The 57,671-nt window shown below is 63.2% G+C and carries 50 protein-coding genes and 2 tRNA genes (2 of these 52 cut by a window edge); 18 read left to right on the top strand and 34 right to left on the bottom strand.

Features of this window, described 5'->3' with window-relative positions; translation table 11 throughout:
• From H6678_10800 to H6678_10790, 3 genes are all read right to left on the bottom strand, one after another.
• Positions 1 to 2,952 carry the 5' portion of a lamin tail domain-containing protein gene (locus tag H6678_10800; GenBank protein ID MCB9474287.1) on the bottom strand. It extends 294 nt beyond the left edge of the window, so 2,952 of the gene's 3,246 nt are visible here — the first part of the coding sequence; the start codon lies at positions 2,950 to 2,952; its stop codon lies off the left edge, out of view.
• Positions 2,953 to 3,096: 144 nt separating this feature from the next.
• Positions 3,097 to 4,173 (bottom strand): adenosine deaminase, encoded by a 1,077-nt coding sequence (gene add, locus H6678_10795; protein MCB9474286.1) that lies wholly within the window; start codon positions 4,171 to 4,173, stop codon positions 3,097 to 3,099.
• A gap of 90 nt (positions 4,174 to 4,263) precedes the next feature.
• Positions 4,264 to 6,459 (bottom strand): helicase-associated domain-containing protein, encoded by a 2,196-nt coding sequence (locus tag H6678_10790; GenBank protein ID MCB9474285.1) that lies wholly within the window; start codon positions 6,457 to 6,459, stop codon positions 4,264 to 4,266.
• A gap of 319 nt (positions 6,460 to 6,778) precedes the next feature.
• Between H6678_10790 and H6678_10785 the strand changes: the two genes are divergently transcribed.
• The 13 genes from H6678_10785 (at position 6,779) to H6678_10725 (ending at position 17,882) form a co-directional block, all read left to right on the top strand.
• The gene (locus tag H6678_10785; protein ID MCB9474284.1) at positions 6,779 to 7,588 is read left to right on the top strand and encodes a hypothetical protein; all 810 of its coding nucleotides are present in this window, start codon (positions 6,779 to 6,781) and stop codon (positions 7,586 to 7,588) included.
• A 120-nt stretch (positions 7,589 to 7,708) separates the two neighbouring features.
• Complete coding sequence (locus H6678_10780) at positions 7,709 to 8,179, top strand: DUF494 family protein (protein ID MCB9474283.1); 471 nt, start codon at positions 7,709 to 7,711, stop codon at positions 8,177 to 8,179.
• A gap of 85 nt (positions 8,180 to 8,264) precedes the next feature.
• Positions 8,265 to 10,544 carry a type I DNA topoisomerase gene (topA, locus tag H6678_10775; GenBank protein ID MCB9474282.1) on the top strand — a complete coding sequence of 760 codons (2,280 nt, stop codon included), beginning with the start codon at positions 8,265 to 8,267 and terminating at the stop codon, positions 10,542 to 10,544.
• A 274-nt stretch (positions 10,545 to 10,818) separates the two neighbouring features.
• Entirely contained in the window at positions 10,819 to 11,715 is an 897-nt protein-coding gene (locus H6678_10770; protein ID MCB9474281.1) for a tyrosine recombinase XerC, read from the top strand.
• A gap of 58 nt (positions 11,716 to 11,773) precedes the next feature.
• Positions 11,774 to 12,067 carry a ribosome-associated translation inhibitor RaiA gene (gene raiA, locus H6678_10765; protein ID MCB9474280.1) on the top strand — a complete coding sequence of 98 codons (294 nt, stop codon included), beginning with the start codon at positions 11,774 to 11,776 and terminating at the stop codon, positions 12,065 to 12,067.
• Between the two features lie 248 nt (positions 12,068 to 12,315).
• Positions 12,316 to 13,284: an HPr kinase/phosphorylase gene (locus H6678_10760; GenBank protein ID MCB9474279.1), complete on the top strand. Its 969-nt coding sequence runs from the start codon at positions 12,316 to 12,318 to the stop codon at positions 13,282 to 13,284.
• Positions 13,281 to 13,670 (top strand): hypothetical protein, encoded by a 390-nt coding sequence (locus H6678_10755; GenBank protein ID MCB9474278.1) that lies wholly within the window; start codon positions 13,281 to 13,283, stop codon positions 13,668 to 13,670. The genes H6678_10760 and H6678_10755 overlap by 4 nt, the downstream gene beginning before the upstream one ends.
• Positions 13,667 to 14,137 (top strand): PTS sugar transporter subunit IIB, encoded by a 471-nt coding sequence (locus tag H6678_10750; GenBank protein ID MCB9474277.1) that lies wholly within the window; start codon positions 13,667 to 13,669, stop codon positions 14,135 to 14,137. The genes H6678_10755 and H6678_10750 overlap by 4 nt, the downstream gene beginning before the upstream one ends.
• A complete protein-coding gene (locus H6678_10745; GenBank protein ID MCB9474276.1) occupies positions 14,125 to 14,892 on the top strand; it encodes an HAD-IA family hydrolase in 768 nt (255 codons plus the stop codon). Before H6678_10750 ends, H6678_10745 begins: the two co-directional genes overlap by 13 nt.
• Positions 14,889 to 15,233: a hypothetical protein gene (locus H6678_10740; GenBank protein ID MCB9474275.1), complete on the top strand. Its 345-nt coding sequence runs from the start codon at positions 14,889 to 14,891 to the stop codon at positions 15,231 to 15,233. The genes H6678_10745 and H6678_10740 overlap by 4 nt, the downstream gene beginning before the upstream one ends.
• Positions 15,234 to 15,345: 112 nt before the next feature.
• Positions 15,346 to 16,890, top strand: coding sequence for an NAD(P)H-hydrate dehydratase (locus H6678_10735; protein ID MCB9474274.1), 1,545 nt, complete (start codon positions 15,346 to 15,348; stop codon positions 16,888 to 16,890).
• A complete protein-coding gene (gene vanZ / locus H6678_10730; protein MCB9474273.1) occupies positions 16,887 to 17,306 on the top strand; it encodes a VanZ family protein in 420 nt (139 codons plus the stop codon). Before H6678_10735 ends, vanZ begins: the two co-directional genes overlap by 4 nt.
• A gap of 120 nt (positions 17,307 to 17,426) precedes the next feature.
• The gene (locus H6678_10725; protein ID MCB9474272.1) at positions 17,427 to 17,882 is read left to right on the top strand and encodes a single-stranded DNA-binding protein; all 456 of its coding nucleotides are present in this window, start codon (positions 17,427 to 17,429) and stop codon (positions 17,880 to 17,882) included.
• A 52-nt stretch (positions 17,883 to 17,934) separates the two neighbouring features.
• Here the strand turns inward: H6678_10725 and H6678_10720 are convergent, their stop codons facing one another.
• The 3 genes from H6678_10720 to H6678_10710 all read right to left on the bottom strand — a co-directional run bounded on the left by H6678_10720 (position 17,935) and on the right by H6678_10710 (position 20,018).
• Positions 17,935 to 18,573 (bottom strand): NAD(P)-binding domain-containing protein, encoded by a 639-nt coding sequence (locus tag H6678_10720; GenBank protein MCB9474271.1) that lies wholly within the window; start codon positions 18,571 to 18,573, stop codon positions 17,935 to 17,937.
• Positions 18,574 to 18,650: 77 nt separating this feature from the next.
• On the bottom strand, positions 18,651 to 19,532 hold the full coding sequence (locus tag H6678_10715; protein MCB9474270.1) for an NmrA family NAD(P)-binding protein: 882 nt from the start codon (positions 19,530 to 19,532) through the stop codon (positions 18,651 to 18,653).
• A 54-nt stretch (positions 19,533 to 19,586) separates the two neighbouring features.
• Entirely contained in the window at positions 19,587 to 20,018 is a 432-nt protein-coding gene (locus H6678_10710) for an Rrf2 family transcriptional regulator (GenBank protein MCB9474269.1), read from the bottom strand.
• 242 nt (positions 20,019 to 20,260) lie between these two features.
• Between H6678_10710 and H6678_10705 the strand changes: the two genes are divergently transcribed.
• The gene (locus H6678_10705; protein MCB9474268.1) at positions 20,261 to 22,420 is read left to right on the top strand and encodes a hypothetical protein; all 2,160 of its coding nucleotides are present in this window, start codon (positions 20,261 to 20,263) and stop codon (positions 22,418 to 22,420) included.
• 316 nt (positions 22,421 to 22,736) lie between these two features.
• On the opposite strand, the gene H6678_10700 is transcribed toward H6678_10705, so the two are convergent.
• The 14 genes from H6678_10700 to H6678_10635 form a co-directional block, all read right to left on the bottom strand.
• On the bottom strand, positions 22,737 to 23,597 hold the full coding sequence (locus H6678_10700) for a VOC family protein (GenBank protein MCB9474267.1): 861 nt from the start codon (positions 23,595 to 23,597) through the stop codon (positions 22,737 to 22,739).
• 52 nt (positions 23,598 to 23,649) lie between these two features.
• Complete coding sequence (locus H6678_10695) at positions 23,650 to 25,752, bottom strand: T9SS type A sorting domain-containing protein (GenBank protein MCB9474266.1); 2,103 nt, start codon at positions 25,750 to 25,752, stop codon at positions 23,650 to 23,652.
• Positions 25,753 to 25,857: 105 nt separating this feature from the next.
• Positions 25,858 to 26,928 (bottom strand): GTPase ObgE, encoded by a 1,071-nt coding sequence (obgE, locus tag H6678_10690; protein MCB9474265.1) that lies wholly within the window; start codon positions 26,926 to 26,928, stop codon positions 25,858 to 25,860.
• Positions 26,929 to 27,144: 216 nt separating this feature from the next.
• A complete protein-coding gene (locus tag H6678_10685; GenBank protein MCB9474264.1) occupies positions 27,145 to 29,283 on the bottom strand; it encodes a T9SS type A sorting domain-containing protein in 2,139 nt (712 codons plus the stop codon).
• A 612-nt stretch (positions 29,284 to 29,895) separates the two neighbouring features.
• Positions 29,896 to 31,518 carry a hypothetical protein gene (locus H6678_10680; GenBank protein ID MCB9474263.1) on the bottom strand — a complete coding sequence of 541 codons (1,623 nt, stop codon included), beginning with the start codon at positions 31,516 to 31,518 and terminating at the stop codon, positions 29,896 to 29,898.
• Positions 31,519 to 31,529: 11 nt separating this feature from the next.
• On the bottom strand, positions 31,530 to 33,290 hold the full coding sequence (locus H6678_10675; protein MCB9474262.1) for a M28 family peptidase: 1,761 nt from the start codon (positions 33,288 to 33,290) through the stop codon (positions 31,530 to 31,532).
• Positions 33,287 to 34,702 carry an SPOR domain-containing protein gene (locus H6678_10670; GenBank protein MCB9474261.1) on the bottom strand — a complete coding sequence of 472 codons (1,416 nt, stop codon included), beginning with the start codon at positions 34,700 to 34,702 and terminating at the stop codon, positions 33,287 to 33,289. Before H6678_10670 ends, H6678_10675 begins: the two co-directional genes overlap by 4 nt.
• Complete coding sequence (locus tag H6678_10665) at positions 34,702 to 36,690, bottom strand: transglycosylase domain-containing protein (protein ID MCB9474260.1); 1,989 nt, start codon at positions 36,688 to 36,690, stop codon at positions 34,702 to 34,704. The genes H6678_10670 and H6678_10665 overlap by 1 nt, the downstream gene beginning before the upstream one ends.
• Positions 36,675 to 37,490: a hypothetical protein gene (locus tag H6678_10660; protein ID MCB9474259.1), complete on the bottom strand. Its 816-nt coding sequence runs from the start codon at positions 37,488 to 37,490 to the stop codon at positions 36,675 to 36,677. Before H6678_10660 ends, H6678_10665 begins: the two co-directional genes overlap by 16 nt.
• On the bottom strand, positions 37,491 to 38,375 hold the full coding sequence (locus H6678_10655; GenBank protein ID MCB9474258.1) for a DUF58 domain-containing protein: 885 nt from the start codon (positions 38,373 to 38,375) through the stop codon (positions 37,491 to 37,493).
• Complete coding sequence (locus H6678_10650) at positions 38,375 to 39,340, bottom strand: MoxR family ATPase (protein ID MCB9474257.1); 966 nt, start codon at positions 39,338 to 39,340, stop codon at positions 38,375 to 38,377. Before H6678_10650 ends, H6678_10655 begins: the two co-directional genes overlap by 1 nt.
• Before the next feature lie 67 nt (positions 39,341 to 39,407).
• Positions 39,408 to 40,004, bottom strand: coding sequence for a YihA family ribosome biogenesis GTP-binding protein (locus tag H6678_10645; GenBank protein MCB9474256.1), 597 nt, complete (start codon positions 40,002 to 40,004; stop codon positions 39,408 to 39,410).
• 173 nt (positions 40,005 to 40,177) lie between these two features.
• The gene (gpmA, locus tag H6678_10640) at positions 40,178 to 40,921 is read right to left on the bottom strand and encodes a 2,3-diphosphoglycerate-dependent phosphoglycerate mutase (protein MCB9474255.1); all 744 of its coding nucleotides are present in this window, start codon (positions 40,919 to 40,921) and stop codon (positions 40,178 to 40,180) included.
• Positions 40,922 to 41,032: 111 nt separating this feature from the next.
• Complete coding sequence (locus H6678_10635; GenBank protein MCB9474254.1) at positions 41,033 to 42,394, bottom strand: hypothetical protein; 1,362 nt, start codon at positions 42,392 to 42,394, stop codon at positions 41,033 to 41,035.
• A gap of 44 nt (positions 42,395 to 42,438) precedes the next feature.
• Here H6678_10635 and H6678_10630 point away from each other — a divergent pair, with 44 nt between their 5' ends.
• The gene (locus tag H6678_10630) at positions 42,439 to 43,686 is read left to right on the top strand and encodes an AI-2E family transporter (GenBank protein MCB9474253.1); all 1,248 of its coding nucleotides are present in this window, start codon (positions 42,439 to 42,441) and stop codon (positions 43,684 to 43,686) included.
• Positions 43,687 to 44,104: 418 nt separating this feature from the next.
• On the opposite strand, the gene H6678_10625 is transcribed toward H6678_10630, so the two are convergent.
• Both H6678_10625 and H6678_10620 read right to left on the bottom strand, forming a co-directional pair.
• Positions 44,105 to 45,949, bottom strand: coding sequence for a hypothetical protein (locus H6678_10625; protein MCB9474252.1), 1,845 nt, complete (start codon positions 45,947 to 45,949; stop codon positions 44,105 to 44,107).
• 44 nt (positions 45,950 to 45,993) lie between these two features.
• Entirely contained in the window at positions 45,994 to 46,494 is a 501-nt protein-coding gene (locus tag H6678_10620) for an MOSC domain-containing protein (GenBank protein MCB9474251.1), read from the bottom strand.
• A 168-nt stretch (positions 46,495 to 46,662) separates the two neighbouring features.
• On the opposite strand from H6678_10620, the gene H6678_10615 reads away from it, so the two are divergent.
• The 3 genes from H6678_10615 (at position 46,663) to H6678_10605 (ending at position 48,165) form a co-directional block, all read left to right on the top strand.
• A complete protein-coding gene (locus H6678_10615) occupies positions 46,663 to 47,355 on the top strand; it encodes a DUF2461 domain-containing protein (GenBank protein ID MCB9474250.1) in 693 nt (230 codons plus the stop codon).
• A 13-nt stretch (positions 47,356 to 47,368) separates the two neighbouring features.
• On the top strand, positions 47,369 to 47,698 hold the full coding sequence (locus H6678_10610) for a TfoX/Sxy family protein (GenBank protein MCB9474249.1): 330 nt from the start codon (positions 47,369 to 47,371) through the stop codon (positions 47,696 to 47,698).
• Between the two features lie 128 nt (positions 47,699 to 47,826).
• Positions 47,827 to 48,165, top strand: coding sequence for an antibiotic biosynthesis monooxygenase (locus H6678_10605; protein ID MCB9474248.1), 339 nt, complete (start codon positions 47,827 to 47,829; stop codon positions 48,163 to 48,165).
• Here H6678_10605 and H6678_10600 read toward each other — a convergent pair.
• From H6678_10600 to H6678_10545, 12 genes are all read right to left on the bottom strand, one after another.
• On the bottom strand, positions 48,132 to 49,484 hold the full coding sequence (locus H6678_10600) for a permease (protein ID MCB9474247.1): 1,353 nt from the start codon (positions 49,482 to 49,484) through the stop codon (positions 48,132 to 48,134). The genes H6678_10605 and H6678_10600 overlap by 34 nt on opposite strands.
• Positions 49,481 to 49,744 (bottom strand): DUF2249 domain-containing protein, encoded by a 264-nt coding sequence (locus tag H6678_10595; GenBank protein ID MCB9474246.1) that lies wholly within the window; start codon positions 49,742 to 49,744, stop codon positions 49,481 to 49,483. The genes H6678_10600 and H6678_10595 overlap by 4 nt, the downstream gene beginning before the upstream one ends.
• A complete protein-coding gene (locus H6678_10590; protein ID MCB9474245.1) occupies positions 49,737 to 50,168 on the bottom strand; it encodes a hemerythrin domain-containing protein in 432 nt (143 codons plus the stop codon). Before H6678_10590 ends, H6678_10595 begins: the two co-directional genes overlap by 8 nt.
• 181 nt (positions 50,169 to 50,349) lie before the next feature.
• Positions 50,350 to 50,423 (bottom strand) — tRNA-Asp (locus H6678_10585).
• Between the two features lie 15 nt (positions 50,424 to 50,438).
• Positions 50,439 to 50,513: transfer RNA gene (locus tag H6678_10580), tRNA-Val, on the bottom strand.
• Positions 50,504 to 50,722 carry a hypothetical protein gene (locus H6678_10575; protein ID MCB9474244.1) on the bottom strand — a complete coding sequence of 73 codons (219 nt, stop codon included), beginning with the start codon at positions 50,720 to 50,722 and terminating at the stop codon, positions 50,504 to 50,506. Before H6678_10575 ends, H6678_10580 begins: the two co-directional genes overlap by 10 nt.
• A 443-nt stretch (positions 50,723 to 51,165) precedes the next feature.
• Positions 51,166 to 51,948 carry a hypothetical protein gene (locus H6678_10570; protein MCB9474243.1) on the bottom strand — a complete coding sequence of 261 codons (783 nt, stop codon included), beginning with the start codon at positions 51,946 to 51,948 and terminating at the stop codon, positions 51,166 to 51,168.
• Positions 51,948 to 53,468 (bottom strand): aldehyde dehydrogenase family protein, encoded by a 1,521-nt coding sequence (locus H6678_10565; protein ID MCB9474242.1) that lies wholly within the window; start codon positions 53,466 to 53,468, stop codon positions 51,948 to 51,950. Before H6678_10565 ends, H6678_10570 begins: the two co-directional genes overlap by 1 nt.
• 244 nt (positions 53,469 to 53,712) lie before the next feature.
• Positions 53,713 to 55,026 (bottom strand): hypothetical protein, encoded by a 1,314-nt coding sequence (locus H6678_10560; GenBank protein ID MCB9474241.1) that lies wholly within the window; start codon positions 55,024 to 55,026, stop codon positions 53,713 to 53,715.
• 256 nt (positions 55,027 to 55,282) lie between these two features.
• Complete coding sequence (locus tag H6678_10555) at positions 55,283 to 56,044, bottom strand: T9SS type A sorting domain-containing protein (GenBank protein MCB9474240.1); 762 nt, start codon at positions 56,042 to 56,044, stop codon at positions 55,283 to 55,285.
• 418 nt (positions 56,045 to 56,462) lie between these two features.
• Entirely contained in the window at positions 56,463 to 57,227 is a 765-nt protein-coding gene (locus tag H6678_10550; protein MCB9474239.1) for a T9SS type A sorting domain-containing protein, read from the bottom strand.
• Positions 57,228 to 57,661: 434 nt separating this feature from the next.
• A protein-coding gene (locus tag H6678_10545) for a T9SS type A sorting domain-containing protein (GenBank protein MCB9474238.1) crosses the window boundary here: on the bottom strand, positions 57,662 to 57,671 show its 3' end. It continues 755 nt past the right edge of the window; the window shows 10 of its 765 coding nt (coding positions 756–765); its start codon lies off the right edge, out of view — the gene reads right to left on this strand; its stop codon occupies positions 57,662 to 57,664.

Below are 57,671 nucleotides of genomic sequence, written 5' to 3'. Positions count from 1 at the left end.
CACCACGAAGTCGGCGGTGCCGCCGGCGTCGTGGTACACGTTGGCGAATTCCTGGAGGTACTGGTTGGCGATCAGCTCGTCGTGCACCACCACCACATTCTCATCGTTGATGTTGTCGGCGGCGCTGCTCCAGTTGAAGGAGCCGGTCCAGACCGCGGGATCGGAGTCGGCGTGCTCAGCGTCCACGATCAGGTACTTGCTGTGCAGGATGCCGGGGCCGGCATCGGTGTGAATGTCGGCACCCCAGGCCAGCATGTCGGTCCACTCGCTGAACTGGTCGCCCTGATCATCGAAGTTGCCGCGCACGGCCACGCCCGCATCCTCGAATCGGTCGCGCATGGCGTAGTTCACATCGTTCAGGGTGAACGAGAGAATATTGAAGTACAGACTGTGATCGGCGGTGGCGATCAGGTTGCGCATCTGCTGTGAGACGAAATCGCCCTGGCTGAACCAGACTTCCACCTGGCGCCCGCCCACCACGAAATGATGGGGCGTGTTGTTGGTCTTGAACTCGCCAAAACGGGAGTTGGCGGCATTGGGGGTCATGGTGTCGCTGCCCCACATCTCGTTGAACTCGAGGGTGTAGGTGCGCGCGATGGCCTGGTCGGCGATCAGGATCGCATTGTCCTTGGCGTAGATGCCGTTGCTGGGCGTGTCAATGAAATTCATCCCGCCCATCCAGACGCGGTCGTTGGAGGGATCCTCGTCGGCGGCGTCCACGATCAGGAACTTGTTGTGCTGGATGCCCTGCGCGCCGTTGCTGCCGAAACTGTTGTCAATGACCGTGACACCGGCATTCGCGATCTGGGCCACTTCACCCTGGTCGTGATCCGAATCGTAGATGAAGCGCACGGCCACTCCGCGATCGTGGGCATCGACGATGGCATCCAGAACCGCATTGATGTTCAGGCTGTACAGCGCACAGTCCAGGCTGGTCTCGGCGCCATCGATCAGGTTGACGATCTCGCCGATCATGTCGTGGTTGCCGTTGGCCTCGTTGCCGGGCAGGGCGTACTCGCTCTCGACATCCTTGGTGAAGAAGACCTCCATCGTGCCGGGGCTGGAGGACGGAGACACCGTGGATACCAGGAAGTCGCTGGTCATGCTCGAGCCGCTCACATCGACGGCGCCCACGCGCACATGGTATGCGGTGGCGGGGTCCAGATCGGCAATGTCCACGCTGTGCTGGGTGGTGCTGTTCTCGTAGACCAGGCTGTCAATCTCGTGGGCTTCGGTCAGGCCCCAGGTCACGATGCTGGCACCGGGCAGGGTCGTGGTCCAGGAGATGCTCAGCCCACTCTGGGTATGTCCGCTTTCCCAGGGGCCGCCGCTGATGCCGGGGCCACCACTCTGGATCACGTCGCTGGCGAAGCGCGGCAGCACCTGGAAACCACTGGTGTGCGGAGCACTGAAGTCGTACTGGCTGACATTGCCGATCAGGTCGAAGGGGTCACCCGGGATGGGCAGGCCCACCAGGGTGCAGTCGGAATCAATGCGCAGCTCGGTGCTGCCCGTGCCGTCGCTGATCACATAGTTGGTGTTGCCCGCCCAGGTGCCGGTGCCGGCCACCGTCACCCCGTAGAGCTGCACCAATCGGCCTTCGTAGGGTTCGCCACTCGCTCCCTGATTGGAGATCTGCAGGCAGGTGACCGCGGTGGGTTCCACCTCGACACCCGTGGCGTGCGTCTCGATGACCGTGCCGGGGGTCAGCTCGGCCAGACCGTTGAACTGGGTCAGCGTGCCGATGACGGTGACATCGTCGCCGATGCTCACGCCGTCGGCGAAGGTCGCGTCGTAGACCACGATGCCGCCGGTGGCATCTTCCATGTAGGCGGCAATGCCCAGCTCGTTGGCCAGGGTCACCACACCGCGCACCACGACCACCTGGCCCAGCAGCACGGGCAGGCCGTCGCCATTGTTGTTGTGCAGTTCGCTGATGTCAATCGGGTCGCCAATCACCTGCACCACGGGCTGCACCTGGATCACGGCCAGTGTGCCATCGGCGGTGGCCGTGCGGGCATGCACCGTGAAGTTGCCCGAGGTGGTGGGAACGGTCACACCCACCAGAGTCAGAATGCCCGTGTCGGCACCCTGGAGAGCAGCGGCATTCACCACCACATCATTGGGGTTTTCGATGAAATTGGCCTGGGAGAAACCCGCGCCGGAAATCATCGCCGACTGATAGTTCCAGCCGGCGGGCAGCTCAATCTGCACCGTGGTCAGCAGGGTGTCGCCCGCGGTGAAGGTGAAGGCAAGATTTGCCGGCCCGGGAGCCGTGATGCTGGAGGGGCTCACGCTCACCGTGCCGCTGCCGTCCACAAGGGGCACATCCGGTTCGATGGGGCTGGAGCCGTTCTGGGGATTGGCGGTGGCCAGACTGTTGTGAATCACGAAATCGCTGGAGTTGTCATCGCTGTCCCAGCCATTGCCTTCGGTCTCGTCGGCACCACCGGCTTCCATGCTGGCGGCCGTGGACGTCTCGAAGGCCTTGCGCTCGAAACTGCCACCGCGTTCGTGTGATCCCAGCACGGTGCCTTCGGGCGAGTCGGCCGCGCCCCAGGCCACGCGGTCCAGTTCGACCAGGCTGCTGTTCAGCAGGCGCACGTGTCCGCCCGAATTGCCCAGGCCCAGGGTGGCGGCGCTGGAGACGTCGGGAACCGGCACCGTGGCGGATCCACCATAGAGATAGAATCCCTTGGCCTGGATCACGTCATTGGCGGTGAAGGTGGTCTTGTCGGTCCAGTTCACGCCCGTCGAGGACTTGTACTGGATCTTGTGTCCGCTCAACTCAATGGCGGCATTGGTGGGGTTGTACAGTTCGACGAATTCCTCGTTGATGCCCGAGGTTTCGTAGTAGCGCACCTCGCTGATCACGAGGTATTCTGCCTGTTGGGCCGTGAGCCGGGTTGCCGCCATAAGCAGCAGCAGGAACAACCCGATCGTCTTCTTCATGTCTCTGGTCCTCTTCTCTGGTGAAAGTGCAATCTGGTTCTGGCAGAACGACACTGAATCACGCCTCGCGAATCAACGGCTGGCCGGAGGCCAGTCCAATGCATGGGCGTGTCGGGCGGCCGCGTTCAGAGCCGCCAGAATCCGTCAGTATCCGACGAGGGTGTTCTCGTAACCCACTTCGGTCAGCACGGCCTGTATCATCCTGCGCTTTTCGCGGAAGGGCAGGAAGGCGCTCTTGAAGCCGTTGGTGATCAGTTTCAGCACGTCTTCCCGGTCCATCCCGAAGGTGGTGGCCACCTGGAAGAGTTCGTCGGTGACGGTGGTATTGCTGATCAGGCGATTGTCCGTGTTCACCGTCACCCGCAGACCCACATCCAGATAGAACTTGATCGGGTGATCGCCCAGCGTCTCACAGACCCGGGTCTGCACATTGCTTGTGGGGCAGGCTTCGATCGGAATGCGGTGGTCGTTCATGAAGTTCAGCAGGTCGCCATCTTCCTTCAGCCGGGTGGCGTGACCGATGCGGTGCGCGTTCAGGTGATGCAGTGCCTGGTGGATGCTGTCGGGTCCGTAGGCCTCGCCCGCGTGCACGGTACAATTGATGTTGTTCTTGCGGATCAGATAAAAGGCTTCGCGGTGATCCTTGGCCGGGAAGTTGGCCTCGGCACCGGCCAGATCAAATCCGAGCACACCCTGGTTCTTGTAGGCCACGGTCAGTTCGGCCAGCCGGATCGAGGTGCCCGGATTGATGTTGCGGATTCCGCAGATGATCACACCGCAGCGGATGTTGTAGTCGCGCTCGGCACGCTTCAGTCCGCGCAGCACGGCATCCATCACCTGGGGCAGGCCCAGACCCTTGTCCGTATGCAGGATGGGGCTGTAACGCACTTCCAGCCAGCGCACATTCTCCTGGGCGTTGTCCTCCGCCAGCTCGTAGGCCGTGCGTTCGAGGGCCTCTTCGTCCTGCATGACCGAGAGCGTGTGACGGAATACGCTCAGGTAGTCCACCAGATTGTCGAAGTGGGACCCCAGTCGCAGTTTGCGATACAGCTCCTTCTCGTCCATCGACGGCAGTTCGATCTGCCGTTCCTGGGCCAGTTCGATCATGGTGGCCAGCCGGATCGAACCGTCCAGATGGACGTGCAGATCCGTCTTCGGCATGGCGTGAATCTCTTCGCGTGTCAGGCTCATGGGGTACTCCAGTTGTTGCCCCCGGGGCATCCGTGCAGCACGGCCGCCTGGCGTGGGGAGAATCTCTCCAACATCAGCAGGCGGCCGGCCGGGTCTTGGTCTGTCAAACGGGAACCGGGGTCAACGTGCCCGCAGCGCCCGGCTCAGTTCTTCCAGCTTCTGGTAAGACGGACCCAGGTCCTTCTGGGCAATGGCCGTCTTCAGTTCGCGTCGTTCGGGCGACAGTTCCTCGTCCACCTGCAGCAGCCATTCGGCCAGGCGCGGGTTGACCGTGTCACTCAATTCAAAAGCTCGGATCAATGACAACAGGGAGTTGATCTCACCCCCGTTGAGGTCCAGCTGGGTCTCATCCTCGCCCACCACCGATTCCCAGCGCACACGCGGCATGTAGCCCAGGCGCCGCAGATCCTCGACGACCCGCTCGGCCGCCACGTTGGAGGCGATCATCAGGATGCACGGCGAGAACGGGGCCAGCCAGAACTTGCGCAGGCTGGGTACCAGGCTCAGTTCCTTCTGCAGGATCGCGTCTTCGGTCTTCAGCACGCGCAGCTGCGGATCAAGCAGAATGTGTCCGTGTTTGGTGGCCGCATCGGAGAGCATGTAGCTCACGTTCTGCGGAATGCCACTGGGGCAACGGGTTTCAAGGAATGAGAGCATCTGCTCGACGGCCACCCCGCTGTCGAACCCGCGGGAGAGCGACTGGGTGCTCAGCCGGAAGCGCCCCTTCTCGGGGTCCGCGAATCGCGCCAGGTAGAGCACGGCGGCGGGCGGGCATCCCACGGGGGTGAAGATTTCCAGGTTGGACTGGACGATCAGGTTCTCGTCTTCGCGGAACAGGCTGCCCATGGTGTCGGGGGCCTTGCCTTCGCGAATCAGCAGGCGACCGCGAGCACTGAGCCGGAAAACGGTACCGCCATCCTCGGGCATCCGCGCCACTTCGACCAGGCCCATCCAGAGCAGGGGCTGCAGAACCAGCTGGCTCACGAAACGGTCCACGTCGGCCAGGCGGGCATCGCTGCCTCCGCCTTCGCTCTGCAGATACAGCCAGGCCACGTCATCGGTGGACGTCCAGGCGTCGGGACTGATGTGATTCAGCACCCAGAGCACGCGCACGGCATCCAGCGAACGACCACTGCCGGCGCCACTGAATCGCGTGATCCAGGTGGCGGGCTGCAGTGGGTCCACATCGAAGTAGTACTCGAAGAGTCCGGTGAGGCTGGCGCCCGGGTTGGCGAAGAAGGCGGTCGCGGTACTCACGTCCACGGCCCAGACCTTGTTGTTCAGCTTGAGCACGCCCCGGTTTTCCAGGTAGTCCACCAGCACGTTCAGCAGGGCCGAATCTTCCTGGGGCGGATTGAACCGTGCGTTGATGCGGCGCGCTTCGCTCTTGTGAATGCCGCCCTTCTGGATGCGCGACACGCGGTTGCTGATCACGTGCACCAGCAGGGCCAGCACATTGTGGAACAGCATGTCCGGTCCGTGGATCACTTTCCAGGCTTCGGGCTCGATGCGTCCCGGGTACTCGGGATAGATCTGGCGCGGAGGATTGGTGAGACCGAAGTTGGTCTTCAGCATTTCCTGCGCGTCCTGCACGAGCACCACGCGCGATTCCACGGCGAAGTACTGGTCCTGCTTCAGCAGGTTCTCGCCGCCGGTGCTGAACAGCAGACCGCTGACCCGGTAGATCTGGGACAGGTGCGCCTTGATGTCGTCGTAGCCCATGCCCTGCCCGAAGAAGCCCATGTGGCGGCGCAGGTCCTTGAGTGTCAGTCCGCGGGGATTCATGGCCAGAACCTTCAGCAGCACGCGCTGGGCCGGGTCGAAGTGTTCCTCGGCGGCCGCCTTGAAGAGCTCGGGATCGAGCAGCAGGGCCTTGAACCGTGCCAGCTGCAGCACCCTGCGCTCGCCCGTCCATGAGTTGGCCGGGGCAGTGCGATAGAAGGTGCTGTCCATGCCGGCGAGAACCGATTCCCGCTCCAGATTCAATCGCGAACGCAGGCGGTTGCGGTAGAAGGTCGGCAGACGCAGCAGGGCTTCCAGATCGGGCGCCAGAGCCAGTACGGGAATCGTCTCGCCCGTGGCGTTCTGGGTGCGACGGTTGCGAACCAGGCCGGCGCTGCGCAGTTCGTCAAGAATCCGGGCGGGCTCTGACTGATGGGTGCGCTCCAGCTCGCGCAACACCTCGTCGCGCGGAGTTTCGCCGCCTTCGGCACAGAGAAAGAACAGGACTTCGACGTGCTCAAGATCGCTGTCCATGTAGCAGGCCAGATACTTGAGTGCACGGGATATCTGGGCAGATATCAGCTCTGAGGGCATGGGAGACCAGCCTTTGCTCGCCGGACCGGACCAGATATCTGGCTCGATGACGGGCGGAATCGTGGGGGGATCGGGATTGCGGAGCAGGCGATGGGGCGGCAGGATTCCACTACATTCCGGCCCCCGAGGGGTGGGGACTCCGGACTCGAAGGGTGAACCGGGACCTCACGCACCAGAACGGGAGCGGGCTCCATCATGGAACCGATGCGTGGAACTTTCAACGGTCACCTGCCATAAAGGAACATCGCGAATGGCCTGAGGCGGGCGGACAAGGCCGGAAATGCCACCTGCAGGGCCTGCCAGAGTATTGAAATCACCTATGAAAAGCAAACCACAGCCTCGGGTCCGGAAGCTGGGGAGGGGCAGTCGGGTCCTTGCTCTGCTGCTGCTCTCCCTGCTTGTGACGGGCTGCGTGATATCCACGGGTGTGCACCTGCTGCAGACCCGGGCGCAGGTCCTGGACTTCGACGAGAACTGCCACTTCGAGCCCGCACGCGGTGAGCGCGGTCCCCAGTTGCAGTTTCTGGATCCGCTGCTCACCCGCGACGACGTGCGCACCATCGCCAACGGCCGTTTCGCCAGCAGCATCGACTCGGTGGACGGCGAGGAGCGCTGGATCTACAGCTGGGTGCGCCACCCCGAGACCATCGATCGGCCCATCAACCTGGAACTGCGATTCCGCGACGACCGACTCTGCGCCCTGGCGCTGGACCCCCGCTTCAGCCAGATCCTCGGGGATGCACGCATCGAAATGCTGATGCGCAGTTTCACCAGCCGGATCACCGACCTGAACCTCAAGGCCCGCGAGATCCGCTGTCAGGTGCCCCTGGATTCCCTGGCCCGCTTTGCTCCCTTGGGAGCGAGTGAGCTGATGGGCTGTTTCGGCCGCTCCAATTACAGCAGAAACACGGAGATCCCGGGCAACCGGAGGCATGTCTACCGCTACCTGCTGCAGGGCACCGAAGGCGACAAGGCCAAGATGTCCTTCAGCGGCTATCTGGATTTCCGGCGGGATCTCGCCACCGCGGTTTCGGCCAGGATTGGCAGTTTCAGCCTGATTCTCGACTTCCAGGAGGAGCGGAATCGGGCGGGCGGGGGCGTCCCGGCAACCGCCTCAACAGGGCCCTGAGCAGGCGTTCAAAGCTGAAAATGGCTTTGCTTGACAGGGGAGGGGCTTTTGTCTATCTTCGCCGAGGCCGTCGAGCACCCTGCCGTCGGCATTTCGGATCCTTAACAGAGCGGAATCCGCGTGAACAGGAAAATCGTTGACCTCCTCGTCCAGGTGCTTCAATGGATCGGCGAGGGGCAGCAGGACCAGGCGGATATCCAGGCCATGATCGAAGACCTGCTGCAGAGCGGTTTCGAGCAATCGGATATTCAGATGGTGCTCAACTGGGTTCAGGACCGACTGAGTTCCGCGGGCCTGGTCTACAACGCAGCCCCTTTGTCCCCCAGAAGCCAGCGAGTGCTTCACAGCATGGAATCCACCAGCATCCGCCCGGAGCTGCTGCGATTCCTGATGGAACTGAAGAATCGCCAGCTGATCACCGCGGGAGAGGTGGAGTCCGGCCTGGAGCGCGCCCTGCTGATCAGTTGGCAGAACCGCTCGCTGGAAGATCTGCAGGACTTCGTCAATCATACCCTGCTGGGTCGCGACCAGCTCGATACCCGGCTTCAGCACCGCTTCGTGCAGCCCCATGGCGCCTGGAGCAGCCATTGAGCGGCGTTGCGCGCTTTCGCGTTCACTAGCGAACCGGTGAGGGCCCAGCCCGTATCACCGGTTCTTTCATTAAAAGGCAACTCCCATGGCACGATCCCTCGTCATCGTCGAGTCCCCGAAGAAAAGCGTCACCATCGGGAAATATCTGGACAGCTGGAAGCCGCGCACCTTCAAGGTGACCAGCAGTGTGGGCCACATCATCGACCTGCCCGAGAAGGAGCTGGGCGTGGATGTGGACAATCACTTCAAGCCCACCTACGTGCACGCCAGCCGCAAGGGCAAGGTCATCGGCGAGCTGAAGAAGCTGGCCAAGGACGCCGACGTGATCCTGCTGGCCACTGACCAGGACCGCGAAGGGGAAGCCATTGCCTGGCACATCGCCAACCTGCTGGACGAGGAAAAGCACGGCAAGCGGCTGGTCCAGCGGGTGCGCTTCAACGAGATCACCAAGGACGCCATCATCGAGGCCTTCAGCAAGCCCGACGTGATCAACCAGAGCCTGGTGGACGCCCAGCAGGCACGACGGATCATGGACCGCTTGGTGGGCTACAAGGTCAGCCCGCTGCTCTGGCGGGCCGTCAGCCGCGGACTGTCCGCGGGCCGTGTGCAGAGTGTGGCCGTGCGACTGATCTGCGAACGCGAAGCCGAGATCCAGGCTTTTGTCGCCGAAGAATACTGGAGTTTCGCCGGCCGCTTCCGCAGCCAGGTGGGCGAAGTCTTCGAAGCCAGCCTGCATCATCTGGACGGCAAGAAGCCCGATGTGAACAACACCGACCTGGCCATGTCCCTGAAGGCGGAAATGGAAGCCTCCAGCTGGACCGTCAGCGAGATCAACGAGAAGGATGTCTCGCGCAAGCCCTATGCGCCCTTCATCACCTCGACCATGCAGCAGGACGCCGCCCGGCGCCTGGGCTTCAGCCCCAAGAAAACCATGATGCTGGCCCAGCAGCTCTACGAAGGCGTGGAGTTGGAACAGGGCGAGAACACCGGTCTGATCACCTACATGCGAACCGACTCGACACGCCTCTCGAATCAGGCGCTCGACGAGATCCGCGAATGGATCGGCAGCTCACTGGGCGCCGACTACCTGCCCAAGTCGCCCGTACAATACAAAGGGCGCAAGAGTGCACAGGATGCCCACGAGGCGATTCGCCCCACCCGCATCGACCTGCGTCCGGAACGCCTGAATGCCTGGCTCACCCGTGACCAGTTGCGCCTGTACGAGTTGATCTGGAACCGGGCCGTGGCCAGCCAGGTGACTCCCGCACGCTATCGCCAGCGCACCATCGATCTCAGCGGAGGGCGTTTCGTCTTTCGTGCGGCAGGGCGTGTGCTGATGCATGAAGGCTTCCTGCGGATCTACGGCGACCCCAAATCCTCCAAGGGCGAAACCCCCACCGAGGGCCAGGAACCCCAGGAAGGCGATGACCGCTTCATTCCCACCAACATCCACGAAGGCGAGAATGCCCAGTTGAACGAGGTGGATCCGCGCCAGCACTTCACCAAACCCCCGGCCCGCTTCACCCAGGAAAGTCTGATCCGCAGCCTGGAAGAACTGGGCATCGGACGCCCCAGCACCTACGCCTCGATCGTGGACATGATCATGACGCGCAACTACGTGGAGATCAAGGAGAAGCGCTTCCATCCCACGGACCTCGGCCTGACCGTGAACAAGATTCTGGTCGAGAACTTCGCGGGCATCTTCAACGTGGATTTCACCGCCCGGATGGAAAACGATCTGGACAGCGTGGAACAGGGACGCGGCTGGACCGAGGTGCTTCAGGACTTCTACGGTCCCTTCAACAGCGCCCTGCAGACCGCCGAGGGCAACCTGAAGGAGATCAAGACCGGGCTGACCCAGCCGGTGGGCGAAGACTGCCCCGAGTGCAAGAACGGCCTGGTATACAAGTGGGGCCGCCACGGACGGTTCATCGCCTGCAGCAACTTCCCCGCCTGCAAGTACACGCGCAATCTCGAGGAGGACGGCGCTCCCGAGGTGGATGTCGTGTGCGAAAAGTGCGGCAAACCCATGCAGATCAAGACCTCCAAGTACGGCAAGTTCCTGGCCTGCAGTGGATATCCCGGTTGCAGCAATACCATGCCGATGACCCTGGGCGTGCCCTGCCCCAAGCCCGACTGCAAGGGCCAGATCTCCGAACGACGCACCAAGCGCGGCCGGGTCTTCTACGGCTGCACCAAGTATCCGGGCTGCGACTTCGCCAGCTGGGACAAGCCGGTGGACAAATCCTGCCCCACCTGCGAGAGTCGCTACCTGGTCATGAAACACACCGAGAGCCGTGGAGACTTCCTGCGCTGCCCCGTGTGCAAGAGCGAGTACGAATCGGTGGCCGCCCTCAGCGAGTGAGCCGGCATGAGCCGAGTTTCACAGTGCCATGGCCACTTCAGATACTTTTTGAATACGAGTTTCCCGGACCGGTTTCTGGCCCGGGATTCTTTTTGCCACGGGGTGCAAGCTTGCGGGAACAACGCTTCACCTTTCACTCTCTCAGGAAAGACGCTAAGTTGCCTGCCGTGCCGGGAACGATCCCGGAACTGAAGTTGACCGGCGATTCTGCCGATTCCCAAGCAGGCAAGAGATCACCGCCGTCTTCCAACGGATCAGTCAGTTTGAGGCCCGCTTGAACGACGCCCCGAACCCGCACAGTACCCTGCTCGATGACTTCCTGCGCTACCTGCATGTCGAACGCAATTATTCTCCGAACACCATCGAAGCCTATCAGCGCGACTGCCGCCAGTATCTGGACTCGCTGGGCGATGCGCCCGCTTTCGAGCGCGACGGCATCCGGCGTTTCCTGGCCCGTCGCCAGCAGCAAGGCATCAGCCGACGTTCGGTGGCCCGCCAGCAGGCGGCGCTGCGCAGCTGGTGCCGCTGGCTGCTGAAACGCGGCACCCTGTCACACAATCCCCTCAAGGCCATGCCCTCACTGCGCCAGGCCCGCCCCCTGCCGGGCTGCCTCAGCGAAGAAGAAGTGCGTCAGGCCATCGAGAACCTCGATCCGGTGGACTTCCGCTCCTGCCGCGATCGCTTCCTGCTGGAACTGTTCTACTCCACGGGCATGCGCCTCTCGGAACTTGTCTCACTGGAAGTGGGGCAGGTGCGTGGAGACAGCGTGCGCGTACGCGGCAAAGGGTCTAAGACCCGCGTGCTGCCTCTGGGCACTCCCGTTCGCCAGTTGCTGCCCCGGTGGCTGGAACAACGCCGGAAGAAACTGCTGGAGAAGGCGGGAACCGCACAGACCAACGCCCTGTTGCTCAATGCACGCGGAGGCCCCCTGGGTGTACGTGGCGTACAGAAGATCGTCTTCGCGCGGCTTCGCGACGTGTCCATCAGCGGATCACTGTCGCCTCACCTGCTGCGGCACAGTTTCGCCACCCACATGCTCAACCGGGGCGCCGACCTGCTGACCGTGCAGGAACTGCTGGGCCATGCATCACTTTCGACGACACAGATCTATACCCATTTGGCTGCTGACCGGCTCAAGGAGATTCATCGCCAGGCCCACCCCCGTTCCTGAGTGCGGGGCGCGAAGCCGATCTTCCCGCCGGTGCTTCATTTTCAGACATGGAGGAAAAATGAAAACGACCGTCACCTCACGTCACTTCAAGGCATCGGAAAAGCTCAAGGACTATGCCTCCGGTGAAGTGGGAAATCTCGGCAGGTATATCGACAACATCGTGGACTGTGACATCGTGCTGTCCTACGACGTGCGCCAGAACAAGACCGTGGAAGTCAGTGTGCACGTCAAGGGCGATACCCTGGTGGCCAGCGATACCAGCGACAACTTCTACAAGAGCGTGGACAAGTCGGTGGCCAAACTTCAGAAGCAGGCCCAGAAGCTGAAGGAAAAGCAACTGGTTCGCCACTAGACGCCGCTGCGGGGCCCGTCCAGCGCTTGGCCCCGATCATTCGATACCGATACGGCGTCCCGCCTCCCGAAGGGCGGGACGCCTTTCTCCCGGGTCCTGCACGCTGGCGAGTTCTGCCCGGACTTTGGTAATCTTGCCCGCCTTGCTGGAACACTGCAGGCCAAGTCGCCTGCAAAGAAGGGCGATTCCATCTGACGAAGGCGCAGCCGGGTCGTGAGCCAACGGACCCGTGCCCAGAGGAAAACCAGATGAATTCACTGTCCGTCGGGGATTTTTTCGAGCGGGAGAAGGACGAACTCTTCCTGCAGACCCTCACCGGTGAAGCGGGCTTCGAGCGGGAGATCCTGCAGAAGAACCTGCACCGTCCCGGGCTGGCTCTGGCAGGGTACCTGGACCTGTTCACCTACGACCGGGTGCAGATCCTGGGCAACACGGAAATCAGCTTCCTGGAGTCCATCGGCGACGCGCGCACGCGCGACTCGATCCAGAAAGTGATGGTGTACGACATTCCCTGCATCGTGGTCACCAACAGCAATCCCGTGCCGGAAGGCCTGGTGGAACTGGGCCGGGAGAAAGGCATTCCGGTCTTCTCCTCCAGCCTGGGCACCACCGAATTCACCCACCTGCTCAGCGACTTCCTTGACGAACACTTCGCCCCCACGGTCCAGATGCACGGCACGCTGGTGGACGTGTACGGAACCGGGTTGCTGCTCACCGGCAAGAGCGGCATCGGCAAGAGCGAAGTCGCGCTGGATCTGGTCGAACGCGGACACAGACTGGTGGCCGACGACGTGGTCACGATCACGCGCAAGGCCGACAGTGTGCTCATCGGGCGCTGCAACGAAACCCTGCATCACCTGATGGAAATCCGGGGTCTGGGGATCATCGATGTCAAGGAAATCTTCGGTGTACACTCCATCCGCATGCAGAAGCGCGTGGAAATGATCGTGGAGCTGAGAGTCTGGCAGGATCGCGACGGTTTCGAGCGCACGGGCCTGGACAAGACCTCCAAGGACGTGCTGGGCATCGATGTGCCACACGTGCAGCTGCCGATCTTTCCCGGCAAGAACATCACGGTGATCTGCGAGACCCTGGCCCTCAACCTGCACCTGCAGGTCTACGGCTACGACGCCGCCGAGGAGCTCAACCGGCGCTTGCTGAAGTCCATGCAGGACAAACAGCGTCTGAAACATTATCTGCGGCGGGACAACGAATGACGCGTGCCCTGCTCATCACCCACGGCGACCTGGCACAGGGGCTGTTGAGCGCGGCCACCCAGATCGTGGGGCCGATCACGGACGTGGACTGCCTGAGCAATCGCGACCTGTCCAGGGACGAGCTGGTGCTGCGTATCGGAGAGTGGCTTGATCGTGATGAGGACCCGGTACTGTTGCTGGTCGATTTCCCGGGCAGCAGCTGCCACATCTCCTCCAGCATTGCCCTGCGCACACGCCCCGGACGCGCTCCGCTGCTCTGCGGCGTGAACCTGATGATGTTGGTGGGCCTGGTGAACAAGCGCCATGAACTCAGCGGTGACGAACTGAGCCAGGCCTGTCTGGAGTCGGCCCGACGCAGTCTTCAGTGCAAGGAAACGTCAGCATGAGCGGCACCTGGCAGCTCCGCATCGATGAACGCCTGATCCACGGACAAGTGGTCCTTGGCTGCTGCATGTCGTCCCACGTGCGCCGCATGGTGCTTCTGGACGACACGATCGCGGCCAGCGAGTTCGAGCAGGAACTGTACTCGCTGGGCATTGAACCCGAACAGAATCTGGAATTCCTGAGCGTGGCCGAATGTGCCGAACGCATGCAGTCCCCCCCGCCCGAGAACACCATGATCGTGATGCGCTCACCTCTGGTGGCCCTCGAGCTGGTGCAGGCCGGAGCCCCCGTGCAGCGGATCTGCATCGGTGGGCTCAACTATCGCCACGGCAGCAGGCGGCTGCTGGACTACGTGCATGTCACACCGGAAGAAGAGGTCGCGTTGCGCGAGCTGCTGGCCGCCGGTATCGCGCTGGAATGTCGGCAGGTGCCCGCGTCGGAAGGAACCGATCTCTCATGTCTTCTGTAACACGCCCACTCTGCCCGCCTGTCGTTCCCAACACGGTGCGTGCCGTGATCTTCGACCTGGACAATACTCTGGTCGATTTCATGTACCTGAAGCGCCAGTCGATCACGGCCGCCGCCCAGGGCATGGTCGATGCCGGCCTCGAGCGCAACGTGGACGAGATCGTCGAGGCGATCTACCGCATCTACGATCGCGAGGGCATGGAGTACAAGGAGATCCTCGACCGTTATCTGGTCGAGAGCACGGGCGAGCTTGACCCCAAGATCCTGGCCTGCGGCATCGTGGCCTACCGGCGAGCGCGCACCGCGCACATGGTGCTGTACCCCCACGTGAAACTGACCCTGATGCAACTGCTCAAGCGCGGCCTGCGGTTGGCCGTGCTGACCGATGCGCCACGCCAGAAAGCCTGGTTGAGGCTGGCCAACCTGAACCTGCAGCACTATTTCGATCCGGTGATCACCCACAACGACACCGGGCATCACAAGCCTCACTCAGCGCCCTTCCACGCGGTGCTGGCCGCCCTGGGCCTGCCCGCGCATCAGGTGATGATGGTGGGCGACTGGCCCGAGCGGGACATCGAGGGCGCACGCGCCCTCGGCCTGCACACCGCGCTGGCGCTTTACGGTTCCACCATGGATACCGCCAACCATCGTGCCGACTACGAGCTGCGCGACATTGCCGATCTGCCCGGCGTGCTGGACACCCTCAACGGCGGGCATGCCCTGCCTCCCCAGGGCGAACGGGACAGCGGCGCGTGATCCTCTGGCAGCAGCAGGCCTCCGCCCCCCTCGCCGAGGCACTCGAAACTCTCGCCCGTCACCCTGAACTCCTCCACCCGGACGAAATCCTCGCCTCGGATGGCAAGGCCCGCCCGGGCCCCAGTCTGGCTGTCCGCGGCCTGGCGAAACCGCTGCTGGTGGAGGCTCTGGCTGGTCAGGGAATCGAGCTGGCCGCCTGCCAGATCTCCATCCTGCCCTTCAACGCTCCCCCCGAGGTCCGGCTGCCACAGGCACTTCCACCCGGGCTTGCCCTGCACATCAGCCTGAGCCACAGCGGCCAGCGGGTGCTGTGCCTGGTGGTGCTGGAAGGCCGGGACTGAGCCCTCAATCACGGGCCGGGCAGAGAATTCCCTGCCTGCTTCCATATCTTGAGCCCTGCTTCGCAACGAAGGCGCGCGGCCGGCGCACTCCGGTCAGATCGGATTCCTCACCATGAGCTGCATCCTCAGTGTCGAACAGATGAAGGAAATGGACCGGGCCAGTGTGGAAGACCTGGGCCTGGCAGCGCTCTGCCTGATGGAAAACGCCGGTCGGGGCTGTGCCGACCTGCTGGCCAGGCGCATCGAGGAATGGAACTGCAGCTGGCCCGCCATTCTCTGCGGCACGGGCAACAACGGGGGCGACGGCTACGTGATCGCCCGCATGCTGGCCAATCGCGGCATCGACTGCACGATCTTCGCCCTCGGCAAGCCTGCTGGACTCAGCCCTGAGACGGCCGCCAACCGGGCCATCGTCGAGAAGATGGGCCTGGAGCTTGTGCCCGTCACCAACCCCGCCGAGCTGCCGGACCTGCGCGAGTTCGATCTGCTGATCGATTGCGTGCTGGGAACCGGCCTCAAGGGTGCCGCCAGGACGCTCACCGGAGCCCTGATCGGGCTGATCAACGACAGCGGTGTGCCCGTGGTGGCCATTGACATTCCCTCGGGCGTGCAGGGTGATACAGGTCTGGCACTCGGTCCCGCGGTGATCGCGCGGGAAACCCTGACCATGGCCGCCCCCAAGCGCGGACTGGTGCTGCAGCCGGGGCGAGAACTGTCGGGCCCCTGGACCACGGTGGACATCGGCTACGACACGGGCCTCTTCGAGGGCGGCGAGGAATGGCAGTGGCTCACACCCGCCGCACTGGCACCCGCCCTGCCCCGTCGTCACTCGGCCTTTCACAAGGGTCTGGCCGGACACGTACTGGTGATCGCGGGATCCACGGGCCTGACGGGAGCGGCCATGCTGGCCAGCCAGGCTGCCCAGCGCTCGGGCGCCGGGCTGGTACGACTGGCTCTGCCCGCCAGTCTGAATGCGATCTGCGAAAGCGCGCTGCCAGAAATCATGACCCTGCCCCTGCCCGATGCGGGCCGCGGTTTTCTGGGCCCCGATGCCCTGGATGCTCTGGCCGAGTCGCTGGAGTGGGCACAGGCTGTCGTGCTGGGGCCCGGCCTGGGTCGCGACCCCGGCACACAGGAACTGGTGATCCGCCTGATTGCCTCCTGCACCAAACCCTTGGTGCTGGACGCCGATGCCCTGGTGGCGGCCGCCGGCAACATCGAGGTTCTGGCGGAGAACGACTCTCCACGCGTCATCACTCCGCACCCCGGCGAACTGGCCCGATTGCTGGGGCAGGAGAAGCCTCTGGCGCATCACGCCCTGGTGGAAGCCGCGGCCGACCTGGCTGGCGAGCTGGACCTGACCGTGATCCTCAAGGGTGGCCCCACCGTGATTCTGGGCGCCGACCGCAGCGTGCGGGTGAACTCCACCGGGAACCACGGCATGGCCACGGGCGGTACCGGAGATGTACTCGCCGGACTGCTGGGCGGACTGCTGGCCCAGGGCTGTGATCCGGACGAGGCTCCCGCTCTGGCCGTCTGGCTGCATGGCCGCGCCGGAGACCTGGCCGCGAAACGCCAGGGCGCACGCTCGATGGGAGCGATCGACCTGCTCGGGAAACTGTCCCGGGCCTTCCGTGAACTGGAGGCTCTGTCTTGAAGCCCTGCCCGCGCTGGAGTGACAACCTGCCCGCCGTGCTCGTGTTCGGTCTGGTCTGGATCGGGTCCTCGATTCCCGCCGACTCCATGCCCGACACCCAACTCTTCGACTACGACAAACTGCTGCACTTCGGCGAGTACACGGTGGTCGGCCTGAGCCTCTGGTGGCTGGTCCGACGCAGCACACGGATTCCGGACGGCCTGAACCGCTTCTTCTTCGTGCTGGCGCTAGGCATGCTCTGGGGCATGGTCGACGAATTGCACCAGGGCTTCTCGGGGCGCGACTCCAGCCTCTGGGATCTGTTGGCCGACAGCATTGGGTTGATCACCATTTCAACGATCGCCGCTCGGGGTTGGCTGGATTGGCTGCTCGCCTTTGGAGTGGGCCCCGACGGGGAAAGTGTCCGGAATCCCTGACACACCCCCCCTGCAAATTGGGGGACACCGCACCCGAGGCCTGTCACCCCACCCGCGGATCGCTACCATGGCCCGGCGATCACGACCAGGAACAATCATCAAGTCACAAGGAGACACAGCATGGTCAACAAGGTCACCCTGATCGGGCGCCTGGGAAAGGATCCCGAATTCCGCATGACGGCCGGTGGCACCGCCGTGGCAAAGTTCACTCTGGCCACCTCCGAGAAGCGCAAGAATGCCAATGGCGAGCTCAGTGAACAGACCGAGTGGCACCGGATCACCTGCTGGGGCCGCCAGGCCGAAGTCGCGCGCGACTATCTGAACAAGGGCTCCCTGCTCTATGTCGAGGGCCGCATCCACTACGACAGCTACGACAACAAGGAAGGCCAGAAAGTCTACACCACCGACATCGTGGTGAACAACTTCCAGATGCTCTCCGGCCGTGGCGACAGCGGTGGTGGCGGGGGAGCTTCCCATGGGTCCCATCGCAGCGAGGCTCCGGCGAGCAGCGGTTCCGGTGGAGATTCCGGCAGTTCCGGCGGCGGCGGTTTCGACGACGACGACCTGCCGTTCTGAAACGAAAAGGGCCGGGAATTTCCCGGCCCTTCGTTCTCCATCCCCGGATGTTTCAGGCCAACACCTTGAAGGCGTGTTTCCAGTCGTTGCGCAGGAATCCGGGAATGCACCAGAGCATGGCCAGAGGTTCGATCGCCCGGGCGGCTTCGGCCAGGCCCATGTCCACCGTGTCCCAGCCGAACTGGTCCAGGATTTCCGTGACTGTGTTGCGCGCTCCCGTGTCGTTGCCGCAGATGAACATGCTGGGGCGTCCGCCGGCCAGTTCGGGGTTCACCATCAGTGCACTGCCCACCGAGTTGAAGGCTTTCACCAGGCGCAGAGCGGGAAAGGCCTTCTGCAGGCGCTCCATGAGTGACTCATCCAGACTGGTGAAGTAGCGCAGCACTCCATTCACCGGGGCGGCGTCGGCGATGGGGTTGGTGGCATCCAGCACCACCTTCGCCCCCAGGGATTGTCCACCGGCCTGCTCCAGTACCTGCTGGGCCACCGTGCCTTTCACGGCCAGAACCAGCACACTGCCGAAGGCTCCCGCCTCGGCCACAGTGCCCAGTCGCACACCCGGATTCACCTGCTGCCAATCGGCCAGTTTCTCCGGCGAGCGGGTTCCCAGCAGAACCGCATGCCCGTGTGCCACGAATCCCGCCGCCAGGGTCTGGGCCACGATGCCCGAACCAAGAATTCCAACTTTCATCGTCAAGGTCCTTCCAGTCTCGTTCGTGTGTCAAACCGCCACGACGGTGTCGTTCCCGTGCTCCGGCAACCGCGCGATCAGGCGTTGTAGGCTGCGGCGAAGACGGGGGCGAAATCTTCCAGCGTGGTCGGAGTGGTGTTGCGTGCGTCGCGGGCCGGCAGATTCAGCTCTCCCTTGCTGATGGCGCCCAGCATTTCCAGATAGAGCCCCGCCATGTCGGCTGTCAGTCCGGCGCCTTCCATGCCGCCGCGCACGGTGGCTTCATCCACCTGAACGTAGGTCAGCTCGGGCTTGCCGATGGCCTTGCCCAGAATCGTGGCCACCTCGGACTGTGTGTAGTCACGCGCTCCCAGCAGGTAGCGCACACGGCCATCCACGGAGCGCTCCGCCAGCAGTTCTTCGGCCGCCGCATCGGCGATGTCGCGAGTGGCGATCAGGGTCTGTATCTCATCGGGCGACCCGATCGATGCCATGATCCCGGCCTGTTTGATCAGACCGATGCTGTTGAAGGTGTTCTCCATGAAGTAGCCGGCGCGCAGGTGGGTCAGCTCGATGCCCGGCAACGAGTTCAATCCCTGCTCCATGTGATACAGTCCCACGATTGGACCTGTGCCCGATGGACGGTCTGCGCCTGCGCTGCTCAGGCTCACCACGCGCTTGACCGCGCTGCCTTTGAGGGCCTCCACGAGCGTGTCCGCGGCCTGTCGCTGCCAGGCCCGGAAATCGGCCACGGCAAAGTTGGGCGGAATCAGCACGAACACCCCCTTGGCTCCGGCGAAGGCCGTGCGCAGAAAGTCTCGATCCAGCTGATCACCAATCGCGGCTTCCGCTCCGAGGGACACCAGATTCTGCAACCGGTCCCGCGAGCGACCGACGACACGGACCGCCTGCCCTTTTTCCAGCAGTGTCGCCGCCAGCCTGGATCCGATGTGACCGCTTGCTCCCATGATGACGTACATGATCTCTCTCCTTTTAACTGTAAGTGCTTTTGTTACGATTGTGTGCAAAAAAAATCAGCTGCCACAGACGGGACCGCCCGCCATGATCGACTGCTTCAGATCCGCGATCGTGTGCGCGGCCAGTTCCTGTTCGAGGGCGGCTTCCGCCTTCCGGTAGACCTGATCCAGGCTTTCCTCGATGCGCGCACCCACGGGGCAGTTGGCGTTGGGCGTGCTGCGATGGGTCTGGATCAGTCCGCCTTCCTTGACCGCCTCATAGACATCCAGCAGGCTGATGGCCACAGCGGCTCGCGCCAGCCGATAACCGCCGCGCTGCCCCGGCAGGCTTTCCACCAGCCCTGCCCTGCGCAGTGCCGCGATCAGGCGCCGGATGACCACCGGATTGGTGTTCACGCTGCGCGCGATCCATTCCGAAGTGGCCCGTTCGGCACCCAGCACATCCAGCAGTACAAGGATGTGCACGGAGATGGCGTGGCGGCTGTTGATGCATCCTCCTTGCCCGCGGGCTTCCTGGATCGAGACCACCGGGGCATCCGCTCCGATGACGGGCCAATTGTAATCAGATTGGTTGCGAATGTCAAGAGTGATTTGAATGGAAGTGTCGCGTACCACCGGTTTGGCCGGCAGCGGTCTGATACCCGTCAAGAGCGTTCTTCTGGCCGATTGCTATCTGAGGTCCTCTCCGGGCCGTTCGGGCCGGGTGCGTGGGACGGAAGGAGACCTGCCGCATGTTGCGCCCCATTCTGCTCAGTCTTGCTCTCGCGACGGTGCATGGCCCGACCTGTGCGGCACCACGACTGCAGACACTGATGAAGGGCCTGCATGGCGGTGGATCCTGCCGGGCCGTGCAGGTTCTGGACTCGCTGGCACTGATCAGCAATGGTCCTTATCTGAGAGTCCTGGATTGCTCCGACGAGACCTCGCCCCGCTCCATCGGGTTGCTGAAAATGCCGGATGAGATCCTCGACATCCAGGTCGCCGACCAGATCGCCTGGCTGGCGCACTCCTACGAGGGCATCAGCGCCGTTTCCCTGGCCGATCCCCGGCATCCTGTGATACTGCGAACCTCCAGATCCTGGGGCCAGGCCAACGCCCTGATTCTGCGTGACGAATACCTCTATGTGGCCGACGGACTGTCCGGTCTGCGAATCGTGCCCTGGGAAGGCCTGCTCGAGCGCCGCACGCAAGGTTGGTTCTGGAACACACCCGGCAATGCGGTCTCACTTGCCCTGGAAGGCTCCAGGGCCTATGTGGCCGACAGCGACGGTGGAGTACAGCTGCTGGACATTCAGGATCCCAGCAACATCATCTGGATCGCCGGCTTGCTGGATTCCCTTTCGATCGCCCGTGTGGCCGTCAAGGACAGCATCCTCTATGCCGTTGAAACCAGAAACCAGTCTCGCACGCATGTGACACTGCATGTCCTGGATGTTCGCGACCCCGACACCCCTCACGAGCTGGACATCAGGAGTGTGTTTTCCGACACGGACGGAAACCTGGCCCTCCAGAACAACACACTCTATCTGGCCTCAGGGTGGGGCGGGCTCAGCATGCTGGACATCTCGGACCCGGCAGAGATTCCATACCAGTCCCATTTCTCTGATCCAGACGGATGTGTGGATGTATCACCAAAATCCTATCTCGCCTACCTGGCCTGTGGGAAGTCAGGGTTCCGCATCGCGGACCTCATTCTGCCCGGCTACGAATTCGTGGCGGGGCGGTACTCCACGCCGGTGGAACCCATGAAGATCGTTCAGCGGGACGGCCTGGCCTGGGTGGCGGACAGACATGAAGGCTTGACGCTGTTCGATGTGCGCGATCCCCTGGATCCGCGGGAACTCTCCTGGATCAACCTGACCGACGGTATCGTCGACTTCGCGGTGACTGACAGCTTCCTGTATGCCCTGTCAGGCGGACGTTCGCTTCGGATCTACACGAATGACACTCCGGGTGTGAATGAGCAGACCGGCTATTTCCAGTACGGCACCAACATCCTCAGCCTGGCCGTGACGGGAGATCTGGTGTGTCTGCTTTCAAGAAACGCCCTCAGATTCCTGGATACATCCGATCAGCTTCATCCACTGGAAATCGGTCTGTGGTCCACCACGCTGGATCTGAAGTACATGGCCGTTGAGGACAGCCTGGCTTATCTGGTCAGTGCCACGAAGGGGGTCCTGGTGGTGGATTTCCATGATCCACGGACACCGATTCCAGTCGGAGGATGGTGTCCGGACATCGGAGAACTGGCCCCGATTGACGTTCGTGGGAACACGGCATACGTCATGTCCAGCCCACATACCCTGAACATTCTGGATGTGAGCGACCCTGGCGCGATCACCCTTCTGAGTGCCACCGACAGCCTGTCCATGCGTGGGAGGATCCACCCTGCGGACAGCGTGCTCTTCTATCAGTGCATTTTCTCGGGCTATGGGGCGTTGGACATCCGGGATCCTGAACACCCCGTACCGCTGGGAGAGACCGAACCGGGTCGCCGCTGGACCGTCGATCTGGCCGTGGAAGGCAGGACGATCACATCGATTGAGTCTGGGGTGGGGCTGGTCATTGATGAGTGGGCCATTCTGGACGTGGCGGACCCCGAAGACCCTGAAGACCCCGAAACGCCCCAGCAGTTCACTCTGCCACGCAACGCTCCCAACCCGTTCAATGCCGGCACACGCATCAGCTGGACTCTTCCTGTGTCAAGCCGGGTCGAACTCACGGTGTTCGATCTTGGAGGGCGTCGGGTGAGACATCAGGATCTGGGCCGAATGGTCCAGGGCCAGCATGAGTATCGACTGGTGGCGGATGACCTGCCAAGTGGAGTGCTGTTCTACCGGATCGTGACCGAACAGGAGACACACTGGGGCAAGATGCTGCACCTGAAGTGAGACGGTACCCCGCAGGGCATGGTGAGACGACGTGTCCATGGGGCGGGTCGTGGATGTGGGGGGTTTGATCGCCCGGCGTCAGCTGCGGCGCTAAGCGGCGTCAGCTGCATGCCGGGGAAGTGGACATCAGCTGCGGCACGAAGGGGCGTCAGCTGCATGTCGGGGGGTGGACATCAGCTGCGGCGCGAAGAGGCGTCAGCTGCATGTCGGGGCGTGGACATCAGCTGCGGCGCGAAGCGGCGTCAGCTGCATGTCGGGGCGTGGACATCAGCTGCGGCACGAAGGGGCGTCAGCTGCATGCCGGGGATGAAGAGCGTCAGGTTCCTGGACGAAACTCGAGCCACAGTCCGTGGGCGAACTCCGGTTCCAACAGGACGCGCTCAGAGGTGTCGTGCTCATCCCGGGTCCGAATCCGGGCACTCGCCAGCACCTGCCGGACTTTCGCCAGATCCGTCACGCTGAAACTGGCTCCAATCACGGGCCGACCGGGCAGACGCTGATGGGACGCGGGAAGAATGACGACCCGCCCCGAGTCAAGCGACACGACCTGTGCGCGCACCGGCTCCGGTGCCTGCACCTGGCTGGACTGCACGGTCCCGCCCAGCTGCACGAGCAGCCGCACCAAGTCGTCCCCGTGCTCGGTGGCAATCCACACCGCACTCAGCGCCATGGCCCCATTGGCATGGGCAAAATGCTCGGGGCGATCGCTCACACTCCGATTGTCGCGAACCAGGAACAGGCAGTCGAACTCGGGCAATGACAGCTGAGTGATGTCTCCCGCCTGCCGAAATCCGTAGCCTCCCTCGGTCAAGCAGTCATGGAGTTGGCGCGTATCACGTGCATGAAGGGACATGAACGCCGGTCCGTCCCCCGAGTCGAGAAACGCTGCATAGTGGGCCGTGAGCCCATCATTGATTTCCGGCACTGCCAGCAGCTCGATTCCCGCTCCATCCACGAACTTCAGGTGAGCATTGCGAATCCCGTTGTCGTGAACACACCCGGGTTTCAGTGCAAAGCCAAGTTCAAGAAACGTCGTGCACGCCCGTTCCAGATCGCCCACGGCCAGCGTGAGATGGTCCAGCCCCAGTGTCACTGGACAGTCCGCCAGGCCGCGGGGCGCGAGCCATGTTGCCCAGATGCCCAGTGCCAACATCCATGCTATGAACCTGCTGACCATCAGGCTATTCCTCATTCACCCACAAAGTCGTATCCGGAAGGCGACAGCCGCATCACTTCAGGACAACCACTTTCTGGCTCGCCCTCTGCGTCCGTGATTCAAGTGAGAGCAGATAGACCCCACTGGCAAGACTGGATCCGGCCAGCACGGATTCATGTATGCCCGCCCCGTGCCAGCCGGATTCGACAACCTGAATCCGCTCTCCTGTCAAGGAATACAGCACCAGGGTGATCTCTCCGGAGTGCGCAAGTCCGTAGCGGATCCGGCTGGTGGGATTGAAAGGATTGGGATACACGGGGTCCAGCCACAAACTGGCGGGCAGAGTTGTGGGCGAAGTCAGCTCCGTCAGACTTTCCAGTTCCAGCAACACCAAGCCTCCGCTGCCGTCCGCAAGCGCGACCGTATGTCCGAACGTGTCCACGCCGCGAGCCGATCCGTGACTGTCCCAGGCTGTGCGCTCGAAGGTCAGTGAGGGATCTTCCACATCGATCACCCGCAGTCCACCGTCGCGATCGGCCACCAGAGCCAGATCACCAGCCAAGGTCATGCGTCGGGCCATGCCCGGAGTATCCTGTGCGCCCACTTCCGCCGGAAACTCGGGCAGAGTCAGATCCACGATGCGCAGACCCGCGTCCTCGGCACAGACATAAGCCAGCGCGTCAATCAACTCCACGCCGACCAGATTGCCAGAAAGCTCAAGAACTTCCAGCTCCCGGGGCTGGCCCGGGTCCGAAATGTCCACAATCTGAAGACCGGAGTTCGCGCAGGCCACCACCAGCAGTCCGTGGGAAGCGGCCACATCCCAGGCGAATCCGGGAGTGGGAATCGTGGCACGCTGCACCGGTTGCAGGGGATTGCCGATGTCCACCAGCTCAACCCCGCCCGAGCCGGCCGCAAGGCAGACCAACGAGCCGGAAACGGCCAGGCCGTAGACATCTCCTCCAGCGCCCCAGTTGATGATGGACTGCGGAGAGGCCGGATCCGCCACGTTCACGATGCTGAAGCCCGCATTGTCATTGGCGATGCACAGTCGATCGCCCTGTTTCACAAGATCCACCGCACTGCCCGGCATCAGCAGCTCACTCAGCCAGTCCACCTGGCCCTCGGGCTGCCAGCTGAACACCTGCAGGCCACGGCTGCCGCAGGTCGTGAAAGCAATCCCATCCTCCAGGATCACCGCGCCGACGGATCCCGGTGTGTTCCAGCGACCCAGTCGTTCGGGTTGATCGGGATCAGACAGGTCCACCACGGCCAGTCCGCCACTGCCTTCGGCCAACCAGGCGCGGTCCGCCCCCAGGACCAGATCCTGGATTCCCGCCATCAGCGATCCCTGGAACTGGAGCACACCCGGGACACTCCCGTCGATCACGCGCAGACTGAAGCCATCGGCCAGTGCCACGCGCGAGTTGGCCACCGCAATGGCCCGGGCCACCCCGGGCGTGTCCAGCTCGCCGATGAACTGAGGTCCCTCAGGCTGGCTCACGTCAAGCACCTTCAACCCGCCCGTGTCATCGGCCACCCAGACCAGGGTCCCTTCGTAGGCCACCCCGTTGACACGCCAGGGCGTGTCCGTCACGGACAGTTGCTGGGGCTGAAAGGGATTGCCCAGATCGAGCATGCGGACGCCGGAGGTGCCGTCGGCCAGGGCCAGCAGTGGGCCATTCAGGTCCAGATCCTGAGCTTCGATGGCACCCGCGAACGCACCAAGTTCAACCGGTGCCAAGGGATCGGCAATCGAGATCACCCGCAATCCGGCGCTGCCATCGGCCACCAGCAGAAGTTCGCCCAGCAGCTCAACGGCTGTCGCCGAGCCCGGCGTATCCAGTCGCCCCAGGGACTCCAGTTCGCCGGATTCCGTCCAGCGAGCGCCCGCCACCCCTTCGCTGCCCAGTGCCATCCAGGCCTGCGACCCACTGGCGGCAAGCCCGAGTATCACACCGGGCTGGTTCAGATCAGCCAGAGAGATCGGGGTGACCACACTGTCCGCCGCGATGTGCAGCCGTGTGCCGGCCCCAAACCAGAGATGCCCCCCGGATCTCGCAAGGGCCAGCACACTGCCGTCGCTCACGCCCAGGAACTGGGGTTGCTGCGCCCTTGCGACGCATGTCAGCAACAGGAGCAAGGAAGCCGCCGCGATGAGGCGTGCACCGTGCATGCAGGTCTCCCCGGAAAGTTGGATGCGTTGTGCCGTGTGTGGCCCGGAGCGGGACTCCGTGGCAAAGAGAAAAAGGGCGACCGGACACCGCCGACCGCCCCTGGATCACTCCTGTTCCGTGTCTCCGGACTCGTCATCTTCCGGAAGCAGCGACGGGTCAAGATGGGGTGGAATCGGTGCCGGCGCATAGATCTCGCGCGGGGATTCGCGTTCCATCTCCTCAAGCATCGTGCCGATCGTGCGCACCAGCGACTTGACATGGCGCTGTGTGACCGCACTGATCAGAAAATCGTGTGCCATCTTCAACCCGCGTTTCGAGGGTGTGGTGATGTCACTCTTGGTCAGCACCACCAGGCTGGGCCGCTTGGCCAGCTCGGGCGCATAGGTCGCCAGTTCGCGCCGCAGGATTTCCAGTTCCTTGATGGGATCTTCGGCGGACACATCCACCAGGTACAGCAGCAGGCGTGTGCGTTCCACATGGCGCAAAAACTGGTGTCCCAGCCCGCGTCCCTCGTGGGCCCCCTCGATCAGTCCGGGAATGTCCGCCATGGCGAAGGACTTGTACTGAGCGTAGGGCACGATGCCGATGTTGGGCACCAGCGTGGTGAAAGGATAGTCCGCAATCTTCGGGCGCGCCGCCGACACGGTGGCCAGCAGGGTGGACTTGCCCGCATTGGGGAAACCCACCAGACCCACGTCCGCGAGAATCTTCAGTTCCAGGGCCAGGGTGCGTTCGTGGTTCGGCCCGCCTGGGGTGAAATCCCGGGGTGCCTGATTGGTGGAGCTGCGGAAGCGGAAGTTGCCCTTGCCGCCATGCCCGCCGTTGAACAGCACGAGCCGCTGGCCCACACTGACCATGTCGGCCAGCAGTTCACCGGTGGCCGCATCGCGCACCTGGGTGCCCAGAGGCACCTTGATCACGCAGTCCTTGCCGCGCCGCCCGGTCTGTTTGCCGCCCTTGCCGGGCTGGCCGTGTTCGGCCTTGAATACACGCGACCACTTGAAGTCCAGCAGGTTGGTGCGGTGTTCATCCACGAGCAGCACAAGATCTCCCCCACGCCCCCCGTCTCCCCCGTCCGGTCCGCCCTTGCGGATGTACTTCTCGCGATGGAAGGAAACGCTGCCGTCGCCACCCTTGCCGCTGGCCACTTCAATCTCGACGTGATCGATGAACATGCTTCTGCCCCGGAATTGCTGCCGGAACTCTCTCCGGTCAAGTGGGCGTCCTTGATTGCACGCCCGAACGGCCCCCAACATAAGGATTCGCTTTCTCCTTGCGGGCGGTCCCAACGGGTCGCATGCCCCGTGGGGGCAGCGCGGGGGGCAAGGAAAGCGCCCCTGACCGGTTGGCCAGGGGCGCTTGACGAATCGCGGATCAGGAAGTCGGCAGACTTACTTGCTCAGGACCATCTTGCGGGTCTGGGCATGGCCATTGGCTTCCAGGGTGTAGAAGTACAGACCGCTGGACAGGCCGGACGCGTCGAAGGACACGGTGTGGCTGCCGGCGCTCATCGCACCATCCACCAGGGTGGCGACCTTCTGGCCAGTCAGGTTGAACACGCTCAGGTTGGCCTGGGCGCCCTGGACCAGAGTGAAGCTGATCTCGGTGGTCGGGTTGAAGGGGTTCGGGAAGTTCTGGCCCAGCTCGAAGGACACGGGCTGGCTGTTCTCCTGCACGTCGGTGTTGCGGGTCCAGACCGGGAAGGAGGAGTAGCTGGCGACATCGTTGTAGTCGAAGGGCACCACATCGGTGTCGGCGTAGACATAGCGGTACCAGCGCACGGTCTCGTCACTGAAGGTCAGCTTGAAAGCCTGCTCGGAAACCGGGCGGCCATTGTGACCGACATACAGGCGGATCACATGGAAGTCCATCGCGGGAATCACGCCGTCCCAGTCATTGGCGTCGGTGAAGTAATCGCCAGCGGCAGGGTTCCAGGCATCGAGTCCGGCGTAGAGGTTGGTCCCGTCGAACTCATCGATGACACTGTGGAAGCACTCGACCATGTCCAGCGTCACGTTGGAGGCGCCTTCGTTGACCACGAGGATGCGATCCAGCACCTGGGCGGTGTCAGGATGGCCACCGCTGAAGCTCCAGGAGCGCTCGTAACCGGACAGGCCCACATGACCTTCGGCATCCCAGGCACTGCCGGAGTGGGGCGGCACGTTGGCGACGGGAACGCGGGTGAAGATGATGGGATTGTCGGTCTCAGCGGAACCGTCGTTGGTGTCCGTGTTGCGGATCGAGGATCCACCATGCAGGTCGAGCATGTAGGTGATCAGCAGGTTGCCGTCATAGGTCACTTCAGCCATCGAGGCGAAGGTCTCGCTGGCGCAGTTGCCTTCGGTGCAGCCGGGGGTCGAGGTGTTGGTCAGGTTGACGCGGGGGCCCCAGGTCAGGCCGTTGTCGGCACTGCAGGCGGCGAAGATTTCGGCGTTCGGCATCAGCTTGCCGTCGGTCCAGGGATCACGCACGTCATCGGGGAAGAACTCGTTCCAGATGGCGTACAGGTAACCGGTCGCGGGATCCAGGGAAAGCTGGACGCGGTCGGTGGCCACACGGAACACACCCGGATCGGGACGGCTGTCGTTCTCGTCCACGCCGGTGGTCCAGCCGGCGATGTGGCCCCATTCGCCGGTGTCGGCGTTGAAGTGCCAGATCGCGCTGCTGTTGTTGATGTTGGCGAAATCACCACCATCCAGGAAGTAGGTCACGGGGTCGCCGGGGATCTTGTAGTACGCGGAATCGGCCCAGACCGGCGGAGTCGAGAAGGCGATGTGCAGCTGGGGGTTCACCTGACGGTCGAAGATGCCTTCGATGTCGGAATAGGCAAAGACCAGGTTGGACAGCGGCGCATTGGAGTCCTGGGCGCGATAACGGGTCACGTTGACGATGTTGCCCGCGGTGATCTCGTTGTAGATGTTGTTCGTGTTCGAACGGTAGTAGAAGATGTCATGGTGCCACTGCAGGGCCGTGGCTTCCACAGTGTTCGCCAGCGGGGAATCCTGCATGAACAGGATGGCGGCGCCCGGAGCGGTCTTGGCCGCGGCGGAGGTCATGGACAGGGTGTTCGAATTGTTGGTGATGTTCACCCAGTCGCCGTCCCAGGACGTGCCGTTGCTGGTGGCGCGGTACCAGATGTCGTCGGAATCGGTGGTGGCGTCGCCGCAGATGATGTGCATGCGGTCTTCATTGTCCAGGGCCACGTGCGGCCAGATGCGCTCGGCCGTGGTGGCCGTCAGGGCATTGAAGGCCAGCGTGCAGCCCGCGAAGTCCACGGCGATCCAGGAGGCGTTGGCGGGCACGCTGGAGTGCATGGCGACCACGCCGGAGTTGCCGGCCAGACCGTTGGACGGTGATTCACTGGTCACACCGGAGGTGGTGTAGCCGGTGTGCTGGTCCAGCACGTTGGTCGGGGTGGACACCTGATCGTCGGTATCCACGCACCAGCCCTGGACACGACGCCCGGAGGAGATGTCCGAGCCACCCATGAAGGCACCGTGTACCACACCGTCGGTACCCACGGCAAGCATCTTGCCATGAGATCCGTTGTGCTGGTAGTCGTAGCGGCTGCTGCCGATCTGGACGTCCACGTCACGCAGGGAATACTCACCCTTGGGGATCGCATTCACGGGCCCGGCGGGGGCGTCGGAAATCTTGCTGTTCAGAATCGTGGGATCGGTTCCCTTGCGAGTGAATTCCTGGTTCGTGACCTGCACAGCGGCCAGGGCCGTTGTGACACTCAGAGCCAGGGTAGACAGAATCAAAGCCTTGCGCATGGCATACCTCTGTTGCTGTATGGAGTTCAATGGGTTGCAAGCTGACGCATCCTGAAGGCCGACATCCGGCGCTCAGGCAAGTCCGGTCTGCAAATCGCAATAACCGGGCCACTGTCGTTTTTGCCATAGTTGGCAGCAAACTATACACAACTCCCGCAATTCCACCCATGATTGCACCTGGACAGGCGCTGGATGCTACGGTCGTCTGGAAGTTTCGACAGGCGTACGATTCTTCTGACAGTGCGGGGAGGCCGGAAGCGCTGCACCGGCCAGACCTGACAAACAAGGCCCAAATATACAATGACATGCCCAAGGGGGAAAGCCGATGGCATGTCCATCAACATCCACTGACTGCCCCCGCCAGCTTCAGCCTTCCTGGCCCAGGCCGCTGCGACTGAGCATCCAGAGATCCATTCCGGTCAGACTGTACTGCTTTCCGTCAAGCTCGAGTTCCACCCGGCGCGGCCACTGGCGGGTTTCCAGATAGGCCTCCGCACAGCGCAGAAGCACGTCGCGCACCCGGGGCTCCTCGATGCGCGGCGGGAAGGACGCCTCAAGAAAACTGCCGCGGCTGTGGACCTGTGTCCCACCCGGCAGGTCCAGAGTCTGCAGGACCGCTTCGGTATTCTGCCCCCGTCTCAGCGGACGTCCCACCGGCAGGGTGCTTCCGGGCAGCGTGCTGAAATAGGCCGCCGGGTCCAGCAAACGGAGGCCAGCGTCCAGAATCGATCGTACGACCGAGGGTTGACGATCCAGGCGCGCCAATCGCACCGACACGCTGGACAACCTTGGAGCAATGCCCTTGATCAGCACCTGGCCGTCCACGACCATCACTTCGTCCACATCGGCACCCAGTTGGATCTCCAGACGCGTACTGTCGGGCACTTCCACCAGCAGCCGAAGATCCTCGCCTTCCGCCAGCATGGCCGCTCCGCGCAGCCGCAGCGAGGCGGCCAGGACGCGCGCCCGGGTCTGCTCCATGCGGGCGCGGGTCTTCTCCGCCAGAGCCTCAAGACGCTGGGCTCCCTGGGCGGTCAGCCCACGGATCCTGATGGCATCACTGGCCGCATCCGCCAGAAACTCCAGACCACGCAATTCGGTCATGTTCTCTGGGGATTGCGGACTCTCGAGCAGGGTTTCCAACCCTTGGGCGGTCGCGGCCTGGTTCAGATCCGGAAAGGCGAAGTCCCTGAAACCTGGAAACTCCGTGGCCACCAGGGATCTGGGCGCGGTTCTCAATTCCAGTGTGCCGGCCAGGGCTTCCAGCTCTTCCATCTGGGTGCGCATTGCCCGGGGCAATGTGGTGCCGGCGCTGTGCACGATGCGCGCCATGCGATGCACGTCCTCCAGCAGCTCCTGGCTGCTGCCCACCACCTCGGGCCCCTGGGCAAGTGCCAGGCGCGTGTCCTGAAGGAGGCGCTCCAGTCCCTGCTCCACTTCCGCACGCAGACGCGGGTCCAGCGGAACACCCGATGGCTTGCCGAAATGGTACCCTGCGAACACCAGCAGAATGGCCAGCAGGGCCAATCCAAGAATGATCAGGGTCCGGCGCGAGAGCGGGCGTTTCCCATCCTCCGGGTCACGCTCATCGACGCCCATCCTGCGCTCATCTCCGGGGATTCCCGACGGCTGTTCCGGCTCCAGCTCCTGGAATCCGCTGCCCGCCTCGAGAACCACTTCATCACGTCCCGTCCCCGCCGTGCCGGACGAATCAGCGGGTCCGGACGATTGGCTGGCCAACGGATGACGGCTGTTGCCCGTGATGCGGTCGGGGCTGAGCTTTTCGATGTTCAGTTTCAGGCCCAGACGCTCCAGTTCGCGCCGCACGGCCACCGCCTGCGAGAGGTGAGCTTCACGCAGCACGAGAAAGGGAAAACGCTGGAGGTGCCGCGCCAGAACGCCCGGCTCGATCTGGGTGAGCGCCGAGATGCGTCGAATCACACGCGGGTCGCGCGTGGCATCCATCAGATACAGATTGTAACGCGCCATCCACGGTCCGCCTAGGGAGTATTGCGTTCCATCAGCAGCACATCGGTCTGCCGTTCTTCCGTGCCACGCAGGAAGGCGACCCTTATCCTGTCGCCCGCGTGGAAATGTCGCAGGGCGAAGGTGTAGTCGTAAATCGATTCGACGGGATACTCGCCCATCGCGGTCACGCGGTCACCCGCCCGGAGACCGGCCTGCTCGGCCGGGCTGCTTTCATGCACCGAGGAAATCTCCATGCCCCGACCGCTTCCGGCATAACCGGGGACGATGCCCATGGCCACGGTCACCCGTGCCCCGGTCGCTGCAGTCGCTGGCTGGCCCACACTGAGCGCGAACGAACCCGGGGCGACAGCGACCCGGTCCAGCAGATCGATCACGAAATTCGCGACACGCGCCAGGCCCGGGCGATCGATGCGCTCGGGCGTGTCACGCGGAGTATTGTAGTCGCCATGGGTGCCGCTGAAGAGCATGATCGCGGGTACTCCGCGGGCCAGAAAGGAACTGTGGTCGCTGGGGCTGGCGGTCAGGTCGGCCAGTTGCAATTCAAGTCCCGCGGATTCCGCCGCCGGTGCCAGCAGCTCCTGAAGACCGGACACGCGCCCCGAGTCGAAGACCTGCAGGGGACGCCCCTCGAGCCGGCCCACCATGTCCATGTTCACCACCAGGCGAATCGGGTGAGTCGCCGGCAACTCCTGATTGCAGAACCAGCGTGAGCCCACGCGGCCCGCCTCCTCCGCATCGAAGATCACGAACAGCAGCGACAGCGGCCGATCCGCTTCCGTTCGGTCGGCCATGCAGCGTGCCACATGAAGCAGGGCCGTGACACCGGAGGCATTGTCGTCGGCACCCCGGTAGACATTGCCGTCCGCGGCGGGGCCCGCGGGATCCACGAGCCCCAGGTGATCGAAATGTGCACTCACCACCAGGGTTTCCGCCGAGCGACCGGGCAGCCAGCCGATCACGTTGCGCCCCGTCAGCGGTTCTCCAGCGGATGGTGTGCTCAGCCTGATCCGCTGGTTGGGCAGAGCGAGGGTCGCCGTACGCCGGGAACGGTTCATGCGCGCCACCAGGCTGCGGGTGGTGAAACCTTCCTCATAGAGCAGGGAATCGCTCAGGTCCAGCGACAGAAAGGCGACGGGCACCGATGCGAACCGCCAGGCCACCTCACCGCCGGCGCTGGCCCGCAGGTCAAGTTCGGGGTCAAATGGGTCGGGACTGACCAGAACCGCGCGGGCTCCCAGTCGGGCGGCCAGTTCCACCCGGGAGGGCAGCGAGTGCTCGGGTGCGTCCTTGACCCCCGGAGGCAGTCCACTCTGGATCACGACCACCTTGTCACGCAGGTCCTCGTGGGCGTAGTCATCCCAGCGGGGAAGTCCGCGGTTGATCAGACCGAACCCGGCAAAGATCACCTCGCCCTCGCCTTCCCCGGAACCACTCCAGGCGGGCACGCTGTACTTGGCGGAATCCATGAGAGCGGGAGTCATGCTCGAGGGCAGACGGAATTCCAGCTCAGCGCCTCGGTCGAAACCCGGCTCGATCCACTGGAACTCCTGGACAAAATCCTCGGCGAAGGGAGAGAGCTGGACACCGGTGGAGCGCAGCATGCTGGCCACCAGCTCCCCCGTGCGCCGACCCGCGTCCGAACCGGCCTTGCGACCTTCCAGACAGGGTGCGCAAAGTGCATCCAGGGGTGAGACATCCAGCTCCCGTGCGCTCGATTCCAGAGGCTGAAGTGTCACCAGGGCCAGAGACAGAAGCGCCAGCAGTTGGATCACGGTCGCGGACCTTTCAGACTGTCGGGGTTCCAGAGCATGCTCTCGTTCTCGAAGTTGGCCGTGTATCGGTCGCGGATGATTCCGTCGGCCAGCAGCGCGGCAGCCACCGAATCGGCCTCGCTGCGGGTGCCGAACCATCCCATCCGCACACGGTACCACTGGCTGTTCTCGCGCGGGCCGAGCACATAGGACCAGTAGCCCTTGCGGCGCAGCCGCTTGCCTTCGTTGAGTGCGATCAGGCTGTCCTTGGTGGCCATCACCTGCACGGTGTAGGACTTGTCGTTCTGGGCATCATCCGGAGGCCGCCAGACGGGCGAACTGGCGGAAAGGCCGCCATCCTCGGTTTCCTGAGGTTTCAGCCCCGGCAGGATCCGCACCAGCATGATCGCCACCAGAATGACCGCCAGCCCCATGCCGCGCTGGACCCAGGCCTGGCGATTGCCGAATTCGGGCAGCGACCAGTGGGAACGACGCTTTCCACGGGCCGTGACAGGCGCCGCGGCGGGAGCTCCCTCGCGGGGACCGGACGTCGAGGCATGTGCCGCGGATGCTGCCGCGGGCGCCACAGCACGCTCGGCGACGCGCGCAGCCTGCTGGAGCCGACGCTCGCGACCGGGGTCCAGATCTCGCCGCAGAGCCGGAGGGCATTCGGGCGACGCAGCCAGAACGCGTCGCAAGTCGGGCTGAAGATGCCGGGGGGCCAGCCGTCCCGCCTTGAGCAGCGCCAGCAGGAACAGCTCCGCCTCGCCCCAGCTGCCGCGCAGGGCACTGGCAAGCACGGGCAACAGGGGGCGTGGCCTGCGGGGCAGGGGTTGTTGCAGGGCGCGTGTGATCGTGTCACCCACGAGAACGGGGTCCAGGGTGCCACCCCGTGCGGCGCTCAGGTTCCAGAGCCTGAGAGCGCCCGATGCCCGACCGCCCTCCGCCTTGCCCAGTGCGATCGCGGCCTCGCGCAGCAGGTTGTGATCCACACCCGCGGTTCCCAGCGCCAGATCATAGAGCAGACGCGTGGACTGTGCCGAATGCTCACCCGGAGCCAGATCCACCAGTGCCCGCAGCAGCCAGCGCCGGAAATCGGCCGCCTTGCCGCGCCCCAGCAGCAATGCTCGTGCGTCAATGTTCTCGCGCATGGCCAACAGGACCGGACGGCTGCTGCGGTCGCAACTCTCCCAGAGCCGCCCCATGGTCTGCGCCACCCGCCGGCTCAGCAGCCAGAAGAGGGGAATCGGCAACAGCAGGCTGATCGCCAGCACGGGCAGCAGCAGGCCGGCCCGCTCGCCATTGGGCCCGGGGCCAAAGGCGGCCAGTGCCCCGGCATACAGCAGCCAGGCCAGCGCGGAGGAACTGAGCAGGTAGCGGGCGACCGCTTCCAGGAAACTGGCGATGCGATTTGCCGGGTTGTACACGTTCATCAGTAGTCGATCATTCGCAGGGCCACGGGGACTCCCGTGGGGCTTTCGTGTCCTGTATCAAGATTCACGTTGCGGAAATGGATGCCCTGGGGCACCCTGAATCCGCCGTCGCGGTAGTACAGGCGGTCGATCTCGGGCAACAGTCCGCGGAAGATGGGCAATCCGCCCGTGCCGCCGGTGACGCCTCCGGGCCGGCCCCGATACTTCATGGGCATGTTGTCCAGGTAGCCGACCCAGGAGATGGTGACCAGTGTGGGCGACACGCTGCAGAACCAGCTGTCCCGGTAGTCGTTGGTGGTGCCGGTCTTGCCACCCAGCTCACCCCGGAAGGGCACACTGTTGATTGACTGGCCCGTACCCTGACGCACGGCGCCCTTGAGCATGTCCAGCACCAGATAGGATTCCACCGGATTCAGCACCTGGCGTTGTTTCGGTTCGAAGGAGACGATCACGCGTCCCATCTCATCCTCGACACGGCGCACCATCATCGGGTCACTGCGTGTGCCCTGGTTCACGAAAGTGGAGTACACCGTGGACATCTGCAGTGGCGAGATCGTGCCTGTCCCCAGAATCATCGAGGGCACCGCCTCGATGGTCGCCGGATTGAATCCCAGATCGATGGCCGTCTCACGAATCGTGGTCAGCAGTCCGTCACGGCGCCCCTCGCGGATCAGGTGATCGTTGTTGAACAGCATGTGGGCGGCCACCACGTTCAGGCTCTTCATCATGCCCTTGATGGCGGTCATCCCAGGCCCCTGGGAAAGGTCCCAGTTCTGGGGAGTCCAGCTCTGGCCAAAACCGATGTCGTAGGTGGTGGTCGAGTTGGAACACATGTCCAGAGGCGAGCCGCCCTCGCGCAGCACCGTATAGTAGAAGATGGGCTTGAAGGCGGAACCTGGCTGGCGGTTGCCTCCGGTGGCACAGTTGAATGCGGACTGGTTGAAGTCGCGCCCGCCCACCATCGCCAGCACTTCTCCGGTATAGGGGTCCACCGCGACAAAGGCCCCCTCGAGTGGATGTGCGGGATCCAGTTTGCTCTGGACCTCGGCACACTGGCGCTCGACTTCCAGGGCGGCAACCTCCTGCAGGCGCATGTCGATCGTGGTTCGAACGATCAGGGATGTATACGCGAGCGCTTCGGGGTCCAGACCGCGTGCGGCGAATTCCTTGCGCAGGGTGGTCAGAATCTGCTCGCGCAGGTGTCCGTGACGGCTGCGGCTGGTCTTGTGCACATCCAGCGAAAGTGAGCATTCGCGCTCGTACTCTTCCCGCGTGATCACTCCCGTTTCCAGCAGATTGGCCAGCACCTCGTTGCGTTTCTGCAGGCAGCGCTGGGCATTGACCCGCGGATGGTAGCGGCCCGGCGCGTTCAGCACCCCCACCAGCACGGCCGCCTCGGAACGCGTGAGACGTGCGGCGGGTTTGTCAAAATACTCCTGCGCCGCACTTTCTACCCCCAGACAGCCCGAGCCGAAACTGACCGTGTTGCAATAGGCCAGCAGGATGTCATCCTTGCTGTAGCGACTCTCCATCTCGAAGGCCACCAGCATTTCCTTGAGCTTGCGATCGATGCGCTTGTCAAAACTGAAGAAGAGATTCTTGGCCAGCTGCTGGGTCAGGGTGCTGCCCCCGCTCTGCACCTGGCCCTGCCACATCTCGTGAGCCACACGCAGCAGGGCACGCTTGCTGATGCCGTGATGCGTGCGAAAACTGCGGTCCTCGGTGGCCAGCAGCGCTTCGATGAAATTGGGCGAGATCTGGTCCAGCGGCACACGCACGCTGGAGCCGACCCGGTCGATGGTCAGGCCGTTGCGGTCCAGCAGCAGGGTCTGTTCGGGGGGCGCCAGATCTTCAAGATGATCGGGCAGGCGGGGCAGTTCATCGGACACCATCACCGTGTATGCGAGAGCGGCCGCCACGGAGAGAGCCAGGCCCACCCCGAGCAAGGAAAAGCCCATGCGCAGGATCAGGATCAGCCACCGAGCCACGGGAACCTCCAGCCCACTTGGGGCTTCTCGCTTTCAAGCCTGTACAGGGTATAACTGCTGTCCTGCCAGGTTTCGATGTACAGTTCGCCGCCCGGGGCGAGATACAGGGTGCGGATGTCCAGGTCGGGGTCCAGCAGCAGATGTGCCACCGAGGCCCGGTAATACTCGGGAATGCTGTTGGGGTCGGCCACCCACTCGGAAGGAGGCATCTGCCGGCCCGCCCCCGCGGGCGCGGAAGGCTGCACCGAGCTTCCAACGCGTACCAGGTCGCGCAGGTTGGAGCGCAGGGTCGCTTCGTCGAAGGCCGCTTCGTGCAACACCAGCTTCTTGTCGTCCAGCACGCGCAGTGTGATCAGACGATGCTGCTCTTCATTGGCGGGCCGCAGCTGGAAGTCCACCGAGGCGGCTCGCCCTCCGTACACCATGCGCAGCAGGGGCAGGGGTTCCACCACGCCCACCGCTTCGGAATCGGGCAGTTCATTGTACCAGCGCAGAAAGGCGGGCATGCTGAGTGTGGCCGAGCCATAACGCAACAGATAGTGCTTCAGTTCGGCCAGCGAGGCCAGCTGACTGGCTTCGCGTTCGCGCGCTTCCAGGGCCGCGCGCAATTCGCCCGTTTCGGCCCTGCCCGTGCGGGCCAATGCACTGCGCTCGTGGGCCCGGCCCTGCTCTTCGCGCAGGGCATTGTCGCGGTTGAGCACACGCCCGATGATCATTTCCGGCAAGGGACTGATCATTACCAGCAGCACCAGCAGGGTCAAGGGCAGGATCGCCATCAGGGGTCGGAACTGGAGGCGCATTCAGGCCAGTCGCCTCCGCTTGATCAGGTATTCCAGCAACACGCTGTCGAAATCGCGGCTGGTATCCACGAGCACGTGGTCAATGCCGTCGGCGTGGCAGGCATCCTTGATGCGTGAGACAAAGGCGCGCACCTCGCGGTTGACCGCATCGCGCACCTGGCGCGGATCCGTCGAGAGCAGCTCGCGGGTTTCCATGTCCTGATAGCGGCCCGCACCCAACCTGCCGAAGTCCAGCTCCGCCGGGTCCAGGATCTGGAACACGATGACTTCATGGCCCCCGTGGCGAAAATGCCGCAGGCCGTGAATCACCTGTTCCTCGTCGTCGAAGAGGTCACTGATCAGCACCACCAGCCCCCGCCGCCGCAGGGATTCGGCCATGATGTGCAGAGTATCCGCGATGCGTGTGCCTTCGGAGGGTTGCTGGTTCTCCATCGCCGACAGCAGCGTGTTCAGGTAGCTGCGCACGCTGCGGGGTGGCAGTTTCTGGCGCATCTTCTCATCAAAGAGCACCAGGCCGGCCGCATCACGCTGGCGGATCATCAGGTACATCAGGCAGGAGGCCAGCAGAGTGCCGTAACGGAACTTGGTCATGCTTCCCGAGCCGTAGCCCATGGACGCACTGCAATCCAGCAACACGCTGGCCCGCAGGTTGGTCTCCTCCTCGAACTGCTTGATGTGGTAGCGGCCGGTGCGACCGTAGAGTTTCCAGTCGATGTGGCGGGTGTCGTCACCGGGCATGTAGGGCCGGTGCTGGGAGAATTCCACGCTGAAACCATGATAGGGCGAGCGGTGCAGGCCCGTGATGAAGCCCTCCACCAGCCCGCGAGCCACCAGGTCCAGAGTCCGGAACCGTCCCAGCAGTTCGGCGTCCAGCAAACCGGCCATCAGAGCTCCAGCAGCCTTTGGATCACATCATCGCTGCGCACTCCCTCCGCTTCGGCGGCAAAGCTGGTCAGGACGCGGTGTCGCAGCACGGGCAGAGCCACTTCGTGCAGATCGGCGATGTCCGGTGTGGGGCGTCCATGCAGGATCGCCCGGCACTTGGCGCCCAGCACCAGATACTGGCTGGCGCGTGGCCCCGCACCCCAGCTGACCTGCTGGGACACGAAATCGGGAGCAAGTTCACCACCGGGGCGGGTCATCGAGACAAGTTTCACGGCCCGCTGGATCACGTTGTCGGCCACCGGCGTCTTGCGCACCAGCTGCTGCAGCTCGAGGATCTGGGCCGCGTCAAGCAGTGGTCTGTGATCCACGGAGCTTCCCCCGGTGGTGGCCTTGACGATGGCCACCTCGTCCTCGAAGCTGGGATAGTCCAGACGCAGCATGAACATGAAGCGATCCAGCTGGGCCTCGGGCAGGGGGTAGGTGCCCTCCTGCTCGATGGGATTCTGGGTCGCCAGCACGAAGAAGGGCTCATCCAGAGTGTAGGTCGTGCCCGAAACCGTGACCTGATGCTCCTGCATCGCCTGCAGCAGGGCCGCCTGGGTCTTGGGCGGAGTGCGGTTGATCTCGTCGGCCAGCAGAATGTTGGCGAACACGGGACCGCGGAAGAACTTGAAATCCTTCTGCCCCGTGCTCTGGTTCTCCTCGATCACCTCGGTGCCCGTGATGTCGCTGGGCATCAGGTCGGGGGTGAACTGCACCCGGTTGAAGCGCAGATCCAGCACCTGCGAGAGTGTGCTGATCATCAGGGTCTTGGCCAGACCGGGTACACCCACCAGCAGGCAATGGCCACGGCAGAGCATGGCGATAACCAATTGCTCCACGATGTCGCCCTGGCCGATGATGGTGCGGCCCATTTCCTTGCGCAAGTCGCCAAAGGCTGTCTGCAGCCGTTCGACGGCCTGCATGCCTCCACTGAATTCGCTCACCGTGATTCCTTTCAAGACGCCAACCCGCGTGGGAGGCGGTGAAGAGTCAACCCTTGTTGGCCAGCCAGTGGCCCATGAAGCCCAGCAATTCGTCGCGTCCCTGGCGCGTGCGCGTGGACGAGGCCAGCACCTGCATCACCGGATAGGGCTTCAGGGCCTTGCGGATGCGTGTGACTTCGGTGGCCAGACTTTCCTTGCCCAGCTTGTCGCTTTTGGTAAGCACCACGACCACGGGCAGCATGTGGTACAGCAACCACTCGATGCTTTCCTTGTCCAGCCGCGTGATGCCATGGCGCACATCCACCAGCTGCACCACCAGCCGTCGGCGTGGTGAGGTCAGGTAGCCTTCGATGGTGCGGGCCCAGTCGGCTTTCATTTCCGCGGGTGTCTTGGCATAACCGTAACCCGGCAGGTCCACCAGGTGGAAGATGTCGTTGACCAGGAAGTAATTGATCAGCCGTGTCTTGCCCGGTTTTCCCGAGATCTTGGCCAGGTCCTTGCGCCCCAGCAGGAGATTGATCAGGCTGGATTTGCCCACGTTGGAGCGGCCAATGAAACAGATCTCGGGCAGGGCCGGTTCGGGCAGTTTGCTCGGGTCGGCCACGCTGATCTGGAAGTCGCTCTTCACGATCTTGAGGATCATCTCGCCCCTGTCGTGTGCGTCAGCAGCGCTCGGTGCGCGTCGTGCCGACGGACGTGGTTGAATTCCATGATCGCGCGAAACGCGTGACGTGACACAGCGCCTGCTGCACGCAGCCCCAGTGCCGGTTTCTCTCCCGCCCGTGCTCGGTTGCAGTGCTGGGTACAATGGCCCCGCTACTTGCGAGTCTGGGCCGCCACGGCTTCGGCCGCCTTGCGCGCCGCTTCCGGATCGCCCAGATAGTAGTGCCTGATCGGCTTGAGGTTCGCATCCAGTTCGTAGACCAGAGGAATGCCGGTCGGGATGTTCAGCTCGGTGATCTCCGAGTCGCTCACGTTGTCCAGGTATTTCACCAGAGCACGCAGGCTGTTGCCGTGTGCGGCAATGATCACCCGGCGCCCTTCGCGCACCCTGGGGGCGATTTCCTGATTCCAGTAGGGCATGAAGCGCGCGATGGTGTCCTTGAGCGATTCACTCAGCGGCAACAATGCGGGGTCCACGCCGGAGTAGCGCCGGTCGAATCGCGGCTGATGCGGGTCGTCCATCTTCATCGGCGGCGGCGGTGTGTCAAAACTGCGGCGCCAGATCTGCACCTGCTCGGCCCCGTGTCGCTCCACGGTCTCGGCCTTGTTCAGACCCTGCAGGGCTCCGTAGTGACGTTCGTTCAGGCGCCAGCTGTTCTGGACGGGAATCCACATCAGGTCCAGTTCTTCAAGCACGTACCACAGGGTACGGATGGCGCGACTCAGATAGGATGTATACGCCAGATCGAAGGTGTAGCCGCCTTCCTTGAGCAGGCGCGCGGCCTCCAGGGCTTCCTGTACACCCTTTTCCGACAGGCGGATGTCCTTCCAGCCCGTGAAGCGATTCTCTTCATTCCAGCGACTCTGTCCATGGCGAAGCAGTACGAGCTTGTACATGATGGGGGGTTCCGTGTTGTTGGGGCCGACGCTGGCACCGAGCGGGCAATGAATGAATTTTGAAGGGCGAATGCGAATGCCCCGGCAGCCTGACCGGGGCGCTCGCTGCCGTCAGGGACGCAGCGCGGGCGGCAGATTCACCAGCAGCACACGTCCCTGCTCCGTGAACGAGGCCTGGGTGAAATCGGCCTGAAGGCCATCGGCGCTGATCACCAGCCGGTCGCCCTGTTCCACCACCAGCGGTTCCGGATCGATCCCGGCAATTTCAAGTCTGGCCAGATCCCGGCCTCCGGGTGGACTGAAGGAGCGGACCAGGCAGTCCCGGTCCACCACATCAATGGTAGTGCTCTGGTTGCTGGCCGAGAGCTGGCTCTGGTAAAGCATGCCGGCCTTGCCCAGGTTCCTTGTGCGGGAAGGATCCTGGAACAGCAGCCAGAGAGGATCGTCGGGACTGCACTGAATCACCAGACTCCAGCCGGGTTGCGAGCTGAAGTCCGTCTGAGCCACGCGGTCGCTGGCGTGCATGGCGCGCAGCTGCTGTTCGACTCCGTTGTCAATGTTGAGCCGGTCCAGGGGCGACAGCCGGCGAACGGGCGGCTGTTCGCCGGGCAGACAGGCCAGCAACTGGGTGCGCGGGTCCAGCGCATGGGGCCCTCCCCACCAGGTGTCGCAGGGGCCGGGGCAGCCGGGCTGCTCCTGCTGCAGCAGCCAGACCAGTGTATTGGCCATGACCTGCAGGCGCTCCTGGGGCCGATCCGGTCCCACTCCCCACTCCGGGAGCCAGGGCTTTGCAGGATTTCCACCCGGAGCCGCAGCCCAGGCTCCCAGGCTGGCTCTCACCAGGCTGGCCAGTTCCCAGTCGGCCACTTCCAGTGGGAGCTTCGACTGACGTGTGCGATCGGCCTCCAGCGCGCGCCAGGCCCATTGGCGCCGATTGTGGGGATCGGTGCTTTCCACCGCACGGCGCAGGCAGAGGTCGGTCTCCATCTGCAGGCGGAAGAGTTCGGCATCACCGCGTGGCCAGGCGAAGGCGCTTTCAACGCGCAGCGCTGGAGTGCGGTCGCAGCTTTCCAGCACGGTTTCGAAGCGGGCCCGCTGGATCCGGCGGGGCAATTCCAGATCCTCGAGATCCTCCTCCTGCAGGTAGAGAACGGGCAAGCGCTCCCCCCCCATGGTGCTCAGGCCGCTCTCGCCCAGAACCATCTTGTCCCGCGCGTACAGCCGCCCTCCCTGCGGCACGAATCCTTCGGGAGCCCGGGGATGCCCCCACAACCAACTGTGGCCATGGAACTGGATCAGGACCGGAATCCCGGAGGGTGTGAGTCCACCCCAGATCAGGCCGGGGGCGATGGCGTCGGCACTGCCCAGAGCCAGTTTCAGGTTGCGCACCGGATTCTGGGCCCAGGACGTCATCGTGGAGCCAAGCAGCAAGCCGAACACGGCAAGCACGCTGATCGCGAAGCGGTTTTTCATGTGCGATCCCTGTCTTTGCCTACATTGCCGCGCAATCACGAGGAGTGCATCTGAATTCGTCTCCCCTGCCACGCGCCCCCTGGGCGATTGTTCTGAGTCTGCTGGCCCTGACAACCGCCATGCTCTGGCGCATGTCCCTGTTGGCCGGCCTGCCCCTCCTGCTGGGCACCGCCTGGTGGCTGGGCTGGCCCTGGCGCAAGGAGCCACTTGTTCAGCGATTGTTGTGGCTGATCTCGGGCCTGGGACTGCTGCAACTTAGCGTTGAAACGTGGAGCGTACTCTTCCCCTTCGTGCTCTCGTTCCTGGTGGCCTACCTGCTTGAACCCCTGATCGCCCGGCTGGAGCGCAAATTCGGACGGGCCCGGAGCGCGGCCCTCGTGCTGGCCTTCTTTCTGCTGGCCACCGGCCTGACCGCAGCCCTGCTGATTCCCGTACTGGTGGAAGAAGGCAGCCGCCTGCTGAGGCAGATTCCTCAGATCACCGAGCATCTGACCACCTGGACCCAGTCCCACCTGCCCTCGCTGCTGGCCAGTCTGGGTCTGAGCGATTCGGATGTGACCAATTTTCTGCGGGAAAAGGGCCCACTCGTTCTGGGCAAGATTTTCTCATTTCTTGGAAACGGTGGTCAGAATCTGGCGAGCTGGCTCTCAAGTGCCAGCTCCACCCTGCTGGGCCTGCTGCTGATTCCCTTCCTGGTCTACAGTTGCTCGCTGGCCCTGCATCACTTGCGCAGCACCTTCAAGGAACTGCTGCCCCCGGCATGGAAACCGACCGGCTCCCGGCTGGCCAAGGAGATCGACCGGATTCTGGCGGGCTACGTCCGGGGTCAGTTGATGGTGAGCACCACCATCGCGACCCTCACCTGGCTGGGGCTGGCGCTTGCCGGCGTGCCCTATCCACTGCTGCTGGGCATGGCGGCGGGCGTCCTGAATCTGGTGCCGTATCTGGGCATCACCACGGTCTGGCTGATCACCAGCGCGGTGGCGCTTGCATCCATGGACCCTTTCACGGGTCTGTGGCGCGTCTCGCTGGTCTTCGTGGTGGTTCAGTCCCTGGAGGGCTGGGTGGTCAGTCCTCGCCTGCTGGGCGGAGCCATGGGCCTGGGCCCCGTCCAGTCACTGTTCTGCCTGCTGTTCTTCGGCAGTCTGTTCGGAGTCGGCGGAATGCTGGTGGCCCTGCCATTGGGTGCATTCCTGCTGATCCTGCTCAGGCAACTGCACGCCACCTACCTCGCCTCCATCCAGTCGACACATGGCGCTCAGGCCCACACCGACTCCACCCATTCACAGTGATCGCCTGATCTGGCATGCGACTCGCCAATTCGGGCGAATCACACCACCACGGCCCCGCACTCCGGCCAGATTCAAAGCTGCCGTCCACACGGATTTCTGGCATGGATCTTGTAAGTACCAAACTCGGTAAGCAGACAGGCGTTCTGCCTCAACGGGCGACAGTGTATTCACGCCGATTGCCTTGCAATCGGCACTCTTGCTCCGAACAAGTGAACAGGCTGCCTGCGCGCAAGTGCGGGTTTTCAGGACAAGCAGTCCGCGTCGGTTGTTGGTCAGCGGCATCTCCGGCGCACCTGTTGGGGCAGAACGCCTTTTTGTGAGTACCCCCTCAACACATTGGTTCAGGCTGCGGCCGCGATATCCCCTGTATCGCGGCCGTTCCTGTTTTTGGCCATCTGACACTGGATGAAGTCAGCGGCTATTTTCGCAGCAGGAATCCGGTGCCGCCGGCGGGCACGGTGAGCAGGGTATCACGCCCGGCCCATTCCAGCCGCAGGTCAAAGGGATCGGTCGCGGCCACGGTGAACCAGCGGTCTTCGCCACGGGGCTCGCACAACAGATCCACATCCTGTTCGCCCAGGGGCAGACGCCGAATGCCGTGGCGGTCGGAGCGCCCCACACGCCAGGTGATGCGGTTCTCCAGGCCCGAACATTCCAGACCCAGCACATTCTCGATCAGCAGCGCGATGGGGCCCAACCCGCTCCAGCCCACGAAATCCTGACGCGAGAGATATCGCCCGTCCCAGCGAGTGGCCGGTTCGGGGCGCTCGGCCGAATAGCATTCCCAGATGGTGTGATACGCATCTCCGAAGCGCTCGTCATGGGGCAGGCGCTCTGTCGCCGGGGTGAACTGGTGGTACACCCGGCTCATCCAGTCGATGGTGGCGCTGGCCAGCGAATCGGCCAGGTGATGCTCGCCCACGTCGCCCAACCCGCGAATCACCATGTAACTGGTCGGTGCCCAGACTCCGCCCCGCCAGTAACGTCCGGCTGGATCGTAAAGCGAATCACTGGCGGCCAGAGCCGGCAGAGGGCAGGGGCGCAGGAATTCGTCGGGGTTCCGCAGGTGATCCACCATGGCCTTGCGTCGGTCACCGGGAACCGCCTGTGCCAGCAGGGCCCAGTACGCTCCCAGATGCAACACGGGGCTCAGCTCGCCGTCTTCGGTGCGATCCTTGTAGACACCCAGCTCATCATCCCAGCAGTAACGGTTCAAGGCCACGGTCCGTCGTGCCGCCTGCTGGTTGAACCAGTTGGTCACACGGCCATCCCCGGCTTCCCGGGCCAGACTGGCCAGACGACGGGCGGCCAGGATCTGCTGGGCGCTGAAATCCACCCAGCCCGCTCGCCCCACGCCCGGACGCGGCAGGTTGTCCATGCCGCTGCCCAGCGCGCTGGTGTAGAACAGACCCTCTCCGCGGGAATCGGCGCAGACCCGGCTGATGTACGTATCCAGTGCGGCCAATCTGGGCACGACCCGCTCCAGTCGGCTGCGGTCGCCCGTGATCCAGAGCCAGCGCCATTCGATCCAGGCGAAAAGTGGCGGGTTGAGCATGGGTTCAAGGCTCAGCGGTTCGCTGGCCAGGGGCTCATTGGCCGGGGTGCCGTCCGATTCGCGGTACACCCTGAAGATCGCCCCGTCCTTGCGCTGCTTGCCGTAGAAGTTGTCCAGCGCCGCCATTGCGGGAAACAGGCGTCGCCCGTAGACCGCCCAGGCGGAAATGAAACACGAATCCCACTGGTAGATCCACTCGTTGAAGCCTTCATCCATGTACGAGGGAGCGAAGCCGTTCTCCGGAGTACCCGCGGTCAGCCGGTTCCAGGCCATTTCCCAGGCGGCGTGATACAGTTCAATCCAGTCGGGATCGCCATCAAGGATCGGTTCGGGCAGCAGATCGCCGGGCATCGGCTCCGGGTTGAGTCGCCGCACGGGAACCGGCGGCTCACCCACCTTGAGGATCGCGTCAAAGCCCAGCCCCCCATCGCTGATCCGCTGGGGATTGCCCCAGTCGGTCAACCAGACCTTGCCCGCAACGAACTTGTAGGTGTACCAGCCCGGTGCCAGACAGAGCGAGGTGTGCCACAGTCCATCGTCGCCCAGCTCCATCGGTGCGGCCGCGGGATCCCATTGGTTGAAACTGCCGGCCACGCTGATCTGGGTCGCCCCGTCCGGAGCCCTGAACTGGAAGTCCACGATCTCGCAGGCCGGTCCGGCCGCCCGGAGACCTTTCGTCAGGGCCAGCAGCACCAATGCGCTGGCCACGGCAGGTCCTCTGAAGCACAGGAATGGTGAATGCAGGAGTCGGCTCATGCGATGGTCGATTCCGCGACCTCGCCCGGGGAGCCTTCGCCGGTCTCCAGCGGGTCCCCCTCATGGATCACCCCGCCCACCAGAATCCTGGCACGCAGTCCGGCCCGATGAGTGAACAACTGGATGATCCGGGCAGAAGGTATCTCCTTCGTTTGCAAGTGTTTGCCCAGCGTGCGGCAGGGTTCGCAGAGTTCCATTCCCAGCAGGACCGTCTCACCGATGCGAAAACGCTGTCCGACCAGCTCGTTGAGCCGGACTCCCCGTGTGACAAGATTGCGACGGGTTTGCTCGGGGGCGATGGCCAACCCGCTTTCATGGCAGACCGCTTGCACCATTTCGGTTTCCACCAGGGTCAGCTCATCTTCGGGGTCCACGCCCGAGTCGCGATGATTGCGGTCGCCCACCAGCCCTTTGCCGCTCTCCAGGGTCGCCGACGGGCGCCGCTGCGGCTGCCCTCCGTGTGTCTCGATGATGTGAATCGATTCCAGCCTGGCCAAGGGTGTGCTCCTTCGAACTTGATGCATTGTCGAGTGCTTGTGTGCGCCGCCAAGATCCAATATCCCGTGCCGGATGAAAAGGGTTGGCATTCACCCCGGGGCTTTCCAAACTGCGGGGCCCGCGGCAGCGGCCTGCGGCGACTGCAATTCCACCACAACGGGAGCAGCATGAGTCACACATCATTCGCGGGATTTTCCCGTGACGCCATCACCTTTCTCGGCGAGCTTCGCCTGAACAATGAGAAGGGCTGGTTCTCCGCCAACCGCGAGCGTTGTCGTCTGGTGCTTGAAGAACCCGGTCAGGCCTGCCTGGAGTCCTTCATCGCCGGTTTCGGAACGGCACTGAAGCGGCCCCAGCAAGGAAAGACCTTTCGCCTGCACCGGGACCTGCGCTTCAGCAAGGACAAGACTCCCTACAACACTCATCTGCGCATGGCCATCTCGGAGGCGCCGTCGGGCTCCCGGGATGAACGGGACTGCATGGACCGCCCCGGCTGGTTCTTCTCTCTGGAACCGGACAGATTGATTCTGGGCTGTGGTCTGCACGCATTCAGCAAGCAGGGCCTGGTCGCCTGGCGCGAGGCGCTGCTCGATCCCGTGTCGGGAGCGGCATTCGACAAACTGGCCGGCAAGGCCATCCAGGCGGGCTTGCGCATGCACGAACCCGAATTGAAACGTGTGCCGGCAGGAATGGATCCTGCCCACCCTCGGGAGGCCCAACTGCGCTGCAAGGGCATGGCCTCATGGCAGGAGCTGCCTCTGGCCCCTGAGCTGTTCACTCCGGAGGCGATCCCCTGGTGCCTCAGCCGCTGGAAAGCGCATCGTCCGCTCTTCGATTGGCTCCAGCAACTGGAACACTGAAAAGGAAGCAATGATGGCCTTCGACGCTGTGCTGGCAAAACGTCTTGAGAAACTTCTGGGCTCCCATCCCGGCATGCGCGAGACACGCATGTTCGGTGGTTTTGGCTACCTGTACCAAGGCAACATGTGTGTGGGAGTGTGGCGAGACTGCCTGATCCTCAGGGTGGGCCTGGACTCCGCGGCCCGTCTGCTCGAAGAGCCCGGAGTTCGCCCGATGGACATCACGGGCAAGCCCATGAAAGGCTGGGTTCTGGTGGAACCTGCCGGCCTGGAGGATGCGGGCGACTTTCAGCGGCAAGTGAGCCTCGCACTGGACTTCGTGCGCACCTTGCCGGCGAAGTAGCGAGCCCGGCACGCGTGATGCGATTCTCCGCCGCATCCCGTACTGGAAAAGCTTGCAGACATCCACTGCCGAACGACAACGCCCGGCGTGCCGGGGCACGTCAAAAGAAAATCAGGAGGCGACTCTCAATGGCGCTGAACCCAGGACCCGGATTCTCGGTGCTGTACCGCTGGCGGATTCATCCCGACAAGGAAGATCAGTTCATCGATGGTTGGTCCCGCGTCTCCGATGGGCTGTTGAATGCGCGGGGGTCTCTGGGATCACGCCTGCATCGAGGCAGCGATGGCATCTGGTACAGTTATGCCCAGTGGCCAAGTTCGGCTGCGCGAGCCGAGGCGTTCGCGCTGCCCGCCGTCGACCCCGATGCCGTGAAACGGATGCACGATGCCATTGCCGAGAGCCTGCCCGAGATCGTGCTTGAGTCCGTATCGGATTACATGGTCCTGCCGAACACACCGGAGGCCTGACCCCGCGCCTCCGCCAGAGCGTGTGCCACGTCGCTCCGCGCCTTTCCAGCCCGAAACACGGCAAGCCCAAGCAGACCGCCCAGCAGGGCCATGTCGCCCAGCAGCAGCAGGCAGGCGAAGACGTGCAGGTCGCTCCAGAGGGGACAGATCACCAGAGTCACCATGGCAACAGCGTGCAGGGCGACCTGGGCCCGGGCCCAACTGCCGGCAAGCAGAGCCTGCATGTGTGGCACACGGGCCAATGCGCTCGGCTGGAACCCCGCCAATGACTGCAGATGCAGCCAGGCCAGAAAGGGCACGATCTTGAGCAGCATGCCCACCACGATGGTCCAGAGCGACCCCAGCAACAGGAATTGAGCCGCCAGAGTGGACCCTGCGGGCCAACCCCACTGCGGGGTGAACACGCTCAGCGGCAGGATCACCGCACCCAGCAACAGTCCACGGGCGGCCAGGCGCCAGGCATTGACCGTGGCGTCGGGCACCTTGCGCTTCCGCTTGGCCAGCAGCAGCTGCACGAGGACCGCGAACAACACCACTCCGGCCAACGAGACCCATGGTGTGACAGCCCACAGTCCGTGGTTCCCTCCCGTGCGTGACACGCCCAGAAGAGCCAGCAGCAGACCCGCCAGAAGCCATGCGGCCATGGCCCGGAGTCCTGCCTTGGGGAAGGCGGGTGTCACATGGAACATTGGAATCACCTGGCTGCCCACCGCGATGACCAACAAGCCCGCGGCTCCCAGCAAGCCCCATGAGGCGTGCACGTCGGTCAGCCAGCGGCCGATGGCAAAGCGTCCCGGCCAGCGCGTTCCCAGTGCGAGCCAGGCTCCCAGGAGAATCGTGACGACCAGCGCCAGCCCTGAAAGTCGGGCCAGGGATGCCGCCATCTCGCCAGAGGATTTTCCGAGCAGCGCCCACAGCAGCATTCCCGCGAACACACTCAGGGCCGGGAGCAGGCTGGCCAGGGCCCAGGGAAGCCACAGGGGACGGGGAAGCCCCAGAGATGCGGCCAGCAGAAGCGTGCCGAGGCACAGAAGGATGTGTACCCAAGGCAGAAGAGTTCTGGCCGCGGGCAAGGAGCGCATCGCGATCACAGGCACGACCTGCGCCAGTGCCCCGACCATCACCATCAGCAGAAAGCCCAGCACCAGCAGATGGGTGGCACCCAGCAATGCCGGATGCCAGCGACTGACCCAGATGCCCGGGCCACTGACCAGCAACCAGCCGGCACAGAGCATGCCGAAGAGCGGGGCGGTCAGAAAGAACCGGGCCGGTAGAGCAAAGGGGGGCAGCAGGTCGGGATCCACGCGGGGCATTGTCACGGGCGGACACTTCCAGCGGTGGGATTCTTCCAGATCAGCAGGACGATGGCAGGGTCCATCGGTTGGCTCGCGCGCTGGACGCTCCAGCTGTAACCCGCGCGCTCCAGGAAGGGATAGAGCGGAAACGGTTCGCGTCGGTGCTCCACCCGCAAGCATCCCTCTGGCGAAAGCTCCGAAAGCGCGGCAATGATCCGTTCGAAGGGTTCGGGCGCGGGCAGTGAACTCACGTCCAGAACGACCGTGGCTACCGGATCAGACATTCTTCATCGAGTCAAGCACCTCGGCCACATCGGACAGAGCCCGGTCGGTCATGGGATACAGAATCTGCTCTTCCTTCATGTTGTGCTGCTGCAGCAGCACCATCATGCTCTCGGCCAGCCCCAGAAAGGCGGGCCTGTCCTGTTTGCTCATGGCGGCGGCCAGACTTTCCGTCACGCTGCGCATCTGGTCATGTTCCATGCGCATCATGGCCGTGGGGCCATCGGTCATGCCCGTCTCCTGCTCGAAACGGGGAAAGAGAACCCGTTCTTCCATTTCGAAATGGTGGAAGAGTTCCTTGAGAAACAGGGGCCATTGTGCCGTTGCCTTGTCCCAGCGTGAGGCCGCCACTGAGTTTTCCACGTCCGTGAACAATCCATCGCAATCGCGGTGATGGAGGGACATGAAGTCCCGAATGCTGCTCATCTGATGTCCTTTCCTGTGACTCCGGTATCGGAGGCGCAGGAAATAGCCGAGTTGGGACCACCGAAGATTTGATCTGGATCAATTCTGGACCAATTCGTTCCGAATTTCATGACTGGCAGGCAGGGAGAGGCACAGGCAGCAGGGCAGGAAAAAGAAAAACCCCCGCTTGGCGGGGGTTTGACGGTCCGGACGAGACTCGAACTCGCAACTTCCAGCGTGACAGGCTGGCGCTCTAACCAATTGAACTACCGGACCCGAAAAATCAATTCATGGGCGATACTGGGCTCGAACCAGTGACCCCCTGCTTGTAAGGCAGGTGCTCTGAACCAACTGAGCTAATCGCCCTTCTTCTCGTACAGTATCGCCGCTGGAATCACCACCACATAGGCGAACACCAACAGAATCGGCGACAGTGTCAAGGAAAGGAACCCATCGTGTGGGCCCTGGGCACTCAGCACGAACCCCGCAAGCAACAACAGGCACCCCAGCAGGAACAACACGTAGTTCATCGTGCTGAAAGGCAACTTGCCCGATGTCGCTTCGCCTTTTGTCATGACAGACCCCGAGAATAATCAGCAGGTTCGAAAAAAGCAAGAGCAAAGATAGCTCTCCCTTCTGTGCAAAAGCAAAGGGGGCGGGACTCAATCGGACAAAAGCGGATCATGGGGCCGCAGGAGTTCAGCTTTTTCTGAAATCCATTCGACGGGCAAGCCTGCGGCGCTCCCCATCAACAGCTTCCTGGAAGCCTGAATGCGGCAGGTCCTGGCGTCGCTCGGTGCCAAGACGGCGGTCGTTTTCGACCCGGGGAAAATCGCGTCGGTCCTGACCTTCGCGTCGGTCCTTGTGGAAGCTGTGAAGAGTCACCATGGGCATTCCCGATGTGTGATATGGGGGTGAACACAGACGCAACAAGTAGCTACAGGGGCCTGCGTGATCCAAAATCAAAATCGGGTCGTGGAAAAATCATCAAAGCTGAATACGGGAAAAAACGGGGGGGTCAGGCGGGGTCCCGATCGAAGATGTCCAGCCCCTGGCCCAGGTCGCGGGCCGCAGGTGTCAGAATCATGCCGGGCGTGACACGAATGCGAAGTCCCTGTTCAGCGGCCCTGCGCACATCCGCTTCGCTGACCAGGCGCCCGACGGGCAGCCAGAGGTCCGGCCGCTGACGTCGCACCTGACCGATGTTGAGGATCGATGCACGCCCTCCATCGGCCGCCAGGCAAGCGCTGGCGTCGTCAAGATCCAGGTGCAGTTCCAGTTCGAATCCGTCACCGACCACCACATCCACATCCGAGAAAATTGTGTCACGCGTGGCTTCACGCAGGTCAGGGCGCCGAGTGCTGCGCACCAGACAGACAACCGAGTCACCGTTGAGCAGACCCAGGCGACGTGCATTCTCCGGTGTGAGCTGAAGGGTGCGCTGGGCCACGATCAGGCCTGAGGCGAGGTGCAGATGTCCCGCGGGCCCGATCAGCGTGATGGAAGGACTGGCCTCAAAATCGCCCTGGCCGCGCACGGGCGGATCCAGCTGCAGGCGTGGACACCAGCTGCGCGGAAACTCAACTCCACTGAAGGTTCCAAGAGGCCCATGGAGCGGCACACCGTCCACACGGCCCAGGGGCGATGCCACCGACAGGCGCTGCCGGGCCATGAAGCCACCCTGTGTGCCAAGCGGCCGTTCGAACTCGAGATAGCTCTCTGGCCCGAACAACTGCTGGAAGTGTTCCCGGGTGAGAAAGGCCCGCGGTTCGCACACGCGTATGCGAGGATCCAGGGACATCAGTCGGTCTTGAATTCCTTGACGATGCGTTCGATGTCCGCGTCACTCATCCGGGATTTCTCGTAACTCCGCGCGGCCGGAGCCGGTGTTGCGGCAGACTCGTCCCGGGGGCGGTACCGGAAGTTCTCGTCGTATCCCCAGCGGCTTTCGGGGCTGGGGGAGTCGGCGGGGTCCAGCGGGTTGGTCTCGAAGGCCACCCGCTTGATGTTGACCAGATGCAGCGGACCGATGTTGTCGGTGGTGATGCTGCCGCCCCAGGTGCCAGGCCCGAGGGTCATGGCGGGGGGCAGGCCGGTCGTGTAACCGATGGCTCCGTGGGTGGCCGGGGAGTTCACGATGATCCGGAAGGCCGGCTTGTGCAGGCCGAATTCCATGATCACGTCCTGATCCTTGCAGTGAATGGCGAAGGTATGGCCCACACCGCCATAGTTCAGGATCTGGATTGCCCGCTCACAGCCTTTCTTCCAGCCTTCTTCGATGAAGAATCCAAGCACGGGGCTGAGCTTCTCGCGCGAAAGCGGGTCTTTGGGCCCCACTTCGTCCAGCATGACCAGCAGCACGCGCGTGCCTCGGGGCACCTTGATGCCCGCCATGCCGGCGATCTTCTCGGGTGACTGACCGACGATCTCGGGGTTGAGAGCGCCGTGTCGGTCGACCATCACGGCTTCCAGCGCGCTCTTTTCCTCCCGCGTGCAGACGTAGGTTCCGTTCTTGCGCAACTCCTCCAGCAGCTTGCCCGCGATGGGTCGATCGGCCACCACGCTCTGTTCCGAGGCGCACACGGTACCCCAGTCGAAGGACTTGCCGGCCACGATGTCACGGGCAGCCTTCACCACGTCCGCCGTGCGATCCACATAGGCGGGCACATTGCCTGGCCCCACACCGTAGGCGGGTTTGCCCGCGCTGTAGGCCGCCTTGACCATCGGTCCACCTCCGGTGGCCAGGATCACCGAGGTCAGCTCGTGTCGCATCAGTTCCTGCGACCCCTGGAGGGTGGGCAACGTGAGACACTGCACCAGGTTGCGGGGCGCGCCTGCACTGCAGGCCGCATCATGCAGGATGCGCGTGCTCTCGAGAATGCTGTTGAGCGCCTTGGGGTGCGGACTCATCACGATGGCATTGCGTGACTTCAGCGAGATGATGCTCTTGTAGATCGCCGTGGAGGTGGGATTGGTACAGGGAACCAGCGCCGCCACGATGCCCATGGGCACCGCGATCTCGATGATCTTGCCATTCTCGCTGTGATGCACGACCCCGCAGGTGCGCAGACTCTTGATGTGTTCCAGCAGATTGCGGCTGGCGAAGACATTCTTGGTGGTCTTGTCTTCCACGCGCCCATAGCCGGTTTCTTCATAGGCCATTTCGGCCAGGCGTTTCGAGGCGGCCAGACTGCGTTCCGCCATGGCCTGGACGATGCGGTCAACCTGGTCCTGGCTGAAATTCTTGAACTGGTCGGCGGCTTCACGTGCCTTGCGCAGCATGTCCCGCGCTTCCTGGATTGATGCCAGATCCTTGTCCATGGAGTGCCTCTATGCTCTGGGTGTTCCGTCCAGCCTGCCCGACAGGGAGGCGGTCAAGGTACGATTTGCAGGCTTGCCTGCCGAGACGACCTTCCAACAGGGCAGGAGGAGGTTTCCTGGGCAGAAAAGAGACGGGGCAGGTCGATGACCTGCCCCGTCGTACCCGACAGTTTCCACTTGCGCACCGGCGGCCGGTAGATTGCCAGTAGGACAAGCTGCCCGGAAACTGTGGGTTCCCTGTTGCTCACTGCTCCATGAATCGCGGAATGACTCGCAACAACAGTCTGTCCGGAAGGGGTACCGGATCGAAGGTGTGGCTGAGAGTGGAAATCGGCCAGCTTCCGGATTCCAGTGGTGCCCAGGTGTCGGACAGGAGATCGGTGCACGACTCCACTGTGTACGTGAATCCAGCCCCCGCGTCGCTCCATGTCAGCAGGAACGAGCCGTCGGGCTGCCGGTCAATCGCCAACTCCACGGGAGCGGGCTGAGGTATGGGGGGGTTGAAGGAGTCCGGTGTCAGCAGCAAGGTCCTGCTGCCGAAGAGATCGGTGCCATCCAGACGTCCGCTGGCGATGATGTAGCCGGCATCATTGATGGCCAGACCACTCTCGATGATGTAGTCGCCACCGCCCGAGAGTTCGTTCAGGTCATGCGCTTCCCAGTTTCCCGAGGTGTTGCGCAGCCAGAGGCAGCCATTCCTGTCCAGGACGTCGGAGAGCTTCCAGGTTGTGCCCACCGCCTGGCCCCAGTCGTTCAGGGAGTTCGGCTGCGCGCTTTCCGGGCTGTTCTGGCTGGGCAGGCCCAGGTCGATGAGTCCCTGGCCCCGGGCACTGATGAAGGCGTACTTGTTGGGGTACACCGTGTATTGCCCCAGGATCCAGCCGCTGCTGTTGAGTGCGACTGGATTCGCGGCCTGTGATGTCGTGCCCAGAAACGTCATCGCTCCGGACGGAGAGCGCCGGAAACCCTGGGTTCCCGAACCCGAGTTGATGCTGCCCACGATCTCGCCATCGTCATTGATGGCCCTGGCATTGGCCTGGCTGGCATCGGGAGTCAAGTCCTCAAGCACTCCGTTCAGCGGATCGAAGCGCACGGCATGATAACTCGCCTCATAGGCGTGAGTCCCCGAACCGGTGATCGTTGAGGTTCCCACCGCGATGCCCGATGCATTGATGTCCTCAAGTCGCTGCACTCCGACCCAGCCATTGGAGAAGTGGTAGTCCGTCCCGTCCCAGTAGGTGTACTGCCAATTGAAGGTACCCATGGGGGCGATCAGTGTCTGGACTCCACCCGTGATGAGTGCCCCCTGATGTTGCACCCAGGTGTTTCCGTAGGCATAGCCACCGAAAACGGTCGTGCTGTTCCGCCCACCCCGTTCGAAACCGCCGGTCGCCCCGAGGGGTGGATAAGGCACGTAGTCCTTGAAAAAGGGCAATCCGTCCAGCTGACCCTGAGTCCAGTTGGTGATGTCCGTGACGCTGTATTCGGGCTGGGCCTGCAGGCTGGCAGCCGCGCACAGGCAAATGCTGAGGCGAACGAGAACGGTTCTCGGTTTCACTGGCAATCTCCGGTTGGCTGTGTCTGGGGGGTCGGGGTGGCAACAAACTGCGGCCGTCGGCCCTGCAATGCAAGCTGAAACAGGCGGGAACCAGACACATGCCCGATAGGAAATGACCCGGATTCGTCAGGCGCTGGACGGATTCCGGGGTGGATGCCTGCGATTCGTGTCCAAAAAGTGGCCGGATTGGCACAAAAGGGAGAGGCCCCGGGTCGGCAGCGACCTCGGGGCCATTGGTTGTTGGGTTGGCTTCGTCCTACTTGACGAGCACCATCTTGCGGGTCGCCACCGTGTTGTTGGCCTGCAGGGTGTAGAAGTACACGCCGCTGGTGAGTCCGGTGGCATCGAAGTTCACACTGGATACGCCCGCCCCGACCAGACCATCCACGAGGGTGGCCACTTCGTCTCCCGCCAGGTTGAAGACCTTCAGGCTCGCCTGGGCGGTTTCCGCCAGGCTGAATTGAATGGTCGTGCTGGGATTGAAGGGGTTGGGGTACGCATCACCCAGTTGCATCGAGTTGGGCAGATCCTCCGTATCCGCCGAGCCTGCGTTGAAATCAAAACAGATGTCCCAATCAAAACCGCCGGTTCCGTCGCAGCCGCCATCGCGGTAGCTGTACACGTAGATCTCCAGGCTGTAGAGTCCGGCTGTCAGGCAGCCATCGCCCCAGGCACTGCCCACCACCGCGGGGCCGTAGTTGCAGGAATAACTGCAGCGCTCGTCGTCATTCTCGGCAACGACCACGCCGTTCTCGTCCTTCAGGACGAACCAGGAATCCACAAACTCGGCCCCGCAGGACGTGATCGTCCAATCACAGGCATCCACGGGCACATCCACACTGGCAACCGCCGTGTAACCGGTGGGCAGCCCCGACACGGTCACGCAGTCCGCGACTCTGGACGTGCCATTGAGCTGGAACCGACTCACCACGGCATTGCCCGGGTTGACCGTCTTCTCCGCGGACACCGTCCCGGCAACCAGACCACACACCATCAGAGTCGTCAGAGCATTCTTCATTGGGTTCTCCGGATGTTTCCATATCACTTGAGTTGTTGTCCGCTCGGGAGATCGCGCACTCGTTGTAAACCTTGACCGGGACCACCGAGTGCCTCGAATCCTGCCTTTCCCTTTCGGGGGGCATGGGAAGAATGGCAAGCCGCGTGCCATTTCCGACACAACACCCAAGTCATTGATTTTCAGTGTGATAGTTTCGATTGCTGACGAAACGAGGTGGTGGATATGGCCAAGTTTGTCTGAATTGGCACAAACAGGGTTGATCAGAACCCATTGTGGAGCTGGCCGACCGGCCTGGGAACTCGAATTGGATGGAACTCGGGGGGCTCCGCATGAGAACGACAGTACAGTGACTCCTTCAAAAAGAACCCCCCGGACCAATTCTGGCCCGGGGGGTCTTTCCAGTGAAGGGAATTCGGAATTACTTGGCCAGGACCATCTTGCGGGTCTGGACCGTACCGGCGACTTCCAGGGCGTAGAAGTACACGCCGCTGGTCAGGTTGCTGGCATCAAAGACCACGCTCTGGGCACCCGCGCCGACCAGGCCGTTGACCAGGGTCGCCACTTCGGCGCCGGCCACGTTGTAGACCTTCAGGCTGGCGTTGGCCGTCTCGGCCATGGTGAACTCGATAGTGGTGCTGGGGTTGAAGGGGTTCGGGAAGGCATTGCCCAGCTCGAAGGCCACCGGCATGTCCTGGGTGTCGGCAGCGCCGGTGCAGAAGTCATAGCAGATGTCGAAATCGAACGGGGTAGAACCAGCGACACAGTTGGCGTCGCGATAGGAATAGACATAGATGTCCAGGGTGTACACGCCCGCAGGCAGGCAGGGGTCACCGAAGTCGCTGCCCAGCGTGGCGGGGCCGAAGGTGCAGGGGTAGTCGCAACGACTGTCGTCGTTGTAGGCGACCACAACGTTGTTGCTGTCCCGGAGGTAGAAACGATTGTCCACGTGATCGGAACCACAGGAGGAGATGTACCAGTTGCAGCAGTCCTCGGTCAATTCGATCGTGGCCAGGGCGATGACGTTGGTGGGCAGGCCGGACACGGTCAGGCAATCCGCAACGCGCTCGGTGCTGTTCAGCTGCAGGCGGCTGACGATCGGGGCGTTGGGGTCGTCGAACTTGTCGGCACTGGCGGTTCCAGCCACAAGGCCGCAGAGCATCAAGGCAGTCAGGGCAGTCTTCATGGGTTGTTCCTCTTTTCCTGTTTGTGAAGATTTCAGGGTTGATCGCGTTTCAGCGCACCTGACCTTCGCGGCCCGGACGGTTTGTCCGGGCCTTGTGCAGCGACTATGTTCAGGTTCAGGGCGAAAGAACCTTCGCAAGCCCTGTGCCAGAAATGTCTCGCGACTCCAAGTGGTGAAAATGCAGACATTTATGGCATTGACACTGTGGACCGCTGCGGGATTGATGCAAATATTTGCCCGATTTGGCACAGAGCGAGTCTGGAATCGGTCACCTTCGCGGCCCTTTTGACGGCTGAATGCTCTGGTGCGGCGGTTATCGCCAACACCCAGTCGGTATTCAGCTGCGCCTGCTCAATGCGTGACCCGATGGAACAAGCAAAACCCCCGGCCGCTGATGCGACCGGGGGTATTGAAAATCAGGGTCTGATGGTGGCTTACTTGGCC

This window comes from Candidatus Delongbacteria bacterium, assembly GCA_020634015.1.
Taxonomy (GTDB): Bacteria; CAIWAD01; CAIWAD01; order CAIWAD01; family CAIWAD01; genus JACKCN01.
This window is presented reverse-complemented; position numbering and strand designations above follow the sequence as displayed.

Bases quoted from the DNA above. Each gene is read 5' to 3' on its own strand.
- H6678_10660 (MCB9474259.1), bottom strand. From the start codon at position 37,490: ATGCGCCTCCAGTTCCGACCCCTGATGGCGATCCTGCCCTTGACCCTG.
- H6678_10550 (MCB9474239.1), bottom strand. From the start codon at position 57,227: ATGAAGACTGCCCTGACTGCCTTGATGCTCTGCGGCCTTGTGGCTGGA.
- H6678_10705 (MCB9474268.1), top strand. From the start codon at position 20,261: ATGTTGCGCCCCATTCTGCTCAGTCTTGCTCTCGCGACGGTGCATGGC.
- H6678_10715 (MCB9474270.1), bottom strand. From the start codon at position 19,532: ATGTACGTCATCATGGGAGCAAGCGGTCACATCGGATCCAGGCTGGCG.
- H6678_10650 (MCB9474257.1), bottom strand. From the start codon at position 39,340: ATGCAGGCCGTCGAACGGCTGCAGACAGCCTTTGGCGACTTGCGCAAG.
- H6678_10700 (MCB9474267.1), bottom strand. From the start codon at position 23,597: ATGGTCAGCAGGTTCATAGCATGGATGTTGGCACTGGGCATCTGGGCA.
- H6678_10745 (MCB9474276.1), top strand. From the start codon at position 14,125: ATGTCTTCTGTAACACGCCCACTCTGCCCGCCTGTCGTTCCCAACACG.
- H6678_10655 (MCB9474258.1), bottom strand. From the start codon at position 38,375: ATGGCCGGTTTGCTGGACGCCGAACTGCTGGGACGGTTCCGGACTCTG.
- H6678_10575 (MCB9474244.1), bottom strand. From the start codon at position 50,722: ATGACAAAAGGCGAAGCGACATCGGGCAAGTTGCCTTTCAGCACGATG.
- H6678_10725 (MCB9474272.1), top strand. From the start codon at position 17,427: ATGGTCAACAAGGTCACCCTGATCGGGCGCCTGGGAAAGGATCCCGAA.
- H6678_10735 (MCB9474274.1), top strand. From the start codon at position 15,346: ATGAGCTGCATCCTCAGTGTCGAACAGATGAAGGAAATGGACCGGGCC.
- topA (MCB9474282.1), top strand. From the start codon at position 8,265: ATGGCACGATCCCTCGTCATCGTCGAGTCCCCGAAGAAAAGCGTCACC.
- H6678_10565 (MCB9474242.1), bottom strand. From the start codon at position 53,468: ATGGACAAGGATCTGGCATCAATCCAGGAAGCGCGGGACATGCTGCGC.
- H6678_10605 (MCB9474248.1), top strand. From the start codon at position 47,827: ATGGCGCTGAACCCAGGACCCGGATTCTCGGTGCTGTACCGCTGGCGG.
- H6678_10785 (MCB9474284.1), top strand. From the start codon at position 6,779: ATGAAAAGCAAACCACAGCCTCGGGTCCGGAAGCTGGGGAGGGGCAGT.
- H6678_10750 (MCB9474277.1), top strand. From the start codon at position 13,667: ATGAGCGGCACCTGGCAGCTCCGCATCGATGAACGCCTGATCCACGGA.
- add (MCB9474286.1), bottom strand. From the start codon at position 4,173: ATGCCCCGGGGGCAACAACTGGAGTACCCCATGAGCCTGACACGCGAA.
- H6678_10570 (MCB9474243.1), bottom strand. From the start codon at position 51,948: ATGTCCCTGGATCCTCGCATACGCGTGTGCGAACCGCGGGCCTTTCTC.
- H6678_10695 (MCB9474266.1), bottom strand. From the start codon at position 25,752: ATGCACGGTGCACGCCTCATCGCGGCGGCTTCCTTGCTCCTGTTGCTG.
- H6678_10790 (MCB9474285.1), bottom strand. From the start codon at position 6,459: ATGCCCTCAGAGCTGATATCTGCCCAGATATCCCGTGCACTCAAGTAT.
- H6678_10615 (MCB9474250.1), top strand. From the start codon at position 46,663: ATGAGTCACACATCATTCGCGGGATTTTCCCGTGACGCCATCACCTTT.
- H6678_10685 (MCB9474264.1), bottom strand. From the start codon at position 29,283: ATGCTTGCCGTGGGTACCGACGGTGTGGTACACGGTGCCTTCATGGGT.
- H6678_10670 (MCB9474261.1), bottom strand. From the start codon at position 34,702: ATGAACGTGTACAACCCGGCAAATCGCATCGCCAGTTTCCTGGAAGCG.
- H6678_10635 (MCB9474254.1), bottom strand. From the start codon at position 42,394: ATGAAAAACCGCTTCGCGATCAGCGTGCTTGCCGTGTTCGGCTTGCTG.
- H6678_10595 (MCB9474246.1), bottom strand. From the start codon at position 49,744: ATGTCTGATCCGGTAGCCACGGTCGTTCTGGACGTGAGTTCACTGCCC.
- H6678_10760 (MCB9474279.1), top strand. From the start codon at position 12,316: ATGAATTCACTGTCCGTCGGGGATTTTTTCGAGCGGGAGAAGGACGAA.
- H6678_10680 (MCB9474263.1), bottom strand. From the start codon at position 31,518: ATGGCGCGTTACAATCTGTATCTGATGGATGCCACGCGCGACCCGCGT.
- H6678_10720 (MCB9474271.1), bottom strand. From the start codon at position 18,573: ATGAAAGTTGGAATTCTTGGTTCGGGCATCGTGGCCCAGACCCTGGCG.
- H6678_10590 (MCB9474245.1), bottom strand. From the start codon at position 50,168: ATGAGCAGCATTCGGGACTTCATGTCCCTCCATCACCGCGATTGCGAT.
- gpmA (MCB9474255.1), bottom strand. From the start codon at position 40,921: ATGTACAAGCTCGTACTGCTTCGCCATGGACAGAGTCGCTGGAATGAA.
- obgE (MCB9474265.1), bottom strand. From the start codon at position 26,928: ATGTTCATCGATCACGTCGAGATTGAAGTGGCCAGCGGCAAGGGTGGC.
- H6678_10610 (MCB9474249.1), top strand. From the start codon at position 47,369: ATGGCCTTCGACGCTGTGCTGGCAAAACGTCTTGAGAAACTTCTGGGC.
- H6678_10645 (MCB9474256.1), bottom strand. From the start codon at position 40,004: ATGATCCTCAAGATCGTGAAGAGCGACTTCCAGATCAGCGTGGCCGAC.
- raiA (MCB9474280.1), top strand. From the start codon at position 11,774: ATGAAAACGACCGTCACCTCACGTCACTTCAAGGCATCGGAAAAGCTC.
- H6678_10555 (MCB9474240.1), bottom strand. From the start codon at position 56,044: ATGAAGAATGCTCTGACGACTCTGATGGTGTGTGGTCTGGTTGCCGGG.
- H6678_10755 (MCB9474278.1), top strand. From the start codon at position 13,281: ATGACGCGTGCCCTGCTCATCACCCACGGCGACCTGGCACAGGGGCTG.